General features: G+C 40.6%; 40 protein-coding genes and 1 pseudogene. 15 read left to right on the top strand and 26 right to left on the bottom strand.

Annotated elements, in window-relative coordinates; all coding sequences use genetic code 11:
- Positions 1–326: 326 nt before the first annotated feature.
- A complete protein-coding gene (locus FTT70_RS11805) occupies positions 327–2030 on the bottom strand; it encodes a M61 family metallopeptidase (protein ID WP_180168647.1) in 1704 nt (567 codons plus the stop codon).
- A gap of 204 nt (positions 2031–2234) precedes the next feature.
- Here FTT70_RS11805 and FTT70_RS11800 point away from each other — a divergent pair, with 204 nt between their 5' ends.
- The 3 genes from FTT70_RS11800 to FTT70_RS11790 all read left to right on the top strand — a co-directional run bounded on the left by FTT70_RS11800 (position 2235) and on the right by FTT70_RS11790 (position 6008).
- Entirely contained in the window at positions 2235–3545 is a 1311-nt protein-coding gene (locus FTT70_RS11800; protein WP_180168646.1) for a D-alanyl-D-alanine carboxypeptidase family protein, read from the top strand.
- Positions 3546–3828: 283 nt separating this feature from the next.
- A complete protein-coding gene (gene slyD / locus FTT70_RS11795; RefSeq protein WP_096901865.1) occupies positions 3829–4311 on the top strand; it encodes a peptidylprolyl isomerase in 483 nt (160 codons plus the stop codon).
- 254 nt (positions 4312–4565) lie between these two features.
- On the top strand, positions 4566–6008 hold the full coding sequence (locus FTT70_RS11790; RefSeq protein ID WP_180168645.1) for a deoxyribodipyrimidine photo-lyase: 1443 nt from the start codon (positions 4566–4568) through the stop codon (positions 6006–6008).
- A gap of 82 nt (positions 6009–6090) precedes the next feature.
- Here the strand turns inward: FTT70_RS11790 and yaaA are convergent, their stop codons facing one another.
- On the bottom strand, positions 6091–6870 hold the full coding sequence (gene yaaA, locus FTT70_RS11785) for a peroxide stress protein YaaA (RefSeq protein ID WP_179990676.1): 780 nt from the start codon (positions 6868–6870) through the stop codon (positions 6091–6093).
- 450 nt (positions 6871–7320) lie between these two features.
- Here yaaA and FTT70_RS11780 point away from each other — a divergent pair.
- Positions 7321–8066 (top strand): annotated as a pseudogene (locus tag FTT70_RS11780) (IS5 family transposase).
- 74 nt (positions 8067–8140) lie between these two features.
- Here the strand turns inward: FTT70_RS11780 and FTT70_RS11775 are convergent.
- From FTT70_RS11775 to FTT70_RS11755, 5 genes are all read right to left on the bottom strand, one after another.
- Complete coding sequence (locus tag FTT70_RS11775) at positions 8141–8506, bottom strand: hypothetical protein (RefSeq protein ID WP_004972981.1); 366 nt, start codon at positions 8504–8506, stop codon at positions 8141–8143.
- A 135-nt stretch (positions 8507–8641) separates the two neighbouring features.
- A complete protein-coding gene (locus FTT70_RS11770; RefSeq protein WP_136144523.1) occupies positions 8642–10888 on the bottom strand; it encodes a bifunctional prephenate dehydrogenase/3-phosphoshikimate 1-carboxyvinyltransferase in 2247 nt (748 codons plus the stop codon).
- A gap of 3 nt (positions 10889–10891) precedes the next feature.
- Complete coding sequence (hisC, locus tag FTT70_RS11765) at positions 10892–11983, bottom strand: histidinol-phosphate transaminase (RefSeq protein ID WP_004972978.1); 1092 nt, start codon at positions 11981–11983, stop codon at positions 10892–10894.
- A gap of 73 nt (positions 11984–12056) precedes the next feature.
- On the bottom strand, positions 12057–13166 hold the full coding sequence (gene pheA, locus FTT70_RS11760) for a prephenate dehydratase (protein ID WP_004972976.1): 1110 nt from the start codon (positions 13164–13166) through the stop codon (positions 12057–12059).
- Positions 13167–13516: 350 nt separating this feature from the next.
- Complete coding sequence (locus tag FTT70_RS11755; RefSeq protein ID WP_096901859.1) at positions 13517–14659, bottom strand: acyl-CoA dehydrogenase family protein; 1143 nt, start codon at positions 14657–14659, stop codon at positions 13517–13519.
- Between the two features lie 502 nt (positions 14660–15161).
- Between FTT70_RS11755 and FTT70_RS11750 the strand changes: the two genes are divergently transcribed.
- Positions 15162–16172 carry a glycosyl transferase family protein gene (locus FTT70_RS11750; RefSeq protein WP_180168644.1) on the top strand — a complete coding sequence of 337 codons (1011 nt, stop codon included), beginning with the start codon at positions 15162–15164 and terminating at the stop codon, positions 16170–16172.
- An 84-nt stretch (positions 16173–16256) separates the two neighbouring features.
- On the opposite strand, the gene FTT70_RS11745 is transcribed toward FTT70_RS11750, so the two are convergent.
- A complete protein-coding gene (locus FTT70_RS11745; protein ID WP_004972971.1) occupies positions 16257–16526 on the bottom strand; it encodes a YeaC family protein in 270 nt (89 codons plus the stop codon).
- Complete coding sequence (locus tag FTT70_RS11740) at positions 16526–17443, bottom strand: NAD(+) kinase (protein WP_207973958.1); 918 nt, start codon at positions 17441–17443, stop codon at positions 16526–16528. Before FTT70_RS11740 ends, FTT70_RS11745 begins: the two co-directional genes overlap by 1 nt.
- 289 nt (positions 17444–17732) lie before the next feature.
- On the opposite strand from FTT70_RS11740, the gene FTT70_RS11735 reads away from it, so the two are divergent.
- From FTT70_RS11735 to FTT70_RS11725, 3 genes are all read left to right on the top strand, one after another.
- On the top strand, positions 17733–18263 hold the full coding sequence (locus FTT70_RS11735; RefSeq protein WP_167846107.1) for a hypothetical protein: 531 nt from the start codon (positions 17733–17735) through the stop codon (positions 18261–18263).
- A gap of 103 nt (positions 18264–18366) precedes the next feature.
- Positions 18367–20760: a penicillin-binding protein 1B gene (gene mrcB / locus FTT70_RS11730; RefSeq protein ID WP_180168643.1), complete on the top strand. Its 2394-nt coding sequence runs from the start codon at positions 18367–18369 to the stop codon at positions 20758–20760.
- Positions 20761–20832: 72 nt separating this feature from the next.
- The gene (locus FTT70_RS11725; protein ID WP_096901888.1) at positions 20833–21351 is read left to right on the top strand and encodes a hypothetical protein; all 519 of its coding nucleotides are present in this window, start codon (positions 20833–20835) and stop codon (positions 21349–21351) included.
- Positions 21352–21429: 78 nt separating this feature from the next.
- On the opposite strand, the gene FTT70_RS11720 is transcribed toward FTT70_RS11725, so the two are convergent.
- The gene (locus FTT70_RS11720; RefSeq protein WP_096901851.1) at positions 21430–22329 is read right to left on the bottom strand and encodes an NUDIX domain-containing protein; all 900 of its coding nucleotides are present in this window, start codon (positions 22327–22329) and stop codon (positions 21430–21432) included.
- Positions 22330–22467: 138 nt separating this feature from the next.
- Between FTT70_RS11720 and hemP the strand changes: the two genes are divergently transcribed.
- Positions 22468–22638, top strand: a complete 171-nt coding sequence (hemP, locus tag FTT70_RS11715; RefSeq protein WP_004972965.1) for a hemin uptake protein HemP — start codon at positions 22468–22470, stop codon at positions 22636–22638.
- Positions 22639–22749: 111 nt separating this feature from the next.
- Here hemP and FTT70_RS11710 read toward each other — a convergent pair whose 3' ends face one another.
- The 4 genes from FTT70_RS11710 to FTT70_RS11695 form a co-directional block, all read right to left on the bottom strand.
- Positions 22750–24099: a HAMP domain-containing sensor histidine kinase gene (locus tag FTT70_RS11710; protein WP_180168642.1), complete on the bottom strand. Its 1350-nt coding sequence runs from the start codon at positions 24097–24099 to the stop codon at positions 22750–22752.
- Positions 24100–24116: 17 nt separating this feature from the next.
- Positions 24117–24779, bottom strand: coding sequence for a response regulator transcription factor (locus FTT70_RS11705; protein ID WP_004972960.1), 663 nt, complete (start codon positions 24777–24779; stop codon positions 24117–24119).
- 143 nt (positions 24780–24922) lie between these two features.
- Positions 24923–25279 (bottom strand): NirD/YgiW/YdeI family stress tolerance protein, encoded by a 357-nt coding sequence (locus tag FTT70_RS11700; protein WP_179988821.1) that lies wholly within the window; start codon positions 25277–25279, stop codon positions 24923–24925.
- A gap of 111 nt (positions 25280–25390) precedes the next feature.
- Positions 25391–27148 (bottom strand): GspE/PulE family protein, encoded by a 1758-nt coding sequence (locus FTT70_RS11695; protein WP_004972956.1) that lies wholly within the window; start codon positions 27146–27148, stop codon positions 25391–25393.
- 248 nt (positions 27149–27396) lie between these two features.
- Between FTT70_RS11695 and FTT70_RS11690 the strand changes: the two genes are divergently transcribed.
- Positions 27397–28599, top strand: coding sequence for a DUF4010 domain-containing protein (locus FTT70_RS11690; RefSeq protein ID WP_179995177.1), 1203 nt, complete (start codon positions 27397–27399; stop codon positions 28597–28599).
- Here the strand turns inward: FTT70_RS11690 and tsaA are convergent.
- Positions 28596–29351, bottom strand: a complete 756-nt coding sequence (tsaA, locus tag FTT70_RS11685) for a tRNA (N6-threonylcarbamoyladenosine(37)-N6)-methyltransferase TrmO (protein ID WP_035310989.1) — start codon at positions 29349–29351, stop codon at positions 28596–28598. The genes FTT70_RS11690 and tsaA overlap by 4 nt on opposite strands.
- Positions 29352–29453: 102 nt before the next feature.
- On the opposite strand from tsaA, the gene FTT70_RS11680 reads away from it, so the two are divergent.
- Positions 29454–30233, top strand: coding sequence for a ferredoxin--NADP reductase (locus tag FTT70_RS11680; protein WP_004972950.1), 780 nt, complete (start codon positions 29454–29456; stop codon positions 30231–30233).
- A 59-nt stretch (positions 30234–30292) separates the two neighbouring features.
- Here the strand turns inward: FTT70_RS11680 and FTT70_RS11675 are convergent, their stop codons facing one another.
- From FTT70_RS11675 to FTT70_RS11665, 3 genes are all read right to left on the bottom strand, one after another.
- Positions 30293–30478 carry a hypothetical protein gene (locus FTT70_RS11675; protein ID WP_004972947.1) on the bottom strand — a complete coding sequence of 62 codons (186 nt, stop codon included), beginning with the start codon at positions 30476–30478 and terminating at the stop codon, positions 30293–30295.
- A 20-nt stretch (positions 30479–30498) separates the two neighbouring features.
- Complete coding sequence (locus FTT70_RS11670; protein WP_179991052.1) at positions 30499–30753, bottom strand: hypothetical protein; 255 nt, start codon at positions 30751–30753, stop codon at positions 30499–30501.
- A 226-nt stretch (positions 30754–30979) separates the two neighbouring features.
- Positions 30980–31600, bottom strand: a complete 621-nt coding sequence (locus FTT70_RS11665; RefSeq protein WP_096901843.1) for a cation transporter — start codon at positions 31598–31600, stop codon at positions 30980–30982.
- 75 nt (positions 31601–31675) lie between these two features.
- Here FTT70_RS11665 and cadR point away from each other — a divergent pair, with 75 nt between their 5' ends.
- Positions 31676–32077, top strand: coding sequence for a Cd(II)/Pb(II)-responsive transcriptional regulator (gene cadR, locus FTT70_RS11660; RefSeq protein ID WP_004972941.1), 402 nt, complete (start codon positions 31676–31678; stop codon positions 32075–32077).
- A gap of 49 nt (positions 32078–32126) precedes the next feature.
- Here the strand turns inward: cadR and arsH are convergent, their stop codons facing one another.
- The 3 genes from arsH to FTT70_RS11645 form a co-directional block, all read right to left on the bottom strand.
- Entirely contained in the window at positions 32127–32831 is a 705-nt protein-coding gene (gene arsH / locus FTT70_RS11655) for an arsenical resistance protein ArsH (protein ID WP_179988822.1), read from the bottom strand.
- 72 nt (positions 32832–32903) lie between these two features.
- The gene (gene arsB / locus FTT70_RS11650) at positions 32904–33962 is read right to left on the bottom strand and encodes an ACR3 family arsenite efflux transporter (protein ID WP_136144349.1); all 1059 of its coding nucleotides are present in this window, start codon (positions 33960–33962) and stop codon (positions 32904–32906) included.
- 4 nt (positions 33963–33966) lie between these two features.
- The gene (locus FTT70_RS11645; RefSeq protein ID WP_004972936.1) at positions 33967–34284 is read right to left on the bottom strand and encodes a metalloregulator ArsR/SmtB family transcription factor; all 318 of its coding nucleotides are present in this window, start codon (positions 34282–34284) and stop codon (positions 33967–33969) included.
- 98 nt (positions 34285–34382) lie between these two features.
- Here FTT70_RS11645 and arsC point away from each other — a divergent pair, with 98 nt between their 5' ends.
- The 3 genes from arsC to FTT70_RS11630 all read left to right on the top strand — a co-directional run bounded on the left by arsC (position 34383) and on the right by FTT70_RS11630 (position 36806).
- Positions 34383–34811 (top strand): arsenate reductase (glutaredoxin), encoded by a 429-nt coding sequence (gene arsC, locus FTT70_RS11640; RefSeq protein ID WP_154320582.1) that lies wholly within the window; start codon positions 34383–34385, stop codon positions 34809–34811.
- A 315-nt stretch (positions 34812–35126) separates the two neighbouring features.
- Entirely contained in the window at positions 35127–36509 is a 1383-nt protein-coding gene (gene yegQ, locus FTT70_RS11635) for a tRNA 5-hydroxyuridine modification protein YegQ (RefSeq protein WP_136144203.1), read from the top strand.
- Positions 36510–36536: 27 nt separating this feature from the next.
- Positions 36537–36806: a YfhL family 4Fe-4S dicluster ferredoxin gene (locus FTT70_RS11630; RefSeq protein ID WP_004972931.1), complete on the top strand. Its 270-nt coding sequence runs from the start codon at positions 36537–36539 to the stop codon at positions 36804–36806.
- Between the two features lie 236 nt (positions 36807–37042).
- On the opposite strand, the gene ahpF is transcribed toward FTT70_RS11630, so the two are convergent.
- The 5 genes from ahpF to FTT70_RS11605 all read right to left on the bottom strand — a co-directional run.
- Positions 37043–38608 (bottom strand): alkyl hydroperoxide reductase subunit F, encoded by a 1566-nt coding sequence (gene ahpF, locus FTT70_RS11625; protein WP_096901839.1) that lies wholly within the window; start codon positions 38606–38608, stop codon positions 37043–37045.
- A 216-nt stretch (positions 38609–38824) separates the two neighbouring features.
- Positions 38825–39742 carry a hypothetical protein gene (locus tag FTT70_RS11620; RefSeq protein ID WP_131261786.1) on the bottom strand — a complete coding sequence of 306 codons (918 nt, stop codon included), beginning with the start codon at positions 39740–39742 and terminating at the stop codon, positions 38825–38827.
- A 56-nt stretch (positions 39743–39798) separates the two neighbouring features.
- Complete coding sequence (locus FTT70_RS11615) at positions 39799–40926, bottom strand: toxic anion resistance protein (protein ID WP_104852204.1); 1128 nt, start codon at positions 40924–40926, stop codon at positions 39799–39801.
- Positions 40927–40956: 30 nt separating this feature from the next.
- Positions 40957–41748, bottom strand: a complete 792-nt coding sequence (locus FTT70_RS11610; RefSeq protein WP_004972923.1) for a hypothetical protein — start codon at positions 41746–41748, stop codon at positions 40957–40959.
- 172 nt (positions 41749–41920) lie between these two features.
- Positions 41921–42042, bottom strand: a 122-nt coding sequence (locus FTT70_RS11605; RefSeq protein WP_180005585.1) for a zinc ribbon domain-containing protein, incomplete at its 5' end; no start/stop codon positions are given.

Here is a 42042-nt window from a genome sequence, read left to right as displayed (position 1 = left end):
ATTTTAGAGATTTGTTTAAGATAAGATATAACTCATTGAGATGTGTCATAGTATTCGTCGTTAGAAAACAATTATTGTGACATTATTTCAATGAGTTATCTATTTTTGTCGTGTACAGAGAAAATTTCCATAAGATTGACTTCTTCATTTACTAAATTCTGCAAACTATTGAAGTCATCATCTAATATCAGCTCTTTTAACTGATATTCCACCTCATTTCTCATAACTTAAGCCTTGGTCCCTCTTAAGCATTACACTTAGTTACTTTCTTAATATTTTTATTAAAAGTAAACCGATGCAAAAGCATCGGTTTACATTTTTTATGATCAACCTTTCAACCACTGCTCTACTTTTGCCTGATCTGTAACATTTAATACCACTTCTGGCAATTCAATCTGCGCAGCATATAGCTCAAAAGTCATCAACTCATCACGGCGGAACGCATGAACAGTATAAATTGCATCCTGTTTGGCATATCGCTCAAGGGATTTTACCGTAGCTTTTAAACCATCAATCGCAATAATCACATCATGCGCAGAAAGCCCCGCTTTTGCCGCTGAACCCTCACGATGTGCAGTTTGTACCAATACCCCTTCAGGTTTATCTGCCACTTTCAAACCAAATGGCAAAGACTTGTCCTGTTTTAGCTGATAATCAACACCAAACTCAGGCAATAACTGATCGAGCGGCAATTCATCAGTCGTGTTGATTAAATGGTGAATTTGCTCCGACCAATCATCCCCAGTTAATTCTTTGCATAAATCAAAGATGGTGCGCTCATGCACTTGAATGCCCTGTTGCGCATTGGCATACAATTTCTGCATTAAGGCATCTAAGCTTGAGCCACGTAAACGCAAGCCCAAATCTAAACATAAAGCCACCAAACAACCTTTGTTATAGTAGCTGGTTCCTGCATTGTTCGAGTTTTCATCTTGACGATAGAACTTAACCCAAGCATCAAAACTAGATTCTGCTACCGTTTGAATCGCACGACCCGGATTTTGCAAATAACGATCAACTTGTGCTTTGAGCAACTCCAAATAAGCCGCCAGATCAATTACACCACTACGCAGCAATAACAAATCATCGTAATAAGACGTAAAGCCTTCAAAAATCCATAACAGCGATGTATAACCTTCCTGATTCAGATCATAATTCACAAAGCTTTCAGGACGAATGAATTTCACCAACCAACTATGAAAATACTCATGGCTGCACAGACCTAAAAAGCGCTGATAATCTTTAGAAGGTTGTTCAGGTTCGTTAGCTTTCGGCAAATCATCACGAGGTGTAATTAAACTGGTACTGTTTGGATGCTCTAAACCGCCATAGCTATTGCCTGTTGCCATGGTCATAAAGGTATAGTTTTCAAATGGCGCAGAACCAAACATGGTAATTTGTGTAGCACAAATTTTTTCAATATCTTGCTGCATACGCGCAGCGTTCATTGCATGTTTGCCCGAAACCACAAATTCGTGTGGAATATCTGCTGCGGTAAAACTAAAACGGGTTTGTTCTGCCAATTCAAACGGTGCATCAATCAGTTCGGCATAGTTTTTGGCTTTTAAGGTATAACGCCCTTTCACCAAACTTTTTGCTGCCAAACCTGTCGCAAGCTGAAAATGCTTCAGCTCGTCTGGTAAAAATAATTCAACTTCAATAGCTTTATCTTCTTGCCCATCTAAGCCCAAACAGGCACAGGCAGGATTGACGTATAAACGGGTTTGATCGACATAAGCGCCACGCACTGACAAATCATAAGCGTAGACATCATATTCCACCGTAATCAATTCATGATCGATATTAAATAAGCGCCATTTATTCTTTTCAAATTTCTGAATTTTAAGGATACGCCCCGCTTCATCATAAGCACGTACCGACTCAAGATGTTTGGAAAATTCACGAATTAAATAGCTGCCTGGAATCCAAGTGGGTAGAGATAAAACCTGAGTAGGATTAGCCAAAAAACGCACGGTGACATGAATAAGATGCTGACGATAATCGTCAAATTCGATTTGATAATGCAACATAATGGGCAATACAAAATGTATAAATAAGAACTTGGCAACAAGCTTAACATTTTTTTAGCAATTGATGCGTCAAGATGAGATTTGTCTGCATTTATGGGTAGCCATCTGAGCAAAAAAAGCATAGCATGCCCTAGTCTATTGACATTGTTTTTGCTGCTTAAAACCATTGTGACACCAATGGATTGGTGTAAATAAGGAACCTCTTTGAAACGTGTTATCTATCTGATTGCGCTGCTCTGTTGGCTATCCAGCGCAATCACGCATGCCGCATTATTGAATATTCAAGCTGAAAGTGTAGAAGCCGAAGCATGGGCAATTTTAGACCCACAATCTGGGCAAGTGATTGCAGAGCATAATAGTCACGTACAACGTGCACCTGCTTCACTCACTAAAATGATGGTGGCTTATATTGTGCTCAAAGATATTCAGGCAGGTAAATTAGACCGACATGAAATTTTGACCGCAACACCTGTGGTACAGCAAGTGATGTGGGATGAATCACAAATGTATCTAAAAGCAGGTGAACAGATTTCGATAGATCAGCTATTGGCAGGCTTAATTATTATGTCTGCTAACGATGCTGCACTCACTTTAGGTGAACGTGTTGCAGGTGGTGTGCCGCAGTTTATCGCCCGAATGAATCAGGAAGCGCAAGCTTTGGGTATGCAAGACACACATTTTCAGAATCCGTCTGGTGTGACTATGCCTAGTCATTATTCTTCTGCGGCAGATATGGCACGTTTAGCACAAGCGATAGTGACTGAAACACCCGATTATTTGGCTTATTCAAAACAAACTAGTTTTACCTACAATCAGCACTTTCACCGTGCGACCAATATATTATTAAAACAAGACCCAAGTGTAGATGGGTTAAAAACAGGCTTCACCAAAGCTGCAGGCTACAACCTTGCCTTAACTGCAAACCGCCCAACATTGGATAGTGCTGCACCTGAGCGTCGTTTAGTGGTGGTGGTGATGGGAACCAAGAGTGCGCAAAAACGTGCTGAAGTGGCACATCAATTATTAAATTTAGCTTATAGCTATACCCGTAATGAAGTCGCGATTAAACCCAAACAAATGATTGCAGAATTGCCTGTGGTGAAATCGACCTTACGCATGTTTAAGATTGAAAGCAGTCAGCCAAAGTTTGTGACGACATCATTGTATGAACAGCCATATGCAATTAACTTGTCGCAGTTTGATCAAAGTACTCAACGTCTACAACTTGTGAATGCACAGGGCGAATTAGAAACACTTGAACCTGCACAGCGTACACAAACGCATGTCAATATTGAATTGTCTGAAAAGTTACTGACTGCGCCATTGGCACAGGTTATGAAACTGGCAACCGTACACGTTTATCAAAATAATCAATTGATTAACAGCTTTGCAATTGAAGAACAGGTCAACATTGTTGAAGCCAATATTTTTGAAAGAATCATGATGTGGTTTGGCAGTTTGTTTAATTTCTTTAGCCATCAACCTGTAGAAGATGAGAAAACTTCACTCGGTTAGAAGCCGATGATCCTCAAGAATTAAATATCACCAAGATGGGCAATGTCCCATCTTTTTTATTGTCATCTACACATCATACAAAGGGCTTAAAATGAGCCTGCAATAAAATCTGCAAATTTATAGGTATGACGCACAAATTTGCATTGAAATTATAAAAATTGCCCCGATTAACTAAAAAATGTCATAAAAAACTCGGAAAAGTGAAGAATTTGCAGAAATGTCTATAACAAATTCCACGTTTCACTTTATGATGTACCCTTAAAAAATTGAATGGATCAATAACATGACTGCTATTGCAAATGACCTCGTGGTTTCTTTCCACTACACATTGACTAACGCAGAGGGTGAAACTCTCGACAAATCTCAAGGTGAACCACTTGCCTATTTGCATGGTGCAGGTAATATCATCCCTGGTTTAGAAAAAGCGTTAGAAGGTAAAACAGTAGGTGAAAAATTTACTGTAAACGTACCTGCAGCTGAAGGTTATGGCGAATACAACCCAGACTTAGTACAAGAAGTTCCTGCACAAATGTTCCAAGGTGTAGACAACATCCAAGCAGGCATGCAATTCCAAGCGCAAACTGATGATGGCGTTCAAATCGTAACTGTAAAAGCAGTTGAAGGCGACAACGTAATTGTTGATGCAAACTTCCCACTTGCTGGTCAAGATTTAACGTTTGAAGTTGAAATCATTGAAATCCGTGAAGCTTCTCAAGAAGAATTAGATCACGGTCACGTACACGGTGCGGGTGGTCATCACCACTAAGATCAGTATTGATCGAAGCAAAAGGCAAAGTATTTTTACTTTGCCTTTTTTGTTTGTCATTCTAAAATTCAGGATAAGCACATGACTGAAAGATCCTTTCAGGCAGACTATTGCGGAAAGATCATTACAGGAAAAATCAACACAGCACATTGTTGTTTTATTGGTCAAATAAATCCTTCACATTTAAGACAATTTTACCCAGTCATGCTTATAATGAAGTCACCTTTCTAGCGCTCACATCAAGCATTCTTCCCATGCAAAACTATAATTTAGTTTGGTTCCGACAAGATTTAAGAATTTCAGATCACACCGCACTTTGGCATGCTAGCCAAGCAGGAGCTTGTATTGGCGTGGTGATTCTTTCGCCTCAGCAATATCGTTTACATCACGATGCGCCCATTAAAATTGACTTTTACTTGCGTCAATTAAATGCACTAAAAGACGAACTCGCACAACTCAATATCCCACTGATTGTTCAAATTACACCATCTTGGGCTGACATTGCACAAACACTGCTCCAACTATGCCAAACATTGAAGGACTCTCATCCGATTCAAAATATTTATGCCAATATTGAATTGGGAGTGAATGAGCTAAAACGTGATCTTGAAGTTCAACAAACCTTGAACCAACACGGTCAGGATTTGGTTTTGTACCATGACCGCACGCTTTTTCCTGTGGGTACGGTGCGCAATCAGAGCATGAAACCGTATCAGGTATTCAGCGCATTTAAAAAGTATGCCTATCAACAGTTGAATGTCAGTATTCCGCGTTGCTTTCCTCTGCCGCAACCACAACTACCCATCCAACTTCCTAAACAATATCTCTCTACAGTGCCAAGTTTAGAACACTTAGGTTTCGACCCGCTTCCAACGGCACAACAAAACTTATGGGCAGTCACGGAACAACATGCACATCACTTGTTGGATGATTTTACACGTGAAAAAATGCACGATTATCAGCAACAGCGTGATTTTCCTGCGTTGTCTGGTACCAGCCAATTATCTGCGTATTTAAACTGTGGCATTCTCTCCATTCGGCAATGTCTGGCTGCGGTTTTTGCTCATTCACAAGGGCATTTTCATCTCGAAAATGTAGGACAACAAACTTGGTTAGATGAATTACTTTGGCGTGAGTTTTATCAACATATTTTGTTTGATTATCCCAAAGTTTCAAAGCACCGCCCTTTTAAAGATCAGACCGCACAGGTGGCGTGGCGAAATGATCCTGCAGGTTTAGCAGCATGGCAACAAGGAAAAACAGGCATCCCCATTGTGGATGCAGGCATGCAACAACTTTTGCAAACGGGCTGGATGCATAATCGAGTCAGAATGATTTGCGCAATGTTTCTGTGCAAAAACCTGTTAATTGACTGGCGCTTGGGCGAACAGTGGTTTATGCAACATTTAATTGATGGTGATTTGGCTGCCAATAACGGTGGCTGGCAATGGTGTGCCTCGACTGGTACAGATGCAGTGCCCTATTTTAGGATTTTCAACCCTGTGAGCCAATCACAAAAGTTTGACCCCAATGGTGATTATAGTCGCACATGGCTACCTAAACTGGCTCATTTAGATGCCAAAAATATTCATGAACCATATGCGAAAAATCCAAATCTAAAACTGGATTATCCTCATCCAATTGTAGATTTAAAACTTAGCCGATTACGTGCCATAGAAGCCTTTAAACAGCTTTAAGAGTACAAACAGGAGATTGGTCAGTCTCGCCCCCATCTGCCATAGGTTAGCATGATGGGAGATTCAACGATTAAACCGACAGTTAGGCGGCTTGCTCGTCACGTTTAAAGACCAATTCGCCTTTTAAAGAACTGTCTGCATCGAAATAATAACCTTCACTATTGAATGCTTTTAAGTCTTCTGCGCGTTCTAATTTATTCTCGATGATAAAACGTGCCATCAAACCACGGGCTTTTTTGGCATAAAAACTGATGACTTTATATTTACCATTTTTCTGATCTAAAAATACAGGTTTAATAATTTCAGCCTGAATTTTTGCTTCCTGCACCGACTTATAATATTCATCGGAAGCTAGATTCACCAATAATGCCGACTGGTTATGTTTTAAATCTTGGTTAATTAAATTGGTGATGATATCGCCCCAGAAACGATACAAATTTTCACCGCGCGCATTATGCAACTTAGTGCCCATTTCCAAACGATACGGCATCATTAAATCCAATGGACGCAATAAGCCATATAAGCCAGAAAGCATGCGCAAGTGTTGTTGAGCAAACTCAATCTCTGCAGCAGATAAACTATAAGCATCTAAGCCTGTGTACACATCACCTTTAAAGGCAAACATGGCCTGACGTGCATTGGCAAGATCAAACTCTGCTTGCCAGTCACGAAAACGCTCGACATTCAAAGTGGCAATTTTTTCACTGACACTCATTAAACTGGCAATTTCTGTAGCAGAAAGTTTACGTGCTACATCAATTAACTCTTGTGAATGTTGAAGTAATCTAGGTTGAGTATATTCATCGCTTGGTAATGCAGTTTCATAATCTAAAGTCTTGGCTGGAGAAATTAAAGCGAGCATAAACCACCTAAATAAAAAATACTGCGCTCACTATAGCAGCAGCTTTCAACAAACTCCAATGCGTGTTTTTGTTTAACCCTATCGGAAAAACACGTTGCGTTGTATTGCTAGAAGATGATCTCTTAGATCAATCCAACGTGGAGGCTGAGGTGCTTTTATTTCAGTGTCTGCTTTAAAAAAACATTGATTCACTCTGATCAGTTGAGCTTATTTTTTTTATAGTACTTGCAACATTTCTCTAGGCAATAAAAAACCCACTTAACTCTCCCAAATTAAGCGGGTTAAATAAAAATTATTTTGTTGTATTGTTCTTGCTGCTTAATATACGGTTGCGATGTGTCATTTAGATGACATTTCAATTAAAAAATGAATAGGATCTGTTGACATTTGCTGTATAAAAAAATAGCGAGATAGTAAAATTCAATCGCCAAACCAAATTCACTACTCGCTATACCTCGTACAATGTTGAATGATCAACACTGGTCTAAGTTAAAAGCTATTCTCGCAATTTTAATATTTATCTCAAATCAAATTTGAGAAATTTTTTTGAGGCAATCCTATATCGTATTAGAACAGGATGCCCTTCGAGAGATTTACCCGAGGTTTTTGGTAATCCAAACTCAATTTTTAAAAAGTACAATCGCTGGTCTAATAAAGATAAGATAATGAAAATATTTAAAATATTCTCAGAGAACGCTGATCGTGAATGGATATTTATTGATGCTACTCATGTTAGAGCACACCAACATTCAGCAGAAATCCCTAATCAGGATATTTCAAAAAGTGTTGGGGGTAATAATTCTAAAATTCACTTAGCTGTTGACTCTCACGGTAACCCGATCGAATTTATTATTTCAGATGGAACCACCCATGATGTCAAAGTTGCCCCTATTTTAGTCGAACAATTAGATTTAACTGACACTGAAATAGTCTGTATGGATAAAGGCTATGATTCTGAAATATTAAGAGAGCAGATTAAAAATTAAAGTGCTAAAGCGAATATACCGAAGAAATCAAACACGAAATCAAGTAATGATCATATGGACTGGTATTTATATAAAATCAGACACTTAGTTGAGAATGCTTTTTGCCGTTTGAAGCAATTCCGAGGAATTGCTACACGGTTTGATAAACTAAAGCGAAACTTTCGAAGCGCAGTTGCCTTAGCTTGTATTTATCTGTGGCTGCCTTTATGAAATGTCAACAGACCCTATTTTTAATTTAAAAATCAAGTATAAATTTTAAACATCCAACGTCTTTGCAGCTTGGTTTAACCTTTCCATTCAAACTCACTAAAAGATTGGTCTTCTTTCAGAGTATTTTCTACCGCTTGCGCCAATTGATTTAATAAACTTTGCTCGGTAATTCGTTCTAGCCAGTCTTGTTCCTCATTTGGGTATGAAGTAATTTCACAAACAAGATGCCCATCTTCACCACGGCTTTGACAGTTTACTGCCAAAGGCAGCGCATGTTGATCTACACTTACAGCGACTTGTGCACCACTCTGCGGCAACGTTTGAAAGCCATAATGAGATAAGTTTTGTGAAAGTAAATTCGCCACATAATTCTGTGCCAGAGTACAATCTTGTAACTCTTGTTTATTTTCACAATTCGCCATAAATTTTAATTTGCGCATGCTCGAACCCAAAGGCTTTTTTCTTGTATGGGTTTAGCATAAGCAATAAAACGCAAACAGCCAAGCAAAAGCTTGGCTGTTTCAGCATAAAGTCTAGGCTTTGCGACTCTTCATCGCAGCCCCTATCGTTTTGGCTTATTCTGTCACTTGAATATTCAGACCTGCCACACCTGCAAGCTCAGTAAAGGTAGGGAAACTTGTTGCTACTGTTTCTGTACCTACAATTTTAATTTCACCAGAAGTACGCAAGCCTGCCATAGAGAAACTCATGGCGATACGATGGTCATGATGTGATTCAATCTCGCCGCCTGTAAATATCGCTGACCAGTCGCCTGCTTTGCCTTTACCCTGAATGATGATGCCATCGTCAGTTGGTGTGCAGTCAATGCCCATGGTTTTTAAACCATCTGCCATCACTTGAATACGGTCTGATTCTTTTACGCGCAATTCTGCAGCACCTGTCAGTACAGTTTGACCTTCAGCACAAGCTGCAGCAATGAACAATGCAGGAAATTCATCAATCGCCAATGGCACTTGATCTTCAGGAACATGAATCCCTTTTAAAGTACGTGAACCACGAATACGAATATCTGCAATTGGTTCACCGCCTGCAATACGTTCATTTTCCACGCTCAGGTCTGCACCCATTTGTTTCAGAATTTCAATCACACCTGTACGGGTTGGGTTAATGCCCACCGCTTCTAAGGTTACATCTGAATTTTCTGTAATGGCTGCACCCACCATGAAGAATGCCGCAGATGAAATATCAGAAGGTACTTGAATATCTGTACCCACCAATTTACCGCCGCCTTGCAATGAAATACGGTTACCTTCAGTTTTCACTTCATAACCAAATGCACGTAACATACGTTCGGTATGGTCACGCGTTGGTTCAGGCTCAGTCACTGAAGTTTCACCTTCTGCCCAAAGCCCTGCCAATAAAATACCTGATTTCACCTGTGCAGATGCCATTGGCAAATCATAGTGAATACCTTTCAGCGCTTGCGCACCTGTAATCGATACTGGCGGTGTGCCACGTTCACCCGTCGTTTGAATTTGTGCACCCATTTCACGCAATGGTTTAGCAATACGTTCCATTGGACGCTTGGTCAATGACGCATCACCTGTCATAACAGAATCAAACTGCTGTGCAGATAACATGCCTGCCAACAAACGCATAGATGTGCCTGAGTTGCCCATATAAATTGCGCTTGCAGGTGCTTTTAAACCTTGCATGCCTACGCCATGAATGGTGACTTCACCATTTTTAGGGCCTTCAATGCTCACACCCATATCACGAAATGCTTGCAAAGTCGCCAATGCATCTTCACCTTCAAGGAAACCTGTCACATGCGTAGTGCCTTCGGCAATTGCACCAAACATAATGGAACGATGTGACACAGATTTGTCACCCGGTACGGTAAATTTACCTTGGAAAGTCTTAGCACCCGGCAAAATCGTAAATTGTTGTGTCACGTTATTGTTCTCCATAAAAGGTTTCTTGGCGAGCATATGATTAAAATGCTGTCGTGCCGCTTGTGCATGTCCAAGCAAGCCCATTAAAGCATGCGAGTCTTCTTGTTCAATCAGTTGGCGAATAATCGCGAGTTGACTTTCAAAGCCATCCACCGCTTTTAACAATGCAGTTTTATTGGCCAAGAAAATGTCATGCCACATTTGTGGATCGCTGGCAGCAATACGTGAGAAGTCACGAAAGCCACCTGCAGCATAGCGGAAAATGTCTAAATTATCTTCCCGATTTGCCAATTGTTCGACCAAATTAAAGGCCATTAAATGTGGAAGATGACTGGTATACGCCAATACCTCATCATGTTTTTCCACATCCATGCAAATTACTTCGGCTTTGGCGCTTTCCCACATTTGAATCAGTTTATTGACTGCCCACGGCGCACTGCTTGGCAATGGTGTCAAAATGACTTTGTGATTGGCAAATAAATCAACCTTGCCTGCATGCACGCCTGTATGCTCTGCCCCAGCAATTGGATGCCCGGGTACAAAACCTGCAGGTAAATGTTCTCCAAAAACCGCTTTGGCTGCAGCCACGACACTGCCTTTGGTGCTGCCTACATCGGTCAGAATTACATTATCTGCCAAATGTGGCTGAATTAATCGCAAGACTTTTTCTGTAGCTTGCACAGGTAGCGCCAACACCACTAAATCTGCGCCTTGTACCGCATCTACAGGATTGTTAAAGCCTTGTTCAATTAATCCTAATTCCAAAGCATCTTGCAGCGTTTTTTCAGAACGGGTCGATGCCACAATATGCCGACTTAAGTTTTCTGCCAGCATTACACGTGCCAAACTCGAGCCTATTAGCCCGAGTCCGATAAATGCAACTTTTTCAAACAATGGTTGCGCCATGTTTTATGCCTTCGCTTCCTTGCCCAATACTTTGGCTAATGCACGCAGGAACTTGGCATTTTCTGCTTCTGTGCCAATTGAAACACGTAAATGGGTCGTAATACCCACAGGACGTACAATTACACCTTCTTTCAATAAGGCATTAAAAGTTTGACCCGGATCGGCTTCTACATCTACCAAAATAAAGTTAGCACGTGAAGGCACATAATTCAGACCCAATGCTTTAAAGCCTGCTTCCAATTGCGCCATGCCTGCTTTGTTGGCAATACGTGATTTTTCGATAAAATCTTCGTCTTTTAATGCCGCAACCGCAGCCACCATTGCCAAGTGATTGACGTTAAATGGTTGACGAATACGGTTTAAATAATCGGTCACTTCTGCAGAAGCTAAAGCAAAACCAACGCGCAGCGCCGCCAAACCATAGCACTTAGATAAAGTACGGCTCACGATTAAGTTTGGATATTGCTCAAGGAATTTAAGGCTGTTGAAGTTTTCTGGGAAATATTCCACATAGGCTTCATCTAATACCACAATCACCCGTGCAGGAACTTTTTGCATAAAGGCTTCAAATTCAGCCTCTTCAAACCATGTGCCTGTTGGGTTATTTGGGTTAGCAATAAAAATTAACTTGGTGTTGTCTTGAATTGCTGCTGCCATAGCATCCAAGTCATGTGAGAAGCCTTTGGCAGGCACTTCAATCGCTTGAGCATTAATCGCTTGCGTTACCAAAGCATATACTGCAAAGGCATGTTGGCTATACAACACTGAATCTTGATCTGAAACGAATGCGCGAGCAAACATTTCTAGCAAATCGTTTGAACCATTACCCAAAGTAATACGGTCATGCGCAAAGCCAAATTGTTTTTGAATTTGGTCTTTTAAAATAAAACCACCACCATCTGGATAGCGACCAATTTCAGCAATTTCTGCTGCAACGGCTTCTTTGACTTTGTCTGAACAGCCCAATGGGTTTTCATTTGAAGCAAGTTTGACGATATCTGTAATCCCCAACTCACGCTCAAGTTCACTGATTGGTTTACCTGGTTGATAAGGCTTTAACTTCGAGATGCCTTCATTGGCTGGGACAAACGACATTTTACACTTCCAGTTGACTAGGTGGTGAATGTGGCGCACATGACAAACATGCACATCACTGAATTAAATACGATTACAACACGGCAGCAGGATAAGAACCCAAGACACGAATTTCTTTCACCAATGGACGGATTTCTTCAATCGCTGCACGGACATTGTCTTGCTCGACATGCCCTTCTAGGTCAATGAAGAATACATAGGCCCATTTTTCAGGCAAGGCAGGACGTGTTTCAATACTGGTCAAGCTAATATTGTGCTTCGCAAATGGTGCAAGAATCTCAAGCAATGCCCCTGCGCGGTCATGTGCAGACACCAACAATGAAGTTTTATCATTGCCACTTGGTGGAACTTTCTCACGACCAATCACCAAGAAACGTGTGGTATTTTCTGGGTTATCTTCAATATTGCTATGTAAAATTTCGAGTTCGTAAATATTGGCCGCAATTTCAGAAGCAATTGCAGCAGAATGCCATTCATTACGAATACGGCGCGCTGCTTCTGCATTGGAGCTGAGTGCCACACGTTCTACACCCGGATAATGTACATCTAACCATTTACGGCATTGTGCCAAAGTTTGCTGATGCGCATAAATTTGTTTAATGCTGTCTTTACGAGTGTTTTCTGACACAAGGAATTGGTGATGAATACGCAATTCTACTTCACCAATCACATTTAATGGCGATGATTTAAAGCAATCTAAAGTATGGTTCACCACACCTTCAGATGAGTTTTCGACAGGTACTAAACCATAGTGTGCACTGCCTGCTTCCACTTCACGGAAAACTTCATCAATAGTAGGCAAAGGACGCACAATCGCATCTTGACCAAAATGTTTAAGTACTGCGGAATGCGTATAAGTACCAATTGGCCCTAAAAACGCAATACTTTGTGGCGCTTCAAGTGCCAAACATGCCGACATAATTTCACGGAATAAACGTGCCATGGTCACATCAGACAACGGCCCTTCGTTGCGTTCCATAACATTACGTAAAACTTGCGCCTCACGTTCAGGACGGTAAAACAACGGGCTCTCTTCTGCTGCAAATTTTGCTTTCGCCACCGCTTCAGCAAGTCGTGCTCGACGGTTAATCAGCTGCTGAATCTGTTGATCTACAGAGTCAATATCTTCACGGATTTTAGCGAGATCAAGAGAAGTCGTTGTGTTCTGATCGTCTTGGATCATTGTTATGTCGCCCTTCATAAACATTTTGCAAATAGTATAACAATAGTTAGCTTTCAAATGTTGCGCAATACAACTTTCAGTGTTTCAGATTTAAAAACATACAGTTGATCAAAGCATCACCAATCTATACATTTAAGCCGCAACTTTGCACAACGTACTGCTAAAACTGGGTAACTACGCTTTTCCCTTTTACATCTTTAATTCTAAGCGGAGTAATTTTATTTTTAAGTGTAATTATCAATCAGCTCATTGCTTTTAAGTCTGATCAAATTCATAAAAAAAGAGCCAGCACTGGGCTGACTCTGGTGATGATCATTGAGCTTTATTCATTCGGGTTTTAAGGCATTGATTTAACGCCCCAATAAACCACGCGCGACAATTTCTTTCATAATTTCATTGGTTCCACCGTAAATCCGCTGGATTCGTGCATCGACAAAGAAACGAGAAATTGGATATTCCGTCATATAGCCATAGCCACCAAACAGTTGCAGCAATTGATCGGCAATTTTCATTTGCATATCTGTCGCAAAGCTTTTTAAAGCGGCTGCAGTTTCGACGTCCAGTTTGCCCTGCATATACAATTCGACGTTTTGATTATAAAAAGCAGCGGTTGCCAATTCATCAATTTTAGCCTGTGCCAAAACAAAACGGGTATTCTGGAACTGACCAATGGCTTGTCCAAACGCCTGACGCTCTTGCACATATTGTGTGGTCACATCAATTGAACCTCGAATAGCACCCAATGCAGTAGCTGCAATCGCAGTACGTTCACGTGGCAATTCTTGCATTAAATAGGCAAAACCATGCCCTGCCTGTCCTAACAATTGATTTTTCGGCACTTTGACATTGTCAAAGAATAGCTCTGACGTGTCTTGTGAATGCAAACCAATTTTTTCCAAATTGGTGCCTTTTTTAAAGCCTTCTAAATGAGTATCGACCAACATGAGCGACACGCCTTTGGCACGTGCTTGCGGATCTGTTTTTACTGCCAAAACCACTAAGTCTGCATGCTGACCGTTAGAAATAAAGGTTTTAGAACCATTCAGTACATAATGATCATCTTGCAAAATGGCGTTGGTACGCATGGCTTGTAAGTCTGAACCCGCACCTGGCTCGGTCATGCCAATTGCACCAACTACTTCACCCGACACCATTTTAGGTAGCCAGTATTGTTTTTGTTCTTCTGTACCAATATGCAAAATGTACGGCGCAGCAATTTCAGAGTGACAGGAAATACCTGTAGAGAGTGCGCTATAACCTGCACGTGCCGACTCTTCGACCAACATTAGGGAATAATGCGTTGGAACACCATAGCCGCCATATTCTTCAGGCACATCAATACATAAAAAACCATTTTCACCTAACAGATTCCACACGCTGCGCGGCATGATGCCCTCACGTTCCCACGCAGCATAATGCGGTGCAATATGCTCCTGCATAAAACGTCGAAAGTTATCTCTAAATAATTCTAAATCAGCATCATAAGCCAGCATATCCAATCCTTTATTTTTCAATTGTTGTTTTCAACAGTATCCATGCTATGCATTTTTATGCAGGCTGTCATGTGTTATCCCTACAGATTGTCTTACTTTACAGTCAAACTTTAGTCGTCATTTCAGATGTGCAAACGAAGCTTGTATAAGCTGAAGCTATGAATAGTGCTGCAAACTGTTGCCGAAGTTTATACACTAGTATACTAGGGTCTGTTGACAATTCGTCTATGTTTGCGGCAACGCATATTTTTTAGCTGATATAAGGCATGGGACAGGAAATTTAGTCATTCTAAATGACTGGCACATAACGCAATAGCAGCAAAAATATGCTCGCCCTGAAAGGCTGTGGCTAAAACTTTCTCAGATTGCGTTATGAAGCTTAGCAATAGACCCACTATTCCCTGCGCTTCATGCCTGATCTGCTCAGTTTTAGCCTACAGCGCAAGTCATTTATGAAATGTCATCAGACCCTAATTTAAATTGATGTCGTGTGAACTCGCTTATGCCAAATACAAACCCCAATAAAAGAAATATTTATAAAGATGCAGAACATCCATTTGCACAATTTATTCGAATTATTGGCAAAGGCAAAACAGGCGCACGTTCACTGACCTATGATGAAGCCTATCAAGCTTTTTCTATGATTTTGCGCAATGAAGTCTTGGACGTTCAATTAGGCGCTTTTTTAATGCTGCTGCGTGTGAAGGAAGAATCTGTAGAGGAGTTGGCAGGTTTTGTGCAAGCCACCCGTGATCAACTGCAATTTAAACCGCTTCAGGTCGATTTAGACTGGTCATCTTATGCAGGTAAACGCAGACATTATCCGTGGTTTTTATTGGCAGCGCTGACTTTAGCAAAACATGGCTATAAAGTGGTGATGCATGGTGCTTCTGGGCATACCATCAACCGTTTATATACCGAACAAGCACTGCAATATTTAGATTATCCAATTTGCCAAAATGACCTAGACGTTGAGCAACAATTAGCGCAGCGTAATTTTGCTTATTTACCTTTAGATGTTATTTCACCGATTTTGAGTGAGTTGATTAATTTACGCAATGTGATGGGTTTACGCTCACCCATTCATACCCTTGCCCGTTTAATCAATCCATTTAATGCCAAAGCCACCATGCAGGCGATCTTCCACCCCGCTTATCGCAGCTCGCATCAACAAGCCGCATTTCAGTTGGGTTATCAAAACAGTGCAGTAATTAAAGGCGAAGGCGGTGAATTTGAGCGCAACCCTGATGCCAAGACATTAATTTGTGGCATCAAAAATGGCGCTTTATATGAACACGAACTGCCTAAACTGACCGATAACCGTAGCCCTGTAGAAGAAGAATTGGATTTGGCAGTATTTAAAGCCGTCTGGCTAGGTCAGCAAACTCATGAGTATGGTGAAGTCGCCATTACTGAAACCATGGGTATTGCTTTATATACCATGGATGTTTGTGATGATTATGCGGCAGCAATGCAAAATGCACAGCAGCTTTGGCAAAATCGTCACAACTAAAACGTCATTGAAGATACAAAAAAAGACACCCATCTCAGGTGTCTTTTTCATCTTTCAATTTTCATGAAAGCAGTTTTGCATCATTTAAACAAAACGAATCGGTTTAAATTCTTCATGCTTGTGATGATCGTCATCACACTGCTCGCCTTCTTCTTTAGTGCCACGGTCAATATAGCCACTACGCTCAGTTTCAGGCAGGTTTTTCATTTCCCACGCATACACTGCTTGCATACAAATTTGACGTTGCTCTTGGGTCAGCGCAACACCATTAGGCCACTTGCCAATTTCAATTGCCGTTTTTAAACGTCCAACAATTTCAGGATCGAGTACGGCAAGCATTTGTTCAATATTCATCATTCATCCTGCTGTTGCATTGATTCAAAATCTTGATTCCACCCTAACTTAGTACGACAAGCCATATAGAAGTCATAACCTGGTGGATGTAATAAATTTAATTTATAAGGATGTTTGCGTATATGCAAACTATCTCCGACATTTAATGAAACACTATGTTGACCGTCAGCACTAACCATCGGCAACACACGGTTTTCACGAATATTGATTTTAATTTCGCTGTGTCCACCCACCACAATTGGGCGTGAAGACAAGGTATGTGGATGCATAGGCACCAATGCAATTGCATCCATGCTCGGATGTACAATTGGGCCACCACCCGACAAAGCATAAGCCGTTGAACCTGTTGGGGTCGAAACGATTAAACCATCACTGTGCTGACGATAGACATATTGCCCATCAATATTCAGTTCAAAGTCAATCATGTGAACCGACTTACCCGAATGTAACACCACATCATTTAAGGCAATCGCTTCATAAATGATTTCACCTTTAGAGCGCACTTCCATTTCCAATAAAAAACGACGGTCTGACTGAAAATGTCCTTGCAAAACCTGATCGAGTTTAAAGATTACTTCTGTCGGTTTAATATCGGTTAAAAAGCCTAAACGCCCACGGTTCACACCAATCACAGGGGTATTGTATTTGACCAAAGCGCGTGCTGCATGCAGCAATGAACCATCACCACCCACCACAATCACCAAATCGACCACTTCGCCTAATAAAGCACGGCTAACTGTTTGGGTATTGTTATAAGGTACAAGTTGAGCAGTGTCAGAATCAAAAACGGGATGCAAACCCAATCCTAAAATATGGTCGTGAATCAGACATAATGTTTCTACGACAGAATATTTGTCTGGACGGCCAATCAGTCCAATGTTCCGAAAGTTCTTATGTGAAATTTGCACCTGCGATATCGCTCCGCTACGATTCGACGCCTATCATAGCACTAACCTAGTTGATTTAAAAAAACTTTAGTGATTCAAAATTCTAATTTTTTAGTACACTATTTCTCATCATTTATCGTTATATTATCAAACTTTTTCATACACAAATTTTTCGCAAAATAAGATAACTATAAAACGAGAAAAATCAAATATATTTAAAATTTCTAACAAGCTAAAACAATAAAAAATCTGTATGCTACACACTTCTAACCACATCTTTTTTTACTCTTAAATTCTAAAGAATATATCGGTCATTTTTATGAATCTTAATAAATATTTAGCCATTTACGGAGCAGGAATATTTTTTGCTGGACTTATGTTTTTGGCTAAACATGATTACTTAAATTTCTATCAAGAAAAAGCGCAAGAATTTAACACTAATAAACCCGTAAGTTTTGTTCAGCCTATTGAAAACAAGGTTAGTCTTTCTCAAAACACCCTACCAAATCAGTCAGACAAAAATCTTTTGGAACAACTTAAAGTAGATATAGAAGATACAAAACTGTCCTTCCCTTTGCAAAATGAAGATAAATCAACCTTTATAGATGTAATTCTCATAGATAAAGATGTTGCCTATACCATTATTACCCCGCTAACAAAATCTGATTTTACCGCAGAATATATTCGCTTGATTACTGAAACCAATTGTAATGATGAATATTTGCAACCCTATTTAAATGCAGGTTTTAGTTTTACTTATAAATTTTTTGACCTACACATGAATCGTATCTTGGACTTAAGCACCAACCTTAATCACTGCGAAGGTTTACAACAAGCTAATACTATTTAATTAAATTGAGCATAATTTTTCCCTTCAGTCACAGATTAATTATTGCAAATTCAGTAAAAGCTTCGCATGATTAGCAAAATTTATCAGGATCTTATCGCGATTTATGAAGTCTGAGCGTGGCATAGGCATAATTGCATTACTATTTTGCATCATCGTTATTGGTGGATTTATTGCATTTAGTATCTACTTGATTCGTCTGGATAATATTGTCAGAGACAAATTTGAAGGACAGCGCTGGGATATTCCAGCCAAGGTTTTTGCACGCCCATTAGAAGTGTATAACAATGCACCTGTCAGCCAGACCGACTTTACTCAAGAACTAAAACTGCTTGGCTATAAAAATACAGATAATTACGCTAAATCAGGCAGTTATGTCAGCGATGGTAATACTTTATTTGTGCATACCCGTGGTTTTGACTTTGGCGATAGTGTTGAACCTGAACAGGTTTTAAAAGTCAGCTTTGCCAATAATCAAATTAGTGAGGTGAGTGCCACCAAGCCTTCTAATACAGGCATTGCACGTTTAGAACCGATGTTGATTGGCGGAATCTATCCGCAGCACAATGAAGATCGAGTGCTGATTAAACTGAATAAAGTGCCTAAACCACTCATTGAAGCTCTTATTGCCACCGAAGATCGTAATTTCTATCAACACCACGGCGTTTCAATTCGTGGTACTGCACGTGCTATTGTCAGCAACGTCACGGGTGGCAAACGTCAGGGTGGTTCTACCCTTACGCAGCAATTGGTGAAAAACTTTTATTTAAGCCCAGAACGCACCTTAAAACGTAAGGCCAATGAAGCACTCATGGCCATGCTGATTGAACTACATTACAGCAAAGATGAAATCTTAGAAGCCTATTTAAATGAGGTGAATTTAGGTCAAAACGGTAACTATTCTATTAATGGTTATGGTCTAGCTTCACAGTTTTATTTTGGTATGCCGTTGCGTGAGCTAAACATTTCACAACAAGCCTTTTTGGTCGGTTTGGTACAAGGTCCATCATTATATAATCCTTGGCGCAACCCTGAAGCTGCCAAAAAACGTCGTGACATTGTACTAAACAATATGTTGGTGATGGGTTATTTAAACCAAGAACAATATGAAAAAGAAACTGCGCGTCCCTTAAATGTCATTACAAAACCGACCATTGGCCCTGCCCGTTTCCCTGACTTTTTAGATATTGTCCGCCGTCAATTACGTACTGAATATCAAGAAGGAGATTTGACCAATCAGGGTTTGCGTATCTTCACAACGCTTGATCCGATTGCACAAACCAACGTACAAAATGCTTTTAAAGCATCGGTTGAGCGTTTAAGCAAAGCCAATCCAAAGCGTTTAAAAGAATTACAAGGCGCGGTGCTAATTTCTCATCCTGAAAATGGCGAGTTAGTGGCAGCGGTAGGTTCTACGCAAGATTTTACGGGTTTTAACCGTGCCTTGGATGCCAAACGTCAAGTTGGCTCACTGCTCAAACCAATTATTTATTTAAGTGCGATTGAGTCTGGTCGATATAACTGGGCAAGTCCTGTAGAAGACAGCCAAATCAGCATCCCAATTGATGGTAAATCTTGGACACCACGTAATTATAGCGGCAGCGATCATGGGATTGTGTCTATGTCACAAGCCCTATCTCAGTCTTATAACCTATCTGCAGTTCGTTTGGGACAGGAGTTTGGATTATCTACCTTCCGTAATCACCTCATTAAATTTGGTGTACCAAGTGATGCGGTTCCGCAATATCCATCTATTTTCTTGGGTGCGGTAGATTTATCACCAATGCAAGTGATGGACATTTACGGTAACTTTGCCACAGGTGGTTTTAAATATCCGACCAAAGCGATTCGCACCGTAGTCGATGCCAATGGACGTTTACTGGATCGTTATGGTTTAACTGTGCAACAAACCATTGATCCTTCTGCCGCCTATATTTTGAATTATGGTTTACAGCAAGTCATGAGTTCTGGTACAGGTCGTGCGGCATATAATAGCTTATCGACAGATTTAAAATTGGCGGGTAAATCAGGCACAACCAATGATACCCGTGACTCATGGTTTGCGGGCTATTCAGGCAATTATTTAGCCGTTGTATGGCTTGGTTTGGATGATAACAAAGTCACAGGCTTAACAGGCTCGTCTGGTGCTTTGCCTGTCTGGAGTAATGTGATGCAGCAATTGCGTCAAAAACCTGTCAACTTACGTCAGACCGAACAAGTTCAATGGCATTGGATTGACCGCAGTTCTGGGCATTTATCTGCACAAGGCTGTGAAGGTGCGATGTATATTCCAGTGAATCGTAATAATGTACCGCGTCAGGCAACCGCATGTGGTTTTTCACACTATCAAGTTGAACCCGTTTACCAACCCGATACTGAAACTCAGCAAACAGCTCCTGAAACCAGTGACAGTATCGAAAATTATATCCGTGAAACTGAACCCGTAACAGATGACAATGCCGATGGTCGTGTCATCTCAAGTGGCAGTTATATCAATTAAACTTGAGGATATCGGTCAGTTACGCTTATGAAATTATCACGTTTAAGACAAGTTTTTTTCACCACATTCGCTATGGGTGCGATGGCAACGATTGTAGCTTGCCAGAGTTTACCTGAACCGCCTGCTCCTCAGCCTGTGCCTGAAAAACCTAAAACTGTGACGACACCAGAAGGTGTGGTGATTCGTCCTTATGAACGTGAAGAAATTAAGCGTCAATCGTTGCAAGTGGTGGTGCCACAACAAACCGTGCAACAAAAATTAGAGGATGGTCGTAGTTTGCCTGCTTTTCAAAAGTTGATGCAGCAAACCCAGACCGCTTATAAACAAGGTCAATTCAATCAGGCCGAAACAGCAGCTTTGCAAGCGCAGCGACTTGCCCCGCAAGCGGCTGAAACCTATTTATATTTGGCTTTAATTGCCAACCAAAAGAAGCAACCCGCTAATGCAGAAGCCTTGGCACGTCGTGGTTTAAGCTATGCACAAAGCGATGCTATGAAACGTCAATTATGGCTAGTCATTCAAAAAGCAGCACAGCAACAAAATAATGCCAAAAGCCTTGCGCAAGCCCAACAAGCTTTGAAAGATTTGTAAGGACGATAATTTAATAAACTAAAAATCGCTGAGTGTGATTACATCAGCGATTTTTTTATTTGCGCAAACTAGAAAAAATCAAATAAAACGTACACCTGCAATGCCATAGGCATGATGCTGCTCTGCGGTAGTTAAATCATCTTGAGTTAAGCCACCCAAAGCAAAAACAGGAATATCGACAAATTCAGCGATCTGCTGGAATTTTTCCCATCCTAAAGGTGTGGCATCATGATGCGTGGTGGTTACTAAAACAGGACTGAGTAAAATTGCTTCACAACCAATTTGCTGTGCATGTTGTGCCGAAACAATATCATGACACGCTGCAATATAACGCTGCCCAACTTTTAAATCGCCCTTTTGTAATTGCATCAGTTGCGATTGTTTTAAATGAATTGCTGCAATGGCGTGTTGCTGAATCGTATTTAATTGCTTCCACAATTCCAAATTGACAATCACTTGCCCCAGTTGCTCAATGCAATATTCTGACAATTCGACCTTGCATGCAGCATTGGGTTCAACCCGCCAATACAGCAGTTTTTGCTTAGGCAAATTTGCTAAATGTTTTAAATCTTCACTGACTTTAATTGCCTGTTGCCACACTAGTCGTTGCACAATTGCACGATTGGCTTGTGGAAAATTCAGCTCTAAAAGTTGCGGACGGCTAAACCATGTCCAAGGCACTTGAATATCTTTTAATAAAGCTGCGGGTACAGCAGCCTGAAAAATATGCAGATTGACAATCACATCATCATATTCATGGCAAATAATATCAAAAGCATGCCAATGCTGTATGCCAACACCAACTTCTTCAAACACTTCACGGCGGCAAGCATCTACAGGAGTTTCGCCTGCTTCCACTTTCCCACCTGGAAATTCGTGTTTATTGCCCTGATGTTGTTTGGCTTCGCGCCAACCCACCAACACTTTGTTTTGATGAAATAACAGCGCAATTGCCACATGAATATTTGGCTTGGACATGAACCCGATTCCTTTTTTGCAATGTACGTTTTACTGCAAATTGTAGACTTTTATAAAATTAAAAATAATCCGTTGACAGGTTTACATGATAATGATTATCATTTAAAACAATTCTTACACACCACGGAGTAACTCAAAATGAACGCCCCATTTAACTTATTTTCACGTCATTCAGACACTCAGCATGCCCTACCTATGTTACATTCAAATAACTTGTTCGCGCTAGGACGCGAAATTCGTATTTTGCATGCAGGCGAAGAATATCGTTTACGCTTAACCCGTAACAATCGTCTTATTCTCACAAAATAATTAAAATAATCAACACAATAATAAACGTGGAAACAGCAGTATGAATCAGCGCATACTGCTTTTAAGTTCTGACTTGTTTAATTTTAACTTGCTTCCTAAAACCAATCATATTTACAACTGGGCTTTAGGCAACAAAATACGCACTTTTAAACCACCTTGTTCAACACGTGAAAATTCAATTTTTCCTGCATGCAACTCTATAATTTTCTTACAAATCGACAGTCCTAAACCAGAACCTTGAGTTTTACTGCCTAAAGCACGGTAAAAGCGTTCGCCCAAACGTGCCAAAACGTCATCAGTCACTGCATGACCATTGTCGGCGATGCAAATTTCCTGCATCAATTCATGCGGTTTCGCTTCAATCCAAATACGTCCTTGAGGTGCTGCATAACGCACTGCGTTGTCAATCAAGTTGCGCAGGCAGCTAAATAGCAATTCAGGATTGCCTTGCACTTGTATCGGTTGAATATCTGACTGAATCTGAATGGCTTTTTCCTGAATAAACGGCGTCAGACTTTGTAAAACTTCCTGCACCAAGTCTGCTATAGATACCGCACTTTTATTTAACGATGCCGCATCTGTCGGGTCTAAACGTGCCAATAACAGCAAATTTTCCAATACTTGTGTACCACGACTGACATCACGCTGAATTTGCTCTAAATCTTGTGCCAACTCAGGTTGTTGTTGGTATTTACGTTTTAGCACCTGCAAACGCAATTGAATGGCAGATAAAGGAGAGCGTAATTCATGCGAAGCATCTGCTGTAAATCGCTGTTCTGCAATTAAAGACTGCTCTACTCGCCCCAACAATTTATTCAATTGCTGCAGCATGGGTTGCAGTTCTTTCAATTCAGGTTGTGTGGGGATAATTGGCGTCAAATCATGTTGATTTTTTTCTGCAATTTGTTGGGAGAGTTGCTGAATCCGCTTAAATTGACGACCAATCATAAAATGCACAATGGCCCATTGCAGCAACCACAACAGCAATAAAATAGCGGCATAACCTAAACTGGTTGCAGCAATTTCCTTGAAGCGATATTTAAGCGGCTGCGCGACAATCACATGCAAGCCATCTTCCTCTGCCACATAGCTGCGCCAAATTTGTCCATCTTGCCAGTGAAATGAAAAACCATGCTCAGATACCACGGCAAGCTGAGACAAGTGAAGCTGAGAAATGTCATGTTCATCTTCAGAGGTAGTCAAAATCAGATCATCTAATCCCAATTGATAGGCAATATGAAATTGCTCACTCAACTCATCGACCTGATTGCCTGCATGGTCACGCAAGTCTGCTCGCAGCAACATATCGGCTATTTCATCCATAATGTCATCATGCACGCGCATGGTCTGATAACTGGCAACCGCCAATAATAAAATCAGGGCGAGTCCACCCGCCAAGACCGAACTTAAAACGGAGCTTTTAACCAGTTTGGACTGTAAAGAAATGACCTGTTTAGACATGCGGAGATCAAACTGAATTAGTTATCTTGCTGCATACGATAGCCTAAACCTCGGATGGTTTTAATGCGGCTACTGCCAATTTTTTTGCGTAATTGATAAATAAATACTTCAATCGCATTACTTTCAATTTCATCGCCCCATGCATATAAAGACTCTTCGAGCTGTTCACGAGTCACCACATGCTGCGGGTTTTGCATCAGTTTATGTAAAATCTGGAATTCCTTGGCCGTTAAATTGACCTGTTGATCATCCACTTTCACTTGTTTGCTTTGCGTATCTAAAACCAAGTTGGCAAATTCAAGCTGCTGTGTCGGATGACTTTGCGCACTGCGTAACTGACTGCGTACCCGCGCCGATAGTTCTTCAAGGCTAAACGGTTTGACCAAATAATCATTGGCACCTAAATCAAGTCCCTGTACCCGATCTTGAATACTATCGCGCGCAGTAATAAAAATAACAGGTGTGTCCTGTTGCTGCTGTCGTAAAGCGTGCAGAATTTCATCACCGCTATTTTTAGGCAACCCACGGTCTAACAACACACAATCATAATGATGCTGCTGAATCGCTAAAATGGCATGATCACCACGTTCAACCCAATCGACATTATAACCATCCATTTCCAGCCAAGTTTTTATACTTTCTGCTTGCGATACATCGTCTTCAGCCAAGAGTAAGCGCATATCTTCCTCTGTTATTTATGCTTCAAAATTTTATGATTTCAAAATACTTTACATGATAAAACCACATACACCTTACAGCGTATGTGGTTTTTGAGTGAAATCAGTTTTGTGTAGCAACTAATGCTGTTTTACACAGCGTAGATTTAGAAACGAACTTGATCCACATCTATTTCAATACGTTTTGTAGGCTTGTGATCAATATCCACTTCACCAATTAAGGTAACAGGCGTTTTGGCAGAAACTGCTTTGCCATTCCATAAGTCATCATCAATATCGACCGTAATAGTGCCTGTGTTATCACGGAACTGATATTTTTCATCACCAATAGATTTCACCACATAACCTTTTAACTGCACTTTGCTGTCATCTTTCAGGCTTAAAGCTTGTTTTACAGTTACATTTTGATGTAGTGCTTGGGTGTTAATGCTGTCGTTTGCCATGGTGATTGAAGCCATTGCCATTAAACCTGCCATCAACATTGCTTTCATTGTAAATTTCATTGCTTCACCTTTTTGTGTTGCTCATTTCGTTATGGTGATTAAAACAAAGCAAGATGAGCTGAATCTTAAGATTTCCATTTTTTAAAATTCATCGTAAAAAGTTTGAATCTGCTAATTTAATGGCACGACTCGCAACACTTCCTCTAAAGTGGTCATGCCTTCTAAAACTTTGCGTGCGCCTGCAATACGCAACGGTTCAATGCCCTCTTTTTTAGCTTGCTGACGTAATTCATTTAAATTGGCATTGGCACTGATGAGCTGTTTGGTGTCTAAACTTAAAGGCATAAACTCATAAATTCCGACCCGACCTTTATAGCCCGTTTGACGACATTCATCGCATCCGACAGGTTTAAACACTTGTGCAGGCATTTCCATAATGTAGTCAAAGGTCAAATGTTCCCAGTCTTTTTCATTTATTGAGCCTTCCTGCTTACAATGCGGACATAGCTTACGCACCAAACGCTGTGCCAAAACGCCTAAAATTGTGGCAGCAGTCAAAAATGGCTGCACGCCCAAATCATGCAAACGAGTCAAACTTGACGGCGCATCATTAGTATGCAGTGTCGATAAAACTAAATGCCCCGTCAGTGCCGCTTGAATCGCCATATTTGCGGTATCCTGATCTCGAATTTCTCCGACCATAATAATGTCAGGGTCTTGACGCATTAAGGCACGCACACCATCGGCAAAACCTAAATCAATTGCAGTATTCACCTGCATTTGGTTAAAACTCGGTTCTAACATTTCAATCGGGTCTTCAATGGTGCAGACATTGACTTCATCGGTAGCCAATTGCTTTAGCGATGAATACAGCGTGGTGGTTTTACCCGAACCTGTAGGGCCTGTAACCAAAATAATGCCGTGACTATGTGCAGTCAGGGCATGCCATTCATTCAACAAACGACTATCAAAACCCAATTGCTGAAAACTGCGTACCAATACTTCTGGGTCAAAAATACGCATCACCAGTTTTTCGCCAAACGCCGTTGGTAAGGTCGATAAACGCAGTTCAGTTTCTTGTCCTTTTGGAGTTCGGGTTTTTAAACGTCCATCTTGCGGTTTACGTTTTTCGGCTACATTCATACGCCCTAAAATTTTAATCCGTGAGATGACTGCGGTAAGCGTATTGGCAGGCATGTTATAGATGGTGTGCAACACGCCATCAATACGAAAACGTACTTTGCCTGTGTCTTTACGTGGTTCGAGGTGAATATCACTTGCGCCTTGTTCAAAGGCAAATTGCAGCACCCAATCCACCAACTTCACAATATGTTGATCATTGGCATCTGGGTTTTGGGTATCGCCCAATTGCAATAAAGCCTCGACCCCTTTATTTTCACGGTCATGTGCAGAAGATTTTTGTGATGAGTGTACTGCGCGACTCACTTGGTAATATTCGATCAAATAACGCTGTAATTGATCTGGGCTGAGTAAAACTCGCTGAATTTTTTTGGGCAATAAACTATGTTCTAAGTTGGCAACCCATTCTTTTTTATAAGGTTGATCTGTCGCAATTAACACCGCATCTGCAGTCACTTCCACCGCTAAAATACGGTTACGCAGTGCAAATTCCTGCGACATCACAGCTGTTAAAGCAGCAACATCGGCTTTTAACGGATCAATAATATAGAATGGCAAGCCTGATTTATCAGCCAGCCATTGGCATAAACGGTTTAAAGTTAAAGTGGTTTGGGGATGACTTTGATCGACCAAATTAAAGTTGGCAATCCATTGTAACGGATGCCATTTTAATTGATCACGTTGACGATGCGTGGTTTGTACCAAAGCCTGATCACGTTCGGTAATTTTACCATCTTTGACTAATTGTTCTAAGCACCAAGTACTGTCTATTTCAAAATTAAAATTCATTGTTATATGCCCCAAAATCTGGGTTTACTATAGCAGAGTTTGCTTTCAGGGCTGAATGACTTCTTTAATACAGTAATCTTGTATGGTTCGATTAAGCCATAATTTTAGAGTGAAAATAGATTCATAAATGGCGATAAACACAATTCAAATATATGATGTTTAAAATAACACCTTGTATTTGGAATGTTGCTGTGGATTTTCTGACTCCTCCATCTTTGGTTACAACCAATTTTCCCGAACTGCTCACCATGTTTGCAGCAGCACTTGGCTGTGGCTTACTGATTGGATTAGAGCGTGAACGCAGTAAAAAAAATGGACAACATCACCGTTTTGCAGGCGTACGTACCTTTGGAATTTGCGCATTATTAGGTGCCATTTGCTTCTTATTGGGCACGAGCATTGCCATTGTGGGTGCGTTGATTGTTGGGGGAATTGGCTTATATTCCCTCAAAAATCAAACGGAAGATGACCCCGGCGCTACCACCGAACTTGCCTTCGTGATGACCTATTTTATTGGTGCATTGTGTTTATGGAATATTCCATTGGCAGCAGGTTTATCGGTTATTTTGACAGGTTTACTCATGACCAAGCACACCATGCATGGCATTGTCAGTCAGTGGATTACCGAAGCTGAACTACGTGATGGCTTGTTCTTACTGGCTTTGGTGTTAATTGCCTTGCCGCTGACACCCAATACCGCACTATGGGGCAATGTACTTAATCCTTATGTGATTTTAAAATTATTGATTTTAATTTTAAGTGTGCAGGCTTTAGCGCATATCGCTAAGCGCTTACTCTCAAGCAGCAATGCCCTCATGTTGTCTGCGATTGCTTCAGGTTTTGTATCAAGCACAGCAACCATTGCTAGTTTAGGCATGGAAGTACGCGCAGGTCGTGGTGAAGCACGTGCCAACGCAGGTGCAGCGCTGATGTCTTGCGTGGCGACTTTAGCGCAAATGTTGATTATTGTGGCGGGTGTCAATCTGATTTGGTTTAAGTTATTAATTATTCCAAGTTTGGTCGGAATCGCGATTTTGGTTGTAGCGGGTGTCTGGTTGCTCAAAAAACATAAAAGTACGGCAACGGCAAAGCCAGAAACCGATACCCGTATGTTTAGCCTTAAAGAAGCCGCAATTATTGTGGCGACATTGACCGCAATTCAAGCGATGGTATACGGCTTGGAACAAACCCTTGGGGATGCAGGTTTAATCATTGGTACCCTGCTCGCCTCGTTATTTGAGGTTCATGCCGCAATTGCAACCGTGGTGATGCAAGGTCCACCGAGCCAGCAGGTACTTTTGTATGCCTTAATTTTAGGTGTGGTGGCACATGCGATTGCCAAATGCGTCAATGCCGCGCTCATTGGTGGTTTGCGCTTTGCACTGTATTTCGCCCCTGCTCAAATTCTGCACATGCTGGCGTTGGTGGCTATTTTATATATGCTGGTTTAATCGACAGCGATTAAAACAATTTTTAGGATATGTACTGCGTGCTGATCAACACGGAAACTGACATCAAAATCTGCAAAATTCATGGTGTAAATTCGTTCAGCATCATCCTGATATGCAGGTCGTGGATCTAAAGACAAGACCTGTTCCAATTCCTGCACAATTTGTGGTTGCAATACGCCTGAGCCGAGTAACTGATTTTTTTGCGCTTCTGCTGTGTCCATCCATAGCACTGTTTTTCTTATGGGTTCATCTTGCGCATAACCACTTTGTGCATCAGGCACAGCATCTGAATATTGGATATAAGGTTTAATATCCAAAATAGGCGTGCCATGCAGTAAATCTGCCCCTGTCACATAAACTCGCAGTGACTTACCCACTTTTTTGACCTGTTTAAATTGCACCACAGACAAACCAATGGGTGCAGGTCGATACATGCTGCGCGTCGCAAACACACCTATTTTTTGATTACCACCCAAACGTGGCGGACGCACTTGTGCACGAAAACAGGGGTTTTGCTGTTTCTGTACGGTTGGATGAGCATCGGTTTGGTTTTTATTGTCGTGAAATTGCCAGATTAACCATAAGTGACTAAACGCTTCGATCCCTTCAAATGCCAACACATCGTTATAAGGCGCCTGCATTTCAATATACGATTCGACTTGTACCAGATTCGGTTGACGAGGAATACCAAATTTTTCTCGGTAGGGAGAGTGCATAAATCCGATTATTGGCATTTTTAGATCAGTCTTCATCACTTTTTCTGATAAGCTCAATTAAATATATTCAGTTTATAGAGAATGATTTTAGATTAGAATAGCAAGCTGTTCTAATTTGATAATTTATTGAGACCTTTAATGGCTGCTTTCAACGTCGAAAAGATTACTCACGTACACCACTGGAATGACACTTTATTCAGTTTTAAAACGACTCGCGATACCGCACTACGTTTTAAAAACGGTCAATTTGTGATGATTGGTCTGGAAGTAAATGGCAAGCCTTTAATGCGCGCTTACTCGATTGCCAGTGCTAACTATGAAGAAGAGCTAGAATTCTTCTCAATTAAAGTACCTGATGGCCCTTTAACGTCTATTTTACAAAAAGTAAAAGTGGGCGATGAATTGCTGGTTTCTAAAAAACCTACAGGCACTTTGGTACTGGATGATTTAAATCCTGGTAAAAACCTATACTTACTTTCTTCAGGTACAGGTCTAGCTCCATTTTTGGCAACCATCCGCGACCCTGAAACTTATGAACGCTTTGAAAAAGTGATTGTGGTTCACGGTACACGTTTCATTTCTGAATTGGCTTATCAAGATTTAATTCTAAATGAATTACCAAATCACGAGTTTTTCCAAGAACTTGGTATTCGTGAAAAACTGGTATATTACCCAACCGTTACACGTGAAGAATATCCAAACCAAGGACGTGTGACCACGGCAATTGAATCGGGTGAAATCTTTGAAAAAATTGGTTTACCACGTTTTAACCCTGAAACTGACCGTGCCATGTTATGTGGTAGCCCTGCATTCTTAAAAGATGTTGCAGCATTACTTGACCAACATGGTTTAAAAGAATCACCACGTATGGGTGAATTGGGCGATTACGTGATTGAACGTGCTTTCGTTGAAAAATAAAAGCTGTTGAATCTAAAAAAACCGAGCTAAATAGCTCGGTTTTTTGTCATTAGCATCAATTAACGTACACTGCGACCTTCTTGGTTAGCACGTCCTTCACAGTGTGCACCACCACCAATTACAAACCCACGCTCTGCCTGACATGAACCAATCATACGACCACTCGAATCATAAGTTGTCACTTTTGAAGCACAACCTGTCATCAAAATAGCCGCTGTTAATGCGATTAAACTAGAAATTTTCATTGTATTACCCCTCTAAAAAATTAGTCTTGTTGCAGTGAAATCTGCGAATTATTTGGTATGGTTGGCAATAAACCCGTGCGCTCATCTACTTTAGAATAGTTAATGCCTTGTATGTTGGCACCACCATAACACACAGCTTTAGCCCCCAAAAGAAAGCCCTGTGTAGCGACACATGAACCAATCACTTGCCCTGCAGTATCATAAGTCACTACTTTAGAACTACAGCCAGCCAAAGCAATCAGGCTTGCTATAGAAAATAATTTAATTAGTTTCATTTAACCCTCAATTTAAAAAAAATTAAATATTATTCATCGTGTAAATTATTTTTAAATACATCAATTTATTTTTAATTTTAGTTATATATTATTTTTTGTAAATAGCAATTTGGAATAACTTATCGTTATTTTTACTTCAAATTTTAAAATTATTGCGACTACAAAAAATTAAAAGCACTCCATCTAAATCACTCAAATCAGATGGAGTGCTTTTTACGTTTATTCTTTATTCTGGTACATTCATTCTTCGTTCAGCCAAAGCTTGCTGAATCACATGATATCCCGCTGTTAAGCCCAAACTCGCCATAATCACGGCTACCACAAGATCTGGAATCAAACTACCCGTACCAAATACACCCACTGCCGCCAAAATAACTGCGAAATTACCAATCGCATCATTACGGCTACATAACCACACCGATTTCATATTCGAATCACCATCTCGAAATGCATATAAAATCAATGCAGTAACCACATTGGCTAATAAGGCGATGATCCCAATAATACCCATGGTTATGGCTTCAGGTGGAATACCCTGTATATAGGCATAGATAACCTTGCCCATCACCACCACACCAAACAAGGCCATCGTGATGCCTTTGACCAAAGCCACAGTAGCACGCCAATACAAACTTGCACTTAACACCGCAAGTGAAATCCCGTAATTGACAGCATCTCCAAAGAAATCCAGTGAATCTGCCCATAGGGATGATGAATGGGCATAGGCACCACCTATCAACTCGATAAAAAACATGCTGAGATTGATCACCAATGCAATCCATAACGCGGTTCTAAATTTACTATTCGGTTTGATTGGCGCAGGTTCATGACTACACGTACATGCCATAGACACACCTTCTTTCAAAATGAAACTGTTTCGATTATGCTCATTTAAAACTATAGACTTAGTCCAAGGTCAAGTATGGCACAATATTTAATTCATGAATTAGCTAAAAAAGTTGGAGTCAGCACAGATACAATTCGTTTTTATGAAAAGAAACACTTACTCACCCCAAGCTTTCGTGCCGAAAATAATTATCGCTATTACAACGATGAGGCACTCAAGCGTTTGATTTTTATTAAGCGTTGCCGTGCTTTAGATATGAACTTAAAAGAAATTGAAGCCTTAATTGAATTAGAAAAACAGCCGAAACAAAACTGCTGCGCTGTGAATGAATTGATTGATGAACATTTAAGGCATGTAGAAGATAAAATTGCCGAGTTGCAGCATTTTCAGCTACAACTTCAGCAACTTAGACAAGCCTGCACCACGCAAACAACCATTGATGATTGTCAGATTTTAAAGCGACTTGAAGCCGAATAATCGCTCTCTAAGCCTTTTGTAATGCAGTATTTACGTATCTAAAATTGGATTATAAACACTTCTGATTAACACGCTTCGATAGCTGCTCGGCAGTTTCCACACGTTCAGAATAACGATCTACCAAATATGCTGCTTGCCCGCGAGTCAGCAAAGTAAATTTATATAACTCTTCCATCACATCGACAATACGGTCGTAATAGCTAGACGCTTTCATGCGGCCATCTTCCTCAAACTCTAAAAAGGCTTTAGGAATAGAAGACTGATTGGGAATGGTGATCATCCGCATCCAACGTCCTAAAATACGTAATTGATTGACGCTGTTAAATGACTGCGACCCGCCACACACTTGCACTAAAGCAAGCGTTTTACCTTGTGTGGCACGAATTGCGCCCGCGGCAAGCGGAATCCAGTCAATTTGTGCTTTGAAAATCGAACTCATTGAACCATGACGTTCTGGGCTACACCAAACCATACCTTCTGCCCACGCCAACAATTCATGCAGCTCTTGAACTTTGGGATGTGAAGTATCGCCATCTTCAGGTAAAGGCAAACCTTTGGGATGGAAAATTTTTACCTCAGCGCCAAAGTGCTCCAAAATTCTGCCCGCTTCCTGTACCGCCAAACGACTATAAGAACGCTCACGGTTTGAACCGTACATCAATAAAATACGTGGCGGATGGTTCAACGGCTTTGCCTGCACCTGTTCAAAACTTGGTGTAGGCAATAAATCTAAATCAATATTGGGTAATACCATGCTGCATACTCTTAAAACTAAAATGGGCAACGCATGCCCATGTTTTTATCTTAAACCTCAAAATGAAGAAAATTACTTTGAACTGACAATCGACTCATTTTGATAAAACTTTTTACGCAGCCATAAAGACACACTCACCAAAGCAATCAACACAGGCACTTCAACCAAAGGGCCAATAATCGTGGTAAATGCAACGGGAGAAGCCAAGCCAAACGTTGCAATGGCAACAGCAAGTGCTAATTCAAAATTATTCCCTGCTGCGGTAAAGGAAATGGCGGTCGTCCGTGGATAATCATTGCCCATCCATTTGCTCATAAAGAAGCTAATAAAGAACATGGCAGCGAAGTAAATAATCAATGGAATGGAAATGCGTAAAACATCCATCGGCAAGCTCAGTACTTCTGCGCCTTTTAGTGCGAACATCGCCACAATGGTAAATAGCAATGCCAACAGACTAAATGGGCTAATTTTGGGTAAAAAAGACGTTTGATACCAATCTAAGCCTTTGCTTTTCACTAAAATCAAGCGTGTTAAAAAGCCCATCAAAAAAGGAATACCCAAATAGATTAAAACAGCTTGGGTGATTGTCCAAAAACCAACATCAATCACTTGTCCTGCCACGCCAAAATACGGCGGCAAGAAACTCAGAAACAGCCATGCATAAGTACTAAAGAATATAATCTGAAAAATACTGTTAAACGCAACTAATGCAGCCACGTATTGGTTATCACCACAAGCCAAGTTGTTCCAGACCAAGACCATCGCGATACAGCGTGCCAGACCAATTAAAATCAAACCTGTCATATATTCAGGATAGTTTTGCAAGAAAATAATCGCCAAAGCGAACATCAAACACGGAGCAATCAACCAGTTTTGTACCAAAGACAACAACAAGGTTCGGCGGTCTTTAAACACTTCTGGCAAAGCTGCGTAATCGACTTTTGCCAATGGTGGATACATCATCAAAATCAAACCAATCGCAATGGGAAGATTGACTGTTCCCACACTCATTTGATCTAAGCTTGCCGATACTGCAGGAAATACCACGCCAATCGCAACACCTAGCCCCATGGCAATAAAAATCCATAAGGTCAGATTACGATCTAAAAAAGAAAGTTTGGACTGTGCCATGTGCTTACTCGCAATGTGTTGCAATTGTAGGGTTGATGTGCGTCATCGGGCTGACATCTTGCTGCGCGATAATATTTAAAACAGCAAACGCCCATTCGGGTAAATCTGGGTTCAAACGGTAATACACCCACTGCCCCTGACGTTGATCTAGCAAAATAGATAAATTCCGTAACAACGCCAAATGACGTGATATTTTCGGTTGATTTAACTGCAATTGTTCTGTCAATTCGCATACACAAATATTGTGTTGAGCCATCACCAATTTCAGAATGTCCAGTCGGGTTGGGTCTGACAAACATTTAAAAAAATCAGTTTGATTCATTTTTTATCTGCACTTCAATATTAACTATTGCGAATATACGCATATCCATATATAAATGCAATATTGAATTTTTATCGGACTAAAACGGGTCACTACACATGAGCAACAGCATCAAAATTTTTCATAACCCTGCCTGTGGAACGTCACGCAATACTTTAGAATTAATTCGTAATACAGGACAAGAACCTGAAATTATTGAATATTTAAAAACCCCACCTACACAAGCTGAACTTACTAGCATGATTCAACAAGCAGGTTTAAGCGTGCGCGATGCAATCCGCAAAAATGTAGAACCATACGAACAGTTGCAACTTGAAGGTAGTTCACACAGCGATGCGGAATTAATTGCATTGATGGTCGAGCATCCGATTTTAATTAATCGTCCATTTGTCGTGACCGAGTTAGGTGTGAAATTGTGCCGCCCTTCTGAACTGGTCTTAGACTTGCTCACTCAACCACAACTAAAAAGCTTCAGCAAAGAAGATGGTGAGGTGGTCATTGATGAACATGGGCAACGAGTACGTTAACACGCTTTTATCCATCAGAAATTGATTATAGGCAATGAGTCAAATTGGTATGAAAGTCCCTTCTCTTAGATTCTGTATGGCTCAGGATGAGGAACTTTCTATATCAAGATCATTTACAACAGATGCTCTCCATGTGATGGATAAAACATGCTTTCTAATTTCAGATCAAAACGACCTTGCAAAACCACTGATTGAATTTTTATCTCCCTTCCCAAGCAGCACGAGTTTTCTTCTGAATCCCGAGCTATTTACTAGGTTGAATCCTAAATTTAGATTCATACAATAAAGCCATATTTCTGCTATTGCTTTTTGATCATGACCATTTCCCACGTCACCGAACTTCTCTCTCCTGCTGGTTCTTTAAAAAACATGCGCTATGCCTTTGCTTATGGTGCAGATGCAGTCTATGCAGGTCAGCCGCGTTATAGTTTGCGCGTGCGTAATAACGAATTTGATCATGACAATTTGGCAATTGGTATTCAAGAAGCGCATGAATTAGGCAAAAAGTTTTATGTGGTGGTGAACATCCAGCCGCATAACAGCAAACTCAAAAACTTTATTCGTGACCTAGAGCCAGTGGTTGCTATGCAACCCGATGCACTGATCATGTCTGACCCTGGTCTGATTATGATGGTGCGTGAAAACTTCCCCGATATGCCTGTACATTTATCGGTACAAGCCAATGCAGTGAACTGGGCAACGGTGAAATTCTGGCAAAATATGGGTTTAACCCGTGTCATTCTTTCGCGTGAATTGTCGATTGATGAAATTGAAGAAATTAAAAACAACGTGCCTGGCATGGAAATTGAAGTATTTGTGCATGGTGCGCTGTGCATGGCCTATTCAGGTCGTTGCATGCTTTCAGGCTATATGAATAAACGTGATGCCAACCAAGGCGCATGTACCAATGCCTGCCGTTGGGAATATAAAATTCACGATGCAAAAGAAGATGAAACAGGTGACGTAATTCCTGTCAAAAATCTTTCTGAAACTGCCGATGCAGATGAACAACACATGCAGGCACAGCATCAATTTAACGAGCCTGTGTTATTACAACGTAATGACGAAGATATGTTTGCTGCCGAAGAAGATGAACACGGCACTTATTTTATGAATTCTAAAGATTTACGCGCAGTGCAGCACGTTGACCGTTTAACTAAAATGGGCATCCATTCACTAAAAATTGAAGGTCGCACCAAATCTTATTTCTACTGCGCACGTACTGCACAAATTTACCGTAAAGCGATTGATGATGCGCTTGCAGGCAAACCATTTGACCCTGCATTAATGACTCAATTAGAAGGTCTAGCTAACCGTGGTTATACCGAAGGTTTCTTGCGTCGTCATGTGCACAGCGAATACCAAAACTACGAAACAGGTTCATCAAGTTTTGATCATCAGCAATTTTGTGGTGAAGTCTTAGAACGCAATGGTGACTACATTAAAATTGATGTAAAAAACCGTTTTGTAGTGGGCGATTCTTTAGAATTGATGACGCCACAAGGCAATATCTATTTCACTTTAACTGAAATTAAAGATAAAAAAGGCAATCTGATTGAAGATGCCAAAGGTTCAGGGCATATTGTAGAAATCCCTATACCTGCAGATGTCGATATGCGTTATGCCCTGCTGATTCGCAACTTACCAAATTCGACTGCAGATATTTCTGCCTCATCGTTGGCTTATCAAGCCAACTAAGTGGCAATAAACTAAGCGAGTATTGCGATGGCACTCCTGATTACCGACCAATGCATCAATTGCGATATGTGCTTACCCGAATGCCCGAATGAAGCAATTTATGAGGGTGAAAAGGTGTATGAAATTGATGTGGCGCGTTGCACAGAATGTGTTGGGTTTTATGACTATCAAACCTGCGTTTCAGTCTGCCCAATTGAATGTATTATTCCGCATCCTGAGCATGTCGAAACCAAAGAGCAGCTACAGGAAAAGTTTAATCAGTTGAATTTATTTGGACAAAATAATAAGGCTAATTAGACTGAAATGAATCTAACTGCTGTAAATCAAACTGGATGTTAAAAATAAAAAAAGAACTGAGTTGTTAGCCGACTCAGTTCTTAAAACCAAAAATAGAATAAATAAACTTTTAATACTGTGCGATAACGCACTTTACTGAACATAGCGCCTGAGTATTGGGGAACTCAGGCGCTATCTTTTTAGCGAATACAATTTAAGGATGGTTAATCCGCGTATTCAGATGTATTCGTTCAGACTTATTGACCTGAACGGATGATGTAATCAAATGCTGAAAGTGATGCTTTCGCGCCTTCACCTGTTGCAATGATGATTTGCTTGTACGGTACAGTTGTACAGTCACCTGCCGCAAATACACCTTTTACATTGGTTTCATTGCGCTCATTTATCACAATCTCACCACGATTCGTCAGCTCTACTTTTGACTCTTTTAAGAAGTCCGTATTTGGTAATAAACCAATTTGTACGAAAATTCCTGCAAGTTCAACAGTATGCTCAACATCTGTCGCACGGTCTTTATATTTCAATGCAGTCACTTGTGCGCCATCACCAATCACCTCAGTCGATAATGCATTGGTAATTACAGTAGTATTTGGCAAGCTGTTCAATTTGTTTTGCAAGACTTGGTCTGCACGTAATTTAGTATCAAACTCTACCAAAGTCACATGCTCTACAATCCCTGCAAGGTCAATCGCTGCTTCTACACCTGAGTTACCACCACCAATCACTGCAACACGTTTGCCTTTAAACAACGGGCCATCACAGTGTGGGCAGTATGCCACGCCGCGGGTACGGTATTCTGCTTCACCAGGTACATTCATCTCTCTCCAACGTGCACCTGTAGACAAGATCACCGTTTTCGATTCAAGTGTTGCGCCATTTTCCAAAGTCACTTCGACCAAACCATTGGCAGTTTCATCAGCACCTTTAATGGCAGATACTTTTTGTAGATTCATAATATCGACATCGTATTCACGCACATGCGCTTCCATTTCTGCCGCAAACTTTGGACCTTGTGTTTTTTGGATAGAAGTGAAGTTTTCAATATCCATGGTATCCATCACCTGACCGCCCATCCGCTCAGCCACAATACCTGTACGAATACCTTTACGTGCTGCATAGATTGCAGATGTATTCCCTGCAGGGCCGCCACCAATTACCAAGACATCAAACGCCTCTTTGGCATTCAGTTTCGCTGCATCTTTGCTCGCAGAATCTGTATCTAATTTAGCTACAATTTCTTCCAAAGTCATACGACCTTGACCAATGTGGTTGCCATCTTGGAATACCATCGGCACAGCCATAATTTTGCGCTGCTCAACTTCTTCTTGGAAGAATGCACCATCAATCATGGTTGCTGTTGTGCCAGGGTTGTAAATCGCAATGAGGTTCAAAGCTTGTACTACATCTGGACAGTTGTGGCAGCTCAACGATACAAACACATCAAAGTGAGATGAAAGATTCAATTCTTTGATTTGCGTTAATACTTCATCCGATACTTTTGGTGCATAACCAGAAGTTTGCAATAAAGCCAAAATTAATGAAGTGAACTCGTGCCCCATTGGTAAACCTGCGAAGAATACGCGCGGTTGCTCACCTACTTTTGCAATCCCAAAACTTGGTGCACGTGCGTTGTTACCGTCAAAACGTGCAGTAACTTGTGGCGAAAGTGCTGCAATTTCTTCAACCAATTCTTTAATTTTGGCAGATTTATCAGAACCATCTAAAGTCGCGACAAGCTCGATTGGGCTTTCAAGACGTTCTAATAAAGTTTTAAGTTGTGTAGAAGTATTTTGGTCTAACATGGCTAACGTCTCCAAGGGAGTAAATTTATTTGTTGATGTCATCTTACGAAAAATAGTTACATAGGGGAAACGGTTTATTTTTATATTTATGATCGTTTTTTTAAATGATAGTGAGTTTCAAGCTTACTATTTCATTTAAAATACCTAAAGCTATTCAATTTAGACATTAACATAAAAACTGAATGTCTGCCTTAAGCAATTGAGCCTAATCATTTTTTATTCAAGTTGTTGTTGAATCCGCAGAATACGCTGCTGTAAATGTCGCGATAAAAACCAGAGTACCGCAGACAGTATTAACATAAGCGCCATAACCGCGAGATTCATATAATAAACCAGCGTATTTAATTGCTGTGCTTGCTGCACTTGCTTATGTACGCTTTGCGCCATAGGCGTTAAAGCTTTGCCATAAACTTGCTGCTGCATCGTCCATAATTGTTCAGGTTTAAATCCATAATGTAAAAATTGCGGATCTTGCTGCTCTGCTTTGACCAAGGTCAACACTTGCGGAATGGCTGCATCTTTATCTGCGGGATGATGCATCAATGCCGTTTGCGCCAACAAATAGGCTTTAACAGGCGCTGCCATTTCTGCATTTTGTAAATAACGCGCCAATTCACTTTCTTGAATGTGCTTTTCATAATGCACAATTTTGGCATATACCTGCTGCGTATCATCTTGTCGGTCATGCTGAACATAACTCAATGCCGACCAAAGTAAAATAAAACTCAGCAACCAAGCTACAAATTTCAAGACAAAGGACTGAAAGCGAATATAAAAAAAACGAATTTTCTTGAGTAGATGAACTAGAACGAATGCACCAATAAATGACACCGACAGTTTTAAAATCAACCAACCCAACCAGTTCAACAAACTGAAAAAATAATCAGGTTGCTGCCCTAAATTTGCCAAAGTCGCATCGACACTTGCAGGCATGTGTAATTGCTGAACTTCAGTGCTTAAACCAAAGAAGCTATAAATCACATCTTGCTGAATAAAAAAGCCAATTGCCGATATAAGCACCACCGTCATAGACAGCACAGCCAAAAAACTGAGCTTTTTTTGACGCTGCTGTAATGCCACAACACCTGTTTTTAGCTGCTGTGGCTGAATGGCATATTCATCAAGTGGGGGCAAATCCGACTCCTTATCAGATAAATTTCAGATTAAATGAAGTCATTGTCAAAATGCATTTATTGACCAGACTGTTGACTTGAACCAATCACCAATTGATTCAGATTCTCCTGTAAGGCTCGCAAACGCGTAGTCGCTTCTGCACGTTTTTGCATGCCTTCTTTTTGTACCTGGATCACATCGTTCACTGTTTTAATGAGGGTATTTTGTACGTGTTCAAGGGTTTCAATATCAATCACCGAACGCTGATTGGCTTTGGCAGTATCAACCGAGTTTTGATGCAATAAATCTGCATTACGGCGCAGCAATTCATTGGTGGCATCATCAATACTGTTGGCCAGTTGCACACTGTTTTTCTGCTCATTTAAAGAAATCGCCAAACTAATCTGGTTTTTCCACGCAGGTAAGGTAATGTTTTTAATCGCATAAAATTTATCGACCAACATTAAATTATTGGACTGGATAATCCGAATCATCGGCAAAGTTTGCATGGCAGATTGTTGCAACACCTGCAAATCACTCACCCGCTTTTCTAAATTATTAGCAAGATGATTGAGATCATAAATTTTTTGAGTCGTGGTCTGATCCTGCGGCTGCGCGGAAAATTCAGAAATTTGCTGCTGAATTTCCTGCTGTTTTAACTTACCTGCTGCAATATAAATCCCCAATTGTTTATATTCATCTTGCACACCATGAAACATTTTATCCAGTGTATCTACACGGTTTTTTAAACCATTTTGTGAGCTTTCAATTTCTGTGACCAGACTATCAATTTGCGCTTTGGTGCTGTTAAAGTTTTGATCAAAACTTTGTTTAGCGCCTTTTAACTTATTGAATAAACCACCCAAAAAGCCACTGCTTTTGTTTGGATTTAAAATACTGTTGGTATTTAACTGCTGTGCAACCTGCACCACCTGATTCAGCTTTTGCCCTGTGACATCCAAATCCTTATTTTGCACCAAACCTAAAAGCTCATCGGTATAACTTGACGTTTTAGTGGCGATATTTTTGCCATATTCTGCAACCGAATGATGGCTAAGATCGCTTAATTCTTTACGCGCAGCCAGCACCTCCTGAAAGTCATCAGGCTGTAAGCCAATTTCCTGCAAATTGAGTTGCTGAAATTGTTGCTGAGTCTGTTCATCACTCACTTGCACAGCGACGTTGCGTTGTTCAGAAGTTGTCATATTTCGCCTCTATCTAATCAAAACCATGCCTTATGATTGCGCAGGTTTTTCTAAGGATTTTCTTAATGTCTTAATTAAATGCTCACGACTTTGATCCAGCTTTTCTAGCTGACTGTGTGAGCCACTTTGCTGACTTTGTTTGACATGATATTGCCATGCAGGAATGAGTACCTGCTGCGCTTCTTTAAAGCGATCTAACAAACTAAAAGAGAGTTGCTGTGAAAGTTGCATTTGAGTAATCGCAATATCATTACTACTTTGCAAAGTCTTTAAACTATAAATTTTCTTGGCCAGTCGTTCGCTAAAATTATCCAAAGGATGCTGATTGCGCACAAATCGTGGATATTCCACTAAAAACTCATCGGCAGCTTGAATGTATTTCGCCATTTGCTCACGCAAACCAACCAACTGCTGAAAACGTGATTGTGATTTCTGAATTTCGATTTGCAGCTTTTGGCTTAAACGATCTGCTTGTCCTAATAAATGATCTAGGTTTTTATAATATTGCACTTGCCCCGCGCCATATTCCAAATCTATGCCTAGCCACTTTTGTAGTGCATTAAACTTACGTTGCTTTAACACTTTTTTAGATTTGCCAAGCGCCTGAATCAACTGCTCAATGGTCACACTCAATTGCTGAGTTAAATGTGGATCCACCCCATCCAATAAAACTGACTGCGCTTGAATCACCTGATCTGCATAATGATTTAGACGATATTGATCATTCAACAACGGAACTAAATCATTGCGTTGAATCGCCAAAAGCTCTGCACGATCCACCGTAATCTCTTGCAAAGGCAGTAACACTTCAAACTGAGCCATAGACCATCACAACCCTCTTTACATGATTTTATAGTACGTGTTTTTCGGCTAAGGTCATGTAATATTTTGCAATTTTTTATTTCGATCTGCTTAAATGCTTTTTTATAGATTCGCATAACATCAGTCACAAGATGCCTGATTCAAAACACCAGTGCTTGACATCCTCACCCCCTTAAAAGAGGGTGATTCCTACAGCTAGACGCTTATGCCCAAGCGCAAGAATGTTTAGAGCTGAGTTTATATCTCGATCATGAGCTGTACCACAGCTCATGCACTCCCATTCTCTTATTCCAA

The organism is Acinetobacter sp. YH01003 (assembly GCF_013420525.1).
Taxonomy (GTDB): Bacteria; Pseudomonadota; Gammaproteobacteria; order Pseudomonadales; family Moraxellaceae; genus Acinetobacter; species Acinetobacter towneri.
This window is presented reverse-complemented; position numbering and strand designations above follow the sequence as displayed.

Coding starts and splice junctions, on each gene's coding strand:
- FTT70_RS11710 (WP_180168642.1), bottom strand. CDS start 24,099: ATGTCTAAACAGGTCATTTCTTTACAGTCCAAACTGGTTAAAAGCTCC.
- FTT70_RS11645 (WP_004972936.1), bottom strand. CDS start 34,284: ATGAATCAAACTGATTTTTTTAAATGTTTGTCAGACCCAACCCGACTG.
- FTT70_RS11680 (WP_004972950.1), top strand. CDS start 29,454: ATGGCTGCTTTCAACGTCGAAAAGATTACTCACGTACACCACTGGAAT.
- FTT70_RS11665 (WP_096901843.1), bottom strand. CDS start 31,600: ATGGCATGTACGTGTAGTCATGAACCTGCGCCAATCAAACCGAATAGT.
- hisC (WP_004972978.1), bottom strand. CDS start 11,983: ATGTCGTTTGTCCCAGCCAATGAAGGCATCTCGAAGTTAAAGCCTTAT.
- FTT70_RS11630 (WP_004972931.1), top strand. CDS start 36,537: ATGGCACTCCTGATTACCGACCAATGCATCAATTGCGATATGTGCTTA.
- FTT70_RS11700 (WP_179988821.1), bottom strand. CDS start 25,279: ATGAAATTTACAATGAAAGCAATGTTGATGGCAGGTTTAATGGCAATG.
- arsH (WP_179988822.1), bottom strand. CDS start 32,831: ATGGTATTACCCAATATTGATTTAGATTTATTGCCTACACCAAGTTTT.
- FTT70_RS11770 (WP_136144523.1), bottom strand. CDS start 10,888: ATGGCGCAACCATTGTTTGAAAAAGTTGCATTTATCGGACTCGGGCTA.
- slyD (WP_096901865.1), top strand. CDS start 3,829: ATGACTGCTATTGCAAATGACCTCGTGGTTTCTTTCCACTACACATTG.
- yaaA (WP_179990676.1), bottom strand. CDS start 6,870: ATGCTCGCTTTAATTTCTCCAGCCAAGACTTTAGATTATGAAACTGCA.
- FTT70_RS11755 (WP_096901859.1), bottom strand. CDS start 14,659: ATGCTGGCTTATGATGCTGATTTAGAATTATTTAGAGATAACTTTCGA.
- ahpF (WP_096901839.1), bottom strand. CDS start 38,608: ATGTTAGACCAAAATACTTCTACACAACTTAAAACTTTATTAGAACGT.
- FTT70_RS11725 (WP_096901888.1), top strand. CDS start 20,833: ATGGGTGCGATGGCAACGATTGTAGCTTGCCAGAGTTTACCTGAACCG.
- FTT70_RS11610 (WP_004972923.1), bottom strand. CDS start 41,748: ATGGCTCAGTTTGAAGTGTTACTGCCTTTGCAAGAGATTACGGTGGAT.
- tsaA (WP_035310989.1), bottom strand. CDS start 29,351: ATGAAGACTGATCTAAAAATGCCAATAATCGGATTTATGCACTCTCCC.
- FTT70_RS11775 (WP_004972981.1), bottom strand. CDS start 8,506: ATGCGCAAATTAAAATTTATGGCGAATTGTGAAAATAAACAAGAGTTA.
- yegQ (WP_136144203.1), top strand. CDS start 35,127: ATGACCATTTCCCACGTCACCGAACTTCTCTCTCCTGCTGGTTCTTTA.
- pheA (WP_004972976.1), bottom strand. CDS start 13,166: ATGATCCAAGACGATCAGAACACAACGACTTCTCTTGATCTCGCTAAA.
- FTT70_RS11675 (WP_004972947.1), bottom strand. CDS start 30,478: ATGAAAATTTCTAGTTTAATCGCATTAACAGCGGCTATTTTGATGACA.
- FTT70_RS11735 (WP_167846107.1), top strand. CDS start 17,733: ATGAATCTTAATAAATATTTAGCCATTTACGGAGCAGGAATATTTTTT.
- FTT70_RS11690 (WP_179995177.1), top strand. CDS start 27,397: ATGTTTGCAGCAGCACTTGGCTGTGGCTTACTGATTGGATTAGAGCGT.
- FTT70_RS11750 (WP_180168644.1), top strand. CDS start 15,162: ATGCCAAATACAAACCCCAATAAAAGAAATATTTATAAAGATGCAGAA.
- FTT70_RS11720 (WP_096901851.1), bottom strand. CDS start 22,329: ATGTCCAAGCCAAATATTCATGTGGCAATTGCGCTGTTATTTCATCAA.
- FTT70_RS11805 (WP_180168647.1), bottom strand. CDS start 2,030: ATGTTGCATTATCAAATCGAATTTGACGATTATCGTCAGCATCTTATT.
- FTT70_RS11745 (WP_004972971.1), bottom strand. CDS start 16,526: ATGAATATTGAACAAATGCTTGCCGTACTCGATCCTGAAATTGTTGGA.
- FTT70_RS11790 (WP_180168645.1), top strand. CDS start 4,566: ATGCAAAACTATAATTTAGTTTGGTTCCGACAAGATTTAAGAATTTCA.
- FTT70_RS11670 (WP_179991052.1), bottom strand. CDS start 30,753: ATGAAACTAATTAAATTATTTTCTATAGCAAGCCTGATTGCTTTGGCT.
- FTT70_RS11695 (WP_004972956.1), bottom strand. CDS start 27,148: ATGAATTTTAATTTTGAAATAGACAGTACTTGGTGCTTAGAACAATTA.
- mrcB (WP_180168643.1), top strand. CDS start 18,367: ATGAAGTCTGAGCGTGGCATAGGCATAATTGCATTACTATTTTGCATC.
- FTT70_RS11705 (WP_004972960.1), bottom strand. CDS start 24,779: ATGCGCTTACTCTTGGCTGAAGACGATGTATCGCAAGCAGAAAGTATA.
- hemP (WP_004972965.1), top strand. CDS start 22,468: ATGAACGCCCCATTTAACTTATTTTCACGTCATTCAGACACTCAGCAT.
- FTT70_RS11615 (WP_104852204.1), bottom strand. CDS start 40,926: ATGACAACTTCTGAACAACGCAACGTCGCTGTGCAAGTGAGTGATGAA.
- arsB (WP_136144349.1), bottom strand. CDS start 33,962: ATGGCACAGTCCAAACTTTCTTTTTTAGATCGTAATCTGACCTTATGG.
- cadR (WP_004972941.1), top strand. CDS start 31,676: ATGGCACAATATTTAATTCATGAATTAGCTAAAAAAGTTGGAGTCAGC.
- arsC (WP_154320582.1), top strand. CDS start 34,383: ATGAGCAACAGCATCAAAATTTTTCATAACCCTGCCTGTGGAACGTCA.